The organism is Candidatus Pelagadaptatus aseana (assembly GCF_040362265.1).
In the GTDB taxonomy this organism is placed as follows: domain Bacteria; phylum Pseudomonadota; class Gammaproteobacteria; order Pseudomonadales; family Cellvibrionaceae; genus Pelagadaptatus; species Pelagadaptatus aseana.
Genome location: NZ_BAABNJ010000005.1, coordinates 285,001 through 328,694 on the forward strand (window position 1 = coordinate 285,001; position 43,694 = coordinate 328,694).

Here is a 43,694-nt window from a genome sequence, read left to right on the forward strand (position 1 = left end):
TTCAATGCTGGCAACAATCATGGCGCCAACCAGAATGACGGCCATCGGCCCTGCTTCGGTGTCAAACAGGCACACGGCTCTTTCATTGCGAGAAAACAGACGCGGCACATTTTCCGCTGTGACATCATTGACCGAAAACAGATCGCCTGGGACATGAATCATGCTTTTCAAGGTGCCGGTCAGCGGCATGTGGACACGATGATAATCTCTGGGGGACAGATAGACGGTGGCGAATTTACCGTCCTGGAATGGCTTGGCCGTTTCGGCGTCACCGCCGAGCAGCTCGATTAGGGAATAGTCCTGCCCTTTGGCCTGAAAGACTCTGCCGTGCTGTATGTTGCCAAGTTGACTGATGGCACCATCGGCAGGAAAAACTACGGTGTTGTTGGCACTGTCGATAGGGCGGGCGCCGTCTTTTAAAGCCCGGGTAAAGAAGTCGTTGAAACTGCGATAGGCGCAGGGGTCGCTTTGTGCTGCTTCGCTCATGTCGATATCGTAGCGATTGACAAACCAGCGAGTGAACGGATTCTTGATCCATGCAATAGAGGTGTTGGCCAACCAGCCAGCGGCTCTCGATAAGGCGTGTTGCGGCAACAGGTATTGCAGGCCAATAAACAGGGAGTTTTTCATAAAGCAGTTATCCGTTCTGGAAGGTGGCAGCATTGTAAAAGAAAAGCGCTGAAAGGGTGACCCCAAAAGCTGGTTGCCGCATCAGTTTTTGTTAAGGTGAATCAGCCGCTTGTTGCGCCTTGCTGCGTCGATATTTTTCTCTGGCCAGAGCTGAGATGGCGGAAGATGTGGCAGTACACACCTTTTTGAATTGCTGAAAGCTTTCGGTCTCCAGTAGCGGGCTGTGTCCGATGATAAGTCCCACAGGCTGTTTTAAATGAAACAGCGACATAAAGCCAAGGCCCCGAGGCTCAAAGATGTCATCGAGCTCGGCTGGAATTTGCGAAATGATTTGGGTGCTGCTCTTGTCGTTAATCAGAATGCTGGCTTTTTGCTGCAGCAATTTTTCAAACAGGCCCGGGTTATTGGGATTGAGTTTGATACGCAAGCCAAGCAAGTCTTTACTGCTATGGCAGTATTGGGTGCGCAGCTGGGTGCGGTCATTGTTCAATACCATGATGGCGGTGTCAGTCAGTCCGAGCCCTTGATGCAAGGTTTTCAATGTGTGGAGCAGCAGTTGATTGAGATCTGAGAATTCATGTCCGCGGTGAGACAGAGTTGCAAGATTTTCTTTCAATACTCTGGGGTCACCCTGTTCCGCCTGCTGGTGAGAGTGAAGCAGTTGTTCCAGCTCCTGATGCTTTATTTCGGCTCCCGGCAAGGGCTGCTTCGGGGCAACCGGTGGCGTGCTGTCTGAATCGGTTGCCCGACTGTTATCCAGTAGCAGCGGTTCAATAATCTTTTGATAGTCCCACTGTTGCAGCAGCCGATTGGCAGGGTGCAGTTGCTGCCAGCCTGTGAGTGGTGCTCTGATGACACTTTGATGGCTGGCGTTGACCACCAGTTCGGGTGAGCGTCGTGCTTCTTTGGCGAGCAGGTTTTGGGCGTTGAATGTTTTGCTGTGAAACCAATTGCGGCAACCCAGGCTGCTGACTACGTGGCACAGTTTCAGACAGTTGGGGCGGTCGATGCTGTCCGGATTGGCCTTGGTGTTGAGGTGAAAGCCATCCTGCCAACAGGTTTGCGCGAGCTCTGGCAGGGGCCAGTGGTTGGCTAGCTGTATTCCCAAATTGTTGATCGTGGTGCCCAAAACACGCTCTTCTATCTGATCGTGATTGTACAGTGGTGTTGCCTTCAGGCGCTCAATGGTATGCATTTCCTGAGGGTAGTGGCACCAGAGTGCGAGTTCATGAAAGCGGATGGTCAGGCAGCTTAAAAACAGGCTCTGGCTTTCTTCTGCGGTGCCCAGCTGCAGTTGCTGGCAAAGGTCTGCGGCCAGCCAGCTTTGGTTGAGCTGTTCTTCATAGTCCTGATGCAGGTTATCTCGGTCATTGTAGCTGGGGAGGCTGCGAACAATGGTTTCAATTTGCGGCAGTCCCAGCAGGCTGATGCTGTGGTGCAGATAGCGAGCCTCGGTGCCTTGTTTTCGCAGTTGCCGGTTGGTGTGGAAAATGATCTGCAGGGTCAGTGCGGGGTCCTGAATAACCGCTTCGGCAACCCTCTGGGCGTTGCTTTGTGGGTGGTGCAGAGCCTGTAGGGTGTGCTCTCTGGTCGTTTCCTTGATAGGCAGTGATGTCTTAAAGTCCCTGAGTCGGGACAGTACATCCCCGGATTTGAGGGCGGGCTTGATTGATTGCAAATGGCTGCTCATGACATCAGGGGGCTATCTTGATTGAGGTATGTCTACGATTCAGGGTTGTTCCAACGTATTCAGTATGTACTGAAAGCTGCCCATGCGCGATTCACTGATGTCGCCACGCTCAAGAGCGGCAAGAATAGCGCAGCCGGGCTCCTTTTCATGGGCACAGTCGCGAAATTTACAGTGCCCCAGAAACGGCCGAAATTCTACGAATCCTTCCAGTAGGGCTTGCTTGTCCATGTGCCATAAGCCGAATTCTCGAATGCCGGGTGAATCGATTAAGTGGCCGCCGTGGGGAAAGTGGAACAGCTGAGCGGTCGTGGTGGTGTGGGTGCCTTTTTGGCGCAGCTCTGAAAGCTCTCCAACTTTGAGGTTGGCCTCGGGCAGCAGCATGTTGATAAGTGAGGACTTGCCAACGCCGGATTGGCCAACAAACACGCTGGTGTAGTGTGACAGATAGTCAATCAGATCGTCGCAGCCCTGGTGGCTGATGGTAGAGACATTGAGCCACTCGTAACCCAGTTCAGTGTATTGGGTTTCCATCTGTGCCAGCCGATCGCGATTGCTGTTGTCGATGCGGTCGGTTTTGTTGAGCAGAATGATGGGCTTGATGTCGAGGGTTTCGGCAGCGACCAGATATCTGTCTACCAGATTTTCATGAGGTTCCGGGTAGGGTGCGATGACAATTACGATGCGATCGATATTGGCCGCGACAATTTTCATGTCTCCATAGGGATCCGGGCGACTTAATTCACTGCTGCGATCGGTAACCGCAACAATCACACCGTGGGATTCGCCTTCGCGCCAGACAACCTTGTCGCCGGTCACCAGTGAGCCAAGATTGGCACGCATGTGGCAGCGACTGACGGGGTGATCGGGGAAGGGCTGGCCATCCTGATCCAGAGCTTCAACGGCAACCTGAGTGCCATAGTGAGCAATCACTAGCCCCAGCTGCTCCGGGCCCAAATCGCCGGAGGCAAGCTCCTGCTGGGCCTTGGCTTCTTTCTGGGCGGCGCGCTCGGCACGTTCTTCCTGGATCTTTTTGATGCGCCAACTCTGACGTCGATTTAATTTGCGTTTACTCATTTGCCGCAGGTCATGGGCAATTTGCCGTCCGTGTAGGTATAGTTAAAGGCAGTATTTTAGAGAGTTTACTGGGAATAACTAGCGCATGAAGAGTGAAAACAACCTGATTTGGGTGGATCTGGAGATGACCGGGTTGATTCCCGAAGAAGATACCATCATTGAAATTGCCACCATTGTCACCGACGCTGACCTCAATATTTTGGCCGAGGGGCCGGTAAGGGCGATTCATCAGAGCAAGGTAACCATGGATGCCATGGATGAGTGGAACACCAATCAGCATGGCAAATCCGGTCTGACCGACAGGGTGCTCAACAGCGATGTTTCCATGGGGCAGGCTGAATCTGAAACCATTGAGTTTTTAAAAGAGTGGGTGCCTGCAGGTAAGTCCCCCATGTGTGGCAATTCCATTTGCCAGGATCGACGCTTTATGGCGCGCTATATGCCCGCGCTTGAGGAGTATTTTCACTATCGCAATCTGGATGTCAGTACTCTGAAAGAGTTGGCGCGTCGCTGGAGACCCGAGGTATTGAAGGGGGTGAAAAAGTCCGGTGCGCATCTGGCACTGGATGATATCCGTGATTCCATTGCCGAGTTGGTTCACTACCGGGAGCACTTTATCAAGGAATAACGATTTATCGTTTTGCCAGCAGTCGATCCAGCGTGTTGGCAAATTGTTGGCGGTCCTGCTGTGAATAGGCTTTGGGGCCGCCGGTTACCTGTCCGGCTGAACGCATTTCTTCCATAAAATCCCGCATTGCCAGACGCTGGCGAATGTTGTTTTTGGTGTACTTCTCTCCGCGAGGGTTGATGGCGGTTGCTTCCTTGTCCACGACTTCAGCTGCCAGAGGTATGTCCGCTGTAATCACCAGATCCCCCGCTTCACACTGCTGCACAATATAGTTATCTGCTACGTCAAATCCTGCGGGCACCTGAACGGTTTTCAGGAAAGGTGAGTTGGGTACGCTGAGGCCTTGATTGGCAACAAAAGTCGTCAGAACTTCTGTGCGCATCGCAGCTTTGTACAGGATTTCCTTGACCGGACGGGGGGTGGCGTCGGCATCGACCCAGATTTTCATAGACAGCACTTACTTTCGATTTCGAAGCGCTTCAGCTTATCGACTTTGGCGAGGTTTGTTTAGCTGAATTTTGGTGCACGCCGATATGAGCTGTGCAACCTTGTGGTGCAGCCGGTCACGCGTAGCGTGGTTGCCCTCGATAGAGCCCCTGAAACTCCAGACCTTTCTGATATCTGGGGTACTCTTTGCCGTGATAGATCACCTTGGGGGTGTTGTCTTCCTCGCTGGTCGCAACCGTTACGCTTGCCTGAATGGTGGGGGTGTCTCTGTTGGTGCTGGACAGTGTTTTGGTGGGGGCATACTGTGCCAGCAGTGACAGGGCTTTTTCCAGCTCGGCTGATTGGTTTAGATCGGCGTATTCTACCAACAGATCCAGGAAGTCCGGATGGGCCAGTTTCAACTTGATGCCCAGTTCGGCTTCAACGATTGAAATGCATTTGCGTGCGGCAGCGATGGCTTTGGCATTCAGTAGCCAGGATTTGTCCGTCATAGTGTCCTCTCTATGGCTTTCCTCAGCGATAAGAGCGAATCCAATGCACAGGTTGTACCAATTGTTGCGGTTTCTGCGGTTTGCCTAGTTGGGATCTTGCTTTTGCAAGTCTTGTTCTATAGAATTCGCGACCCCTAATATTGCCGAAGCTCATGGTTTCGGTTCTCCTTGCCTTACCGATCGGCGTCTTAGAATAGGGTTGATGCAGGATTGGGAGGCTATAACCCGTAAGGAGCAAACATGCGTCATTACGAAATTGTGTTTCTGGTTCACCCGGATCAGAGCGAGCAAGTACCAGGCATGGTAGAGCGTTACACTGCGTCCATCAAAGACGCTGGTGGTGCGGTTCACCGTCTGGAAGACTGGGGTCGCCGTCAACTGGCTTACTCCATCAACAAAATCCACAAAGCGCACTACATTCTGATGAATGTTGAGTGTACCGACGAAGTACTGGAAGAGTTGACTACCAACTTCCGTTACAACGATGCGGTTCTGCGTAACATGGTTATCCGCATGGACGAGGCTGTTACTGAAGAGTCTCCGATCATGAAAGCGGAAAAAGAAAGCCGCGAGCGCAAGAGTAATCGTCAAGAACGTGAGCGTCGTGAAGAGTCAGCTGAAAAACCAGCTGCCAAAACTGAAGAAGCCCCTGCAGCGGATGCCGCTGAAGAAGCTGGTGAAGAGTAAGGAGATAGCACATGGCACGTTTTTTCCGTCGTCGTAAGTTCTGCCGTTTCACCGCTGAAGGCGTTAAGCAGATCGACTACAAAGATTTGGATACTCTGAAAGCATACGTTTCAGAGACTGGCAAAATTGTTCCTAGCCGTATCACTGGCACCAAGGCTAAGTATCAGCGTCAGCTGGCTACCGCTGTTAAGCGCGCCCGCTACCTGGCTCTGCTGCCTTACACGGATGGCCACGAGTAAGACATAAAACATGCGCGCCCTGGCAGAATTTATTATGCGTGGTCGCGCGCAGGCCTCAGTGGTAGCTCTTATCGGGAGCTGGTTTCCACTGACTAGTCCGGCCACCGTCGCGTTGGTTAGCCTGCGCCGCGGAAGCTCCGACGGATTATTAATCCTGTTGTGGGCGGCCCTGCCGGCACTGATTACTTTTGCAATCAGTGATATGGGGCCACTGATGACCATGGTGACTGTTGCCGGGTTGTTGCTGACTTACGTTGCGGCTTTGCTGTTGCGGGTACAGCCTTCCTGGCCCAAGGCCCTGATGGGTTTGGTTGGCATGGCAAGTTTGTGCGGTTTTTTATTGGCTTGGGCTGAGCCCGACCCGGTAGCAACCATGACCGAAGCGCTGGGCGAGATGTTGCAACAAATGCAGAGCCAGGCGCCAGCCGGAGCGGCGGTATTTGAACCATCAGCCACCTTTGTGGTGGGCTTGATGAGTTATGTTATCGCGCTCAATGCACTGTTTAGTCTGTGTTTGGCTCGGTGGTGGCAAGCGGCGCTTTACAACCCGGGCGGGTTTCAGGCTGAATTTCACCAGCTGCGATTAAGCCCGGTGCAGGCGCTGGTTTGTCTGGCTGCGATGGTCTACTGCTGGCAGCAGGGTAATGATTACCATGCCTGGAGCAGCCTGTTTGGCTTGCCGTTGCTGGTAGCAGGTATTTCACTGGTGCACTACACCGTGAAGGCGCGCAAATTTGGCGGACAATGGCTGGTTTTGTTTTATTTAGCGTTGCTGCTTTTCAATCCACTGACGTTGGGATTGATGGTGGTGGCGACCTTGGATACATGGATAAATTTCCGGTCGCGGATTGGGAGTAAGTCCTCAAAAGAGGGCTGATTTGATCAGCGAACGGAAGAGAAATTAACTTAGAGGATTAACGAAATGAACGTTATTCTGCTCGAAAAAGTAGGTAAGCTGGGCAACATCGGTGACCAGGTTTCTGTAAAGGCCGGTTTCGGTCGTAACTTCCTGATTCCTCAGGGCAAAGCGGTACCTGCTACCGAAGCTAACGTTGCTGAGTTCGAAGCGCGTCGTGCTGATCTGGAAGCTGCCGCTGCTGAGAAGAAAGCCGCTGCCGAAGCTCGTGCTGCACAGCTGGCTGAACTGGCTGTAACCATCGAAGCCAAAGCTGGCGACGAAGGCAAGCTGTTCGGTTCTCTGGGTACTCGCGATCTGGCTAACGCCATCACCGCCGCTGGCGTTGAAGTTGTTAAGTCTGAAGTGAAGCTGCCTGAAGGTACTCTGCGTGAAGTTGGCGAGTACGACATCGATCTGCAGTTGCACGCTGAAGTGATTCAGCCTGTTAAGGTTTCCATCGTAGCTGAGTAATTCGCTACCTGGATAATCTTGATGCTAAAAGCGCTGCTCTGTCAGGTTTGCCTGATGGGGTGGCGCTTTTGTTGTTTTGGGGGCGGTAAGAAGTGGAATGCTGATTGCCGCCAGCCATGGGCCGGGAGTTATTCTTTCGCTTCGTGGCACATACCCCAGAGCACCCTCTCTTGAAGCTGCGCTTCAATTCACCTTGTCCCTGTGCCGTCCCGCGCTCGTCCCTGGCGCTAGGCGCTACAGAATAACTCCCGGCCCATGACAGGCTGGAGTGACGCCTTGATTTTGACCTTCTTTGGCTATGTTCACAGTGTTGCTTGTGGCAAACTAGTCGACCTTAAAAATTCAACTTAACCGTTTTCAGGTTTATGTCCGATACACCGCCATTAGATTATCAGCCAGACTACTTCGACTCTCCGGATGCGGAGAGCGAAAGCAAGGATTCCATGCCCCATTCCATTGAGGCAGAGCAGTCCGTGCTGGGCGGTTTGATGCTCGATAACCAGCGTTTTGATGCCGTTGGTGAGGTGATTTCGGAGAAAGATTTCTACCGCGCGACGCACCAGACCATTTTTCAGATGATGGTGCAGTTGGTTGAAGCTGAGCAACCGCTGGATGTGGTGACGCTGGCTGAAGAGCTCAATCGTCATGAGCAGCTCGACAGTGTGGGCGGTATGGCCTACCTGATGGAGCTGGCGCAACAGACGCCCAGTGCCGCCAATATCGTGGCCTACGCCAATATTGTGCGGGAGCGCTCCACACTGCGGCAGTTGATTCATGCCACCAATGAAATTAATCGCAGCAGCTTTACGCCAGCAGGTCTGGATTCCGATGCCCTGCTGGGGTTGGCAGAAAAGCGCATTGCCGAGATTGCCGAGGATCGCCCCAAGGAGGGTGGATTCCGCGACGCCAATGATCTGCTCAAGGGCTCACTGGCACGTATTGATGAAATGTTTCGTGCTGAGAGCGATATTACCGGCCTCTCCACCGGTATCGACAAGCTCGACGGTTACACCTCGGGTTGGCAGCCCGGTGAGATGATTGTTCTGGCGGCGCGTCCTTCCATGGGTAAAACCGCACTGGCGCTTAACTTTATTGAAGCAGCCATGACTCAGGAAGAGCATAAGCCAACCTTGATTTTCAGTATGGAAATGCCGGCCGAGTCGCTGGTAACCCGGATGCTATCTTCTTTGGGGCGGATTGATGCCGGTCGCTTGCGTGATGGCAAGCTGGAAGAGGATGATTGGCCCAAACTCAACACGGCGGCGCTGAAAATCAAAGATAAACCTTTGTTTATTGATGATACCCCGGGTTTGACGCCGCAGGATGTTCGCGCTCGGGTGAAAAAAGTGACGCGCACTCACCAGATGGCACTGCAGCAAAAGTATCCGCAAATGCCACTGGAAGATCTTGAAAAAAACAGCTTGCCCTCACTGGTGGTGCTCGATTATTTGCAGTTGATGCAGGTGGCGGGTAAAAGCGAGGGGCGGACCCAGGAGATCTCTGAAATTTCCCGCTCGTTAAAAGCGCTGGCGAAAGAATACAGTTGCCCGGTGATTGCTTTGTCACAGCTGAATCGTGGTGTAGAGCAGCGTCCCAATAAGCGCCCGATGAATTCCGATCTGCGGGAATCCGGAGCGATTGAGCAGGATGCGGATGTCATCCTGTTTATCTACCGCGATGAATACTACAACGAAGACAGCCCGGATAAAGGTGTGGCTGAGCTGATCATTGGTAAGCAGCGTAACGGTGAAATTGGCACAGTAAAAGCCGCCTTTGTTGGCAAGCATACCCGCTTCGAAAATCTCGCTCCCGAGTATTACGATCAGGGCGATTATTGATATCACTCTGAGTTCTCTTTTTGTCTCGCCTGGAGGTCTCCATGCAAATTTTTCATCATATTGATTCCCTGCGTAAGGCGCTTAAAGAAGAGCGGATGGCGGGTAAGCGTATTGGTTTTGTGCCGACCATGGGCAATCTCCACGATGCCCATATTGAGTTGGTAAAAAAAGCTCAGGAAACCAATGATATTGTGGTGTGCTCCATTTTTGTGAACGGTTTGCAGTTTGGTTTGAATGAGGACTGGGATAAATACCCTCGTACTTTTCAGGCCGATTGTGATCGTTTGCGCGACGCTAATTGTGATTATCTGTTTCATCCCGATGATCGGGAAATGTACCCCAATGGCATGGACACACAAACCCGCGTTATCTGCCCAACCATGACCGATGTACTCTGTGGAGCCAGTCGCCCGGGGCACTTTGAAGGGGTGACCACGGTGGTGACCAAGTTGTTCAATATTGTGCAACCCGATGAGGCTGTGTTTGGTTTAAAGGATTATCAGCAGTTGGCGGTGATTCGTCGCATGGTGGAAGATCTGTGTATGCCGGTGCAGATTACGGCCGGTGAAATTCATCGCGAAGCCGATGGTCTGGCCATGAGTTCACGTAACGGTTATATCACCGAGGATGAGCGCCCGCGCTGTAATCAATTGAATAAGAGTCTTAACTGGGTGGCTGATGAAATTCAAGGTGGCCGCCGCGATTTTGATTTATTGGAAGCCGAGGCCAAAAAGCAAATCGAAGAAGCGGGTTTCCGTATCGATTATTTCAGTATTTGTGACAGTAAAACCCTGGAAGCCGCCGCGGTAGATGATGCCGAAATCACGATTCTGGGAGCCATGTACACCAGTGCGGCACGTTTGATTGATAACTTGTCCATCTCTGTTTAAGCCCCCCTTCTGCTCTTATTCATAGAGAGGGGCTGGAGGCAATCCATGGCCATAATGTACCTCGCAGCGGAAGAATAGCCTCCAGCCCCTTTCGGGCTCCTCCTATATCTACTACCAAAGTCCCGTTCCCTCCTTTCCTATTTATCGGCTATGATTTGTCGCAACTAAAGTTTGCGCATTGCAGAAGTCTAATAACGAGGAAGTTTTCATGTCTGAAGTTCACGTTCACCCGGTTCCTGAAGCCTTTGCCAAAGATGCGATTATTGATCGCGAGAAATACGACGCCATGTACAAGCAGTCTGTGGAAGATCCCGATGCTTTTTGGGGGCAGCAGGCCGAAGAGTTTCTGACCTGGAGTAAGCCGTGGAACAAGGTTCAGGAGTTTGATTTTCACAAGGGTACAGCCAACTGGTTTGAAGGTGGTGAGCTGAACGTCAGTGTCAATTGTATTGACCGCCATCTGGCGACTCGGGGCGATCAGACGGCCATTATCTGGGAGGGCGATGATCCCAGCGATGACAAAAAAATTACCTACAGTGAGCTGCACGCTGAAGTCTGCAAGCTGGCCAATGTACTGAAAGATCGGGGAGTAAAGAAGGGCGATCGCGTTTGTATCTACATGCCGATGATTGTTGAGGCCGCCTATGCCATGTTGGCCTGTGCCCGTATTGGTGCGGTGCACTCCATTGTGTTTGGTGGTTTCTCGCCAGATGCTTTGCAGGGGCGTATTGAGGATTCCGACTGTCAGGTGGTGATTACCGCTGACGAAGGTGTTCGTGGTGGCCGCGTAGTGCCGTTGAAGGTTAATGCGGATAAAGCCATGGAGTCCTGTCCTAATGTTCATACCTGTGTTGTGGTTAAGCGCACTGGCAACGATGTAGCCTGGGTTGAAGGGCGCGACATCTGGTATGAAGAGGCAACGGCTGCCGCTTCCGCTGAGTGTGCTGCCGAGCCAATGGCGGCTGAAGATCCTCTGTTTATCCTGTATACCTCCGGCTCAACCGGTAAGCCTAAAGGTGTTTTACACACCACGGCAGGCTACTTGCTGCAGTCTGCCATGACCCATAAATACACCTTTGATTACAAAGATGGTGATATCTACTGGTGTACTGCTGATGTAGGTTGGGTGACAGGCCACAGCTATATTGTTTACGGTCCGTTGGCCAATGGCGCCGTAACCCTGATGTTTGAAGGTGTGCCTACCTACCCCGATGCCTCCCGCTTCTGGCAGGTGGTCGACAAGCATCAGGTCAGTATTTTTTACACGGCACCAACCGCGATTCGTGCTCTTATGGGCGCAGGTGATGAGCTGGTAACCGGTACTTCTCGCAGCAGCTTACGCTTGTTGGGTACTGTGGGTGAACCCATCAACCCTGAAGCCTGGGAGTGGTACCACCGCGTCGTAGGCAATAACAATTGCCCCATTGTGGATACCTGGTGGCAGACTGAAACTGGCGCTCACATGCTGACGCCTCTGCCCGGTGCAACCGATTTGAAACCAGGTTCTGCGACCCTGCCGTTCTTTGGTGTGCAGCCGGTGATCCTGGATGCCGAAGGTAAAGAAATCGAAGGGGCCTGTGAGGGCAGTTTGGCCATTAAGGCGTCCTGGCCGAGCCAGATCCGTAGTGTTTTTGGTGATCATCAGCGTTGCGTCGACACCTATTACAGCACTTACCCCGGTTATTACTTTACCGGTGACGGTGCTCGCCGTGACGAAGACGGTTACTACTGGATTACCGGTCGTGTTGATGACGTATTGAACGTTTCCGGTCACCGCATGGGTACCGCAGAAATTGAAAGTGCCCTGGTGCTGCACCCTGAAATTGCTGAAGCAGCTGTTGTGGGTGCGCCACATGATATCAAGGGTCAGGGTATCTATTGTTACGTGACCCCTATGGATGGCGTTGAGGGTTCTGAGGAGTTGCAGAAGGCCTTGGTAAGCCTGTGTGTTCAGGAGATTGGTCCCATCGCCAAACCGGATTGGATTCAATGGGCTCCGGGCCTGCCAAAAACCCGTTCGGGTAAAATCATGCGTCGCATCTTGCGCAAGGTTGCCGCCAACGAGCTGGATAACCTGGGTGATACTTCGACTCTGGCTGATCCGTCTGTGGTCGATCAGCTGATTGAGAATCGTCTCAACCGCTGATTGTATTTCGTTCCAAGTGGGCTCTGCTCTCGGAGCTCCAATCTTGTGCCGCCATCCTTTTGGGATGGCGGTTTTTTTATTTCCAGGGATGGAATGTATGTCGCGGGAGGCATGGATGCCGTGAGCGGCGATGGTCAGGATGTACGGGCAGATTTTTGCTCCTGCAAAATCCGCACTTCCTCCATCCTTGGCGGTCGTATGCCACTCTGGACACAAGTTCTTTGAGCGACGATTGTGGTATAAAAGCGGCTCGCAGAATCTAGCAGAGAGACGGAGCCAATGAATTACGCCTGGGATTATCCGAGTCCTTTTACTTTCCTCAAGCATGTCCCGGGGGATGTGATTGACGGGCTTGAGCACGTCAATAATGCGGCTTATGTCGCCTGGTGCGAGGAGGTTGCCTGGCAACATTCGCAGTCACTGGGTTTGGGCCTCAAAGAATACCAAGAATTGGACCGAGCCATGGCCATTCGCCACAGTGAGTTCGATTACTGTGCGGCCACCTATGAGGGTGAAGAGTTGCTGGTTGCCACCTGGATAACCCAATCCGATGGCCGGTTGAATATGGAGCGGCGATTTCAAATTATCAGGGCGGGAACAGGAGAGGTGGTATTGCGTGCTCGCTGGCAGCTGGTGTGTATTGAAATTTCGAGCGGTAAACCGAAGCGTTTGCCAAAGTTGTTTCGTGATGTTTATGGCTCAGCGCTGGTGATGGATCAGTAATTGTCTGGCGGTTTGGTTTGGCTTCTAACTCAAGGTCTCAGCATGGCTGAGTAATGCAGAGGGGATGATGTTCAGAAAAAAGCTTTCCTGTTCACTCTGAAAAAAGCCATCGTAGTAGCTTTCACTGAAGCTGCCTTGATCCGGCATCCAGTCAGAGTCTTCAAAATGCTTGATGTCGCTGATTATTTCCACTTCGACCGCAAAAACTTTTTGTCCGCTGTCGAGAACCAGAACCACCGGCTTGACCATGTCCTCCAGTCTGAGTGTGGCTTTTTCGAAATGATTCAAAAGCTGCCTCAAAGTGGATGAGCGCTCTTGGGCAAGTACTTTCAGAGCCTTCTCTTTGTTGCCGGCTTGCGACATTTCGGTCAGTTCGATCGCCAGTGAGTGGATGCGTTTATGGGGAGCATCGAATGCGGCCATAATGATTTGCAGTTCTTCATCTTCCGGATGGTACTGATCGTACCAGAGGCCAAAGGCACATTTATGCGGATCGGTAGCTTTAGTGAAAGGTTCCCCGGTTTTGAGGCTGTGCTCGAGAGCGTCTATCCAGTCGATGTGGTCCTGACGGCGGGCCGATAGTAGCGTCACAAGTTCGGCACTTTCATCAGACTGAGAATGGCTGCTTGATAACTCGTTAAAGCGATACAGGGGGACAGTGATGCCCTGGTAATCAAATAATTGATTGGCTTGTCCCTGCTGGTTGGGCGTTTCTCTAATGCTCAGGGTGTCACGTGCGGCAATATAGCGAACCTGACTGGTTGGCAGGGCGTACTGAGTACCGCCGGCGCGAAAAGTAATGTAGGAGCCTGTGCTGTGGCTGTTAATCAGGGCTTGCTGAGTCACAAGAGTGTCCTTGATGCGTGCTGGGAGTGGCGGTTTTGCTGAATATAGCCAGTAACCCTATCGGCTGCCAGCAAGTATTGTTTACTTAGGGTTATGTTTATCGACGTCCTTAACACCTCTGCGTCCGCGACACTTGTGCCTGGAAGGTATATATGCCGTCCCTGGCAATGGTCGCTCTTACGCATCCCTGCGTCCGCGACATACATGCCGTCCCTGGCAATAAAAAAGGCTGCGGAGTTGGACTCGGCAGCCTTTTGTGGTGAGGGGTTGTGGTGTTACTGCAATCCCAGCTTTTTCTCCAGATAGTGGATATTGACGCCACCCTGGGCAAAGCCCTGATCGCGCACCAATTCCTTTTGCAGGGGGATGTTGGTACGGATGCCGTCGACAACCAGTTCTTCCAGAGCACTGCGCATGCGCAACAGGGCTTCCTCGCGGGTTTCGGCGTGGGTAATGACCTTGGCAATCATGGAGTCATAGTTTGGCGGTACGGTGTAGCCACTGTACAAATGCGAGTCCACGCGCACGCCCAATCCACCCGGTGCATGATAGGTAGAAACCTTACCCGGGCAGGGCATAAAGGTTTTGGGGTCTTCGGCGTTGATGCGGCACTCAAAGGCGTGGCCTCGGAAGTTTACATCATCCTGAGTGATGGAGAGCTTTTCGCCGGCGCAGACGCGGATCTGTTCCTTGATCAAATCAATGCCGGTGATCATTTCGGTCACCGGGTGTTCTACCTGAATACGGGTGTTCATCTCGATAAAGTAGAAGCGGCCGTCCTCATAGAGAAACTCAAAGGTGCCGGCACCGCGGTAGCCAATTTCGACGCAGGCCTGGACGCAGGAGTCGAACACTTCCTTGCGGGCTGCCTCATCGATGCCGGGGGCCGGGGCTTCTTCCAGTACTTTCTGGTGGCGTCGCTGCAGGGAGCAGTCACGATCACCCAGATGCACGGCATTGCCCTGACCGTCGGAGATTACCTGAATTTCAACGTGGCGAGGGTTGGTCAGAAATTTCTCCATGTACACGGTGTCATCGCCGAAGCCGGCCAGTGCTTCGGACTTGGTGATGCGGATCGAGTTCAGCAGGGCGGATTCGGTGTGAACCACGCGCATGCCGCGACCACCACCTCCGGCGGCGGCTTTGATGATCACCGGGTAGCCGATGTCGCGACCAAATTGCAGGCACTTTTCGTTGTCGTCCGGCAGTGGGCCATTGGATCCGGGTACGGTTGGAACACCGGCTTTGCGCATGGCTTCAATCGCCGATACCTTGTCGCCCATCAGGCGAATCACATCGGCGTCGGGGCCGATAAAGGTAAAGCCGCTCTTTTGAATCTGTTCGGCAAAGTCGGCGTTCTCTGCCAGAAAGCCATAGCCTGGGTGTACCGCAACGGAGTCGGTGATTTCCATGGCACTGATAATGCGTGGAATGTTCAGGTAGCTTTCTGGTGACGGGTTGGGGCCGATGCACACGGATTCGTCGGCCAGGCGCACGTGTTTCAGATCGGCATCCACTTGCGAGTGGACGGCAACGGTCTTGATACCCATTTCTTTACAGGCGCGCAGCACGCGGAGAGCAATCTCACCGCGGTTGGCAATCAGAATTTTTTCAAACATGTTGAGTTCCTCTGCAGACGTCTGCGTTTAGACGATGGTAATCAGAGGCTGATCAAACTCTACCGGCTGGCCGTCTTCAACCAGAATGGCTTCTACCACGCCGGCTTTGTCGGCTTCGATCTGGTTCATCATTTTCATGGCTTCAACAATGCAAACCACATCGCCGGCTTTTACGTGCTGGCCGACTTTGGCAAAAGCTGGGGAGCCAGGGCTTGGTGCGGCATAGTAGGTGCCAACCATGGGGGACTTGATCAGATGGCCAGAGAGACTGGCGGATTCTTTCTTATCTTCGGCTGGTGCTTCAGCCGCTGGCGCTGCCGCGGGTGCAGCTACCGGAGCGGCGGCGGGTGCAGCAAATACCTGTGGTGCGGCAGCAGCAACACCTGAGCCGCGGCTGATGCGAACAGACTCTTCGCCTTCTTTGATCTCCAGCTCGCCGATGTCAGACTCTTCGAGCAGTTCAATAAGTTTTTTGATTTTGCGAATATCCATTTGAGTATTCTCTCATTAGTGTTTGATTTGGTTGTTGGCTGATTAGGCGCTTTCGCTTTGCAGTTGACGGAAAGCGGCCTGTAAAGCCAGTTCGTAACTTTGCGGACCGAAGCCGCAGATAACGCCTTGGGCGATATCGGAAAAATAAGAGTGCTGACGGAACGATTCCCGTGCGTGCACGTTAGACAGATGCACTTCAATAAAAGGGATTTCCACTGCTGCCAGAGCATCGCGCAGGGCCACGCTGGTGTGAGTGAAAGCCGCCGGATTGATGATGATAAAGTTGACCCCTTCACTACGGGCGTCGTGAATTCTGTCGATCAATTCGTATTCGGCGTTACTCTGCATGGCCTGTAGGTGGTGGCCCTGATCAAGACATGTGTCGGTCAGTTGCTGATTGATGTCAGCCAGAGTGGTGCTGCCATAGATCTCAGGCTCGCGCGTGCCCAGCAGGTTCAGGTTTGGGCCGTGTAATACCAAAATTGTTGCCATGATGGTCAGTTTCCGGAGAGTGTGCGATTTATGAGCAAATTTGATCTGTGAATGATTGGTCACAGTTTGCAGGATATTTGATCAGTAGTCTAGCAAACTTCTGTTTTTTGTGAAGTTTGCAGATTTTGGCGACAGGATTGCAGAAGATCGCTGCTTAATAAAAATCTCGCTGCGTCTGGATTAGCACGTTAGTGAAAAATCGCGGCAAAATATGCCGCTAATTGTGGTGTTTTAATGCAAAATTCAAAACTTTGCATTAAAGGTGCGGCTAAAATTCAGCAAGTTGCGGTCTAAATGCGATTAAGTGCTTCTTCTATTAGATTTTCGGTCAAAATTTGGGGGAGGATCAGCGGCTGCTGCCCGGGTTTGCCACTGTAGAGCAGGTATAAGGGAACGCCGTTGCGACCGAAGCGATTGAGCAGTTGCGTAATTTCAGGATTGTAGTTGGTCCAGTCGCCTTTGAGCTTAACGACGCCGGCCCGGTCAAAGGCTGCGATACTGGCTTGTGTGTCGAGGGCCACTTTTTCATTAGCCAGACAGGTGATGCACCAGGCGGCTGTCATGTTGACGAAAACCGGTGTTCCTGATTGCTGCAGCTGATCGAGTCGTTGCTGGGTAAAGGGTTGCCAGTTGTGGTCCAGGGCGGCGGTTGCTGTTACCGGACCGTGGTTGAGCCATTGAAAGGGTGTAACAGCGGCGATCAGTGAAAGTGTGGCCAGAATGCGCTTGAGGATTGATTTGGGTTCGCTTTGCCAGAGCCAAAGCCCCATGGCAATGGCCAGAGCACCACCGGTAAAGGCAATCACGGCTTCGCTGCCGCTTTGTTGGCCCAAAACCCAGAGCAACCAGAGCGCGCTAAAAAATAGGGGGAAGGCAAAGAACTGCTTGAGTGTGTGCATCCAGGGACCGGGTTTTGGCAGGGCTTGTCCCAGCTTCGGGAAGTAGCTCAGCAACAGAAAGGGCAGTGCCATGCCAAATCCCAGGGCTGCAAAGATCAGTAATCCGGTCGCCAGAGGTTGGGTGATGGCAAAGCCCAGGGCGGCTCCCATAAAGGGGGCAGTGCAAGGGCTGGCAACAAGCGTTGCCAAAGCGCCGGTAAAAAATGACCCGGAATAACCGCTGCGCTGGGTTAGGCTCTGGCCGCTGCCGCTCAGGTTGCCGCCGAGGTTGAAATTGCCCAGCAGCAAGACGCCGAGAAAGACGAACAAATAGCTGAGGCTGGCAACCACCCATGGGGACTGCAGTTGAAAGCCCCAGCCAATCATCTGTCCGGCTTCGCGCAAGCTGAACATCAGTGCGGCAATCAGGCAGAAGCTGACGACGCACCCCAGAGTGTAGGCCCAGCCGTGCAGATGTTGCTGATGGCTGGCTTCTCGTGAATTCAACAGGCTCAGTGTTTTGAGTGACAATACCGGAAATACGCAAGGCATCAGATTGAGGATGATGCCGCCTAATAGGGCGGTCAGCAGGGCCGTAATCAGTCCGGACGCTGTGGTTGTGGCGGCAGATGAAGCGGGATTGGTGTCAGCGCCTGCGGTGGAGGGTAATGGGCTGGCAATGAGCTGAATCAATCCGTCGTCAATTTCAAGTTGCTGGTTCTGGGGTGGGTAGCAGAGACCTGCATCGGCGCAACCCTGTGAGCCAATGTTCAGCAGGCTTGACGCAGGTTGGTGTTCAATCTCGAATTCCAGAAGGTCGTAATAGACTTCCAGTTCTTTTTCGAATATTTCGTCGTACTTGATGACGCCGGTTGGCAAGGTAAGTGTCAGGTTCTCATGATGTTGCCAGCGGGCTTTAATCTGATGCTTGTAGAGGTAGTAACCGGGTGCAATCTCGAAGGTAATGCGCAGTCGCTGCGGGTCGACAAATTCTGCGCTCAGCTGGTAGGCCTCGGTGACGGGTAAAAATTTAGGGCTGCCTGACAAATTGGCTGAGTCGGAATCGGTAAACAGTTGCGTGCCCCAGGATGAGCCTTGCTGTAGCGGCAGTTGCGCTGTGGCCAACAAGCTGAAGCTGCTCAGCAGCAAAAGCAACAGGTAGCGGATTGGGTGGCTGCAGTGAGTGCGTCGGGAGCGGTTTGTGAATGCGGTGTGGTTTGTCATGAAATATCTGTCAGAATGTCGGGCTTAATGGCCGGGCGTTGTTGTGAGTTATTGTACGCAAGCCTGTGACAAGCAACAGGCTTTTCTTTGAGTGCTTTCTGGGGGCAGAGTTTCCATTGAAAACAAAATATCTTAATGGCGCTATTGGGCTGGCGGTTTTGCTGTTGTCCGCCTGCGCGACAACCGTGGCGCCAGAGAAACCAGCTCAACCGTCATCACCGTCGGTTTTGTCCCGGCAGCATTTGATTGATACCTTGTTGCAACAGGCCGAGCGCGACCTTGCGGTGGACCGATTGATGTGGCCTCATGGCAACAATGCCTATGAGAAATTTTTGGCTGTGCAGCAGATTCAGCCGGGGCATCCACAGGCGGTGACCGGCATGCAGCAAATCCTGATTCGCTATGTGGAATTGGGGCGAGAAGCGCTGGGGAAAAACAAATTAGCAAAGGCCCGGGCTTTTCTGGCTCAAGCCAAGAAATTGGATAGTCATAATCCACTGGTTGCTGAACTGCAGGAATCCCTGAAGCAGGCCGAGGCGCAACAGTCCTCAGCGCAGGGTACAGAGTTCCAGCTCGACAGTGTTGCCTTGTCGGCTCGTGATGATCGGGTCAAACAGTTGTTGGCGCAGATTGCCCGGCGGGTCTCCTCAAGCGATGAGTCGGTGTTGATTATTGCGCGCAACGATGCCGAGGGGCGGTGGATCTACAGTGAGTTGCGCAAGGCTGCCAGTGGTTACCGTATTCGTGGCGATATTAAGATTGAATCCAGCCCCCGCATACTGTTGCTGCCACCAATAGACTGACTTGCTATAGTGGCACTAATTGGATTTATCCGGGTGATGGATGTTTGCCTTCGCTCAAAGGAATTGATGGGATAGCACCGTGACTTTATATAGACAGCTGATTTTGGCCATAACGTTTTTGATTGTCTGCCTGATGGCGGGAAACGTGGTGGTCAGTGTATTCAATGCCCGGGGCAATGTGTTTGAGCAAATTCAGGTGCATGCGCAAGATACGGCAACCTCGTTGGGATTGACCATTTCCCATGTGGCCGAAGACAAGGACGAAGCCCAGATCGGCTCATTTATCGATGTGGTGTTTGACCGTGGTTACTACCGCGAAATCAGTTACAAAAGCCTCTCTGGTGAGATCTCGGTAGTTCGTGAACAGCCGATTGTGATTGAAGGGGTGCCGCAGTGGTTTGTCGATGTGATCGAGTTGCCATTGCCCACCGGGCATTCTGAAGTGGTGTCTGGCTGGTTCCGGCTGGGTGAAGTTCTGGTTGTGACTCATCCAGGTTTTGCCTACCGAGACTTGTGGCGCACCTTTAATGAGCAGCTGTGGTTATTTCTGGTAACGGCGGTGCTCAGTTATGGCTTGGCCGGCGTTGGTCTGGGGTATCTGCTACGGCCTCTGAAAAAGGTCGAGGATCAGGCCGAGGCCATCTGTCGCCGGGAATTTCCGATTCAGGAGCAATTGCCAAAAACCCCCGAACTGAAACGCATGGTGCTGGCCATGAACCGCATGGTCAGAAAAATTCAGGCCATGTTTCAGGAGCAGGTGGAGCTGACCGAAAGTTTGCACCGGCAAGCCTACCTCGATCCTGTAACGCAGTTATCCAACCGGCGCGATTTTGATTCCCGCTTTGAGGCTTTTATCAAATCTGAACAAGGCGGAAGTCCGGGGCTGCTTATGTTGATTCAGGTGGGTGGCATGCAGGCGTTCAACGATCGTTTTGGTCGCAGCGCTGGTGATCAGTGTTTGAAAGACATCGCCCGGGTTCTTGAGCATGCTTTTGGAGAGAATAAAGGCGCTATTCTGTCCCGCCGCGGAGGCGCTGACTTGTGTGTGTTTTGCCCTGCTCTGGAGCGCTCCGAAGCAGAGGAACAATTACAGCAGGTGTTTAGCGAGCTGCTTGCCATCAGCTGGTTCGAAGAGTCTGAAGAGCTCGGTCTGCACGCTGGCGCGGCGTTCAGTGAGCAGGTCATGTTGGGCAATAAATTGTTGGAGCAGGCGGATCTGGCTTTGCGTCAGGCCCAGCATCAGGGGCGCAGTGGTCTACAGTGGTTTGCTTCAGTTCAGCAGGAATCCGGTGTGCGCAGTGCCGGCGAATGGCGCTCTGTGCTGCAGGCTGCGATTTCCGATCGGCGCTTTGCTTTTCAGTTGCAGCCGGTGTTTGCGGTTGAATCCCCTGAACCTGTCTATCACGAAGTGTTATGTCGCTTGCGCGATGGCGATGCGCTGTTAAGCGCCGGTGTGTTTTTGCCTATGGCCGAGCGCTTTGGCCTGCTGGTGGAAATTGACAAACTGATGCTGCAAGAGCTGGCGGAATACCATCGAGCTCATTCAGAGCAGTCTTTTTGCGTCAACATCTCACTGCGTTCGGTGATTGATGGCGACTTTATGGTGTGGCTAAAAGACTTTCTCGCTACTCATCAGGCCTTTGCCAGTCAGCTGTTGCTGAAGCTGCCAGAGCAGGCATTGAGCAGTAATGAAGCGGCCGTCAGGGAGTTGGCGGCACTGCTGGTGGCATCGGGCGCCGGTCTGTCACTTGATCATTTTGGTGCCAGTGCTTCGGCCTTCCACTATCTGCAAAGCATGCCGCTCAGAGGGTTAAAAATCGATCGCTGTTTTGTCCAGGGTATCGATAGTAATCCGGACAATCAGTTCTTTGTGAAATCCCTACTGCAGATTGCCCACAGTTGTGATTTGAAATTGTTTGCTGAAGGCGTTGAAACCGACGGTGAGTGGAGCACCCTGATGCAGGTGGGGGTCGATGGTGGTCAGGGCTATCATCTGGGTAAGCCGGAGTCGCCGTAGCAGCTGCCGGCTTATAACGGATATCAACGAAAAGGTTTTTCTATGTCTCTAATACGCAATTTGATCATGGTGCTGACTGCCGCTTTAACATTGCATGCGCAGGCGGCCGATGATATTGCTGTATCGGATATTCAATGGCGGGCACCGATTCCAGGACAGAGTGTCGGGGTGCTGTACTTTTCTTTGTCTAATCAATCCAGTGAAGCGCTGGTACTTACGGATATTTTTCTGGATTGGGCGAAAAAAGCGGAATTTCATGAGCACAGCCACCATAATGGCATGATGCGCATGCGACGCGTGGAGTCGATCGCAGTGGCACCACAGCAGCGAGTGACGTTTGAACCTGGCGGATTGCATGTCATGGTGTTCGGTGTCATGGAGGCCGCCGCCAGCAGGGCTGCGTTACCTTTGCAGTTACAGGCGGTCGATGGCCGAATAATTCAATTGGATGCCAAACACGGCTCTTGATCGCGATGGGCGGGTGTTAATGTTGATAAAGGAAAATAACGATGAGTAAGTGGCTGACGGCTATCAATGAACGTCTGGCGGATTGGTATGACGACTTGCATGATGGCAGTGCCTTTATCAAAGCGGGGCTGGCATTGGTGCTGTTGTACCTGTTGCTGGCGGTTTGTCTGGGATTCTACTGGAATAGCGAACCTGAGCCTTTTTCCGTTAAAGAACTGATGTCGGTTCAGCCAGAAGCCCAGCGTCCTTTGGTGGGCGTGGCAACCACTGCCACCCTGGTTGAGGTCAGTACCACCCTGCTGGAAAAACGTGGCGGATTCCTGTCCAACGATATTATGCCGCCCGGGGTGTGGATGGATAATATTCCCAATTGGGAGTATGGCGTACTGATTCAGATTCGTGACATGAGCAAGGCCATGCGTGAGGCGTTCAGTCGCTCTCAGTCCCAGTCTACGGAAGATTCCGCTCTGGCCATTGCCGAATCACGCTTTAATTTCGACAACGATAGTTGGGCAATACCCGCGTCCGAGTCCGAATACCGCGAGGGCATCAAGTATCATAAAGATTATCTACTGCGCCTGCAGGATGACAATCTCCACAATGCCCAGTTTTTTGCCCGGGCTGATAATTTGCGTTACTGGTTGAGCACGGTGGAGACCCGCTTGGGGAGTCTTTCTCAGCGGCTCAGTGCCAGCGTTGGCCAGCGCAGGATCAATACCGATTTGGCCAATGAAGAGCGCGCTTCGCAATCGACCTATGCGCCCGTGGAGGTGGAGGTTAAAACCCCGTTTCTGGAAATTGATGATGTCTTTTACGAGGCGCGTGGCAGCACCTGGGCGATTCTGCATTTTCTCAAAGCAGTAGAAATCGACTTCGCCAAGGTATTGGCCAAGAAAAATGCGGTGGTGAGCTTGCAGCAAATTATTCGCGAGCTGGAAGCAACTCAGGAGACGGTTTACAGCCCGATGATTCTGAATGGTGGCGGTTTTGGGGTGCTGGCCAATCACTCTCTGGTGATGGCTTCTTACGTATCCAGAGCCAATGCCGCCATCATCGATTTAAGAGAATTGTTGGCTCAAGGTTAAAGGCAGCAAACGGCAGGCAGTCAACGAACACGTCAGTTAAGCCGTCATAAAAAAGCCGCGTTGAGTCGTGACATTCTCAACGCGGCTTTTTTGTCGCTAATGATTGCTGACTCAGGCAAAGGCCTGTTGCAGCAATTCAGCGTGTTGCTCGGGACGCAAACGTGGGCCAAATTGGGAAACTACCTGGGCGGCCGAATGGGAAGCGAGCTTGCCCGCTTTTTCAAAACCGTGGCCCTGGCTGATAGCGTAAAGGAAGGCTCCGGCGAACATGTCGCCGGCGCCATTGCTGTCAACTGCTGTGACCGGGCGCGGGGCGATCGTAATATAGTTTTCGCCATCAAACACCAGAGCGCCTTTGCTGCCAAGGGTGATGGCAAAGGCGTTGGTGTACTGCTTCAGGGCTTCACCAGCCGCTTCAATTGAGTCTGTCTGAGTGAAACCCATTGCTTCGGCTTCGTTGCAAAACAGCAGATCCACGCCATCGCCAATCATTTCCATCAGGCCATCGCGAAAAAACTCCACCATCGCAGGATCGGACAGGCTCAATGCGGTTTTGACGTTGGCCTGTTCTGCCTGCTGGCGCAAGGCTATGGCGGCGGCTCTGCCGGTTTCTGAAGAAACCAGATAACCTTCTATATAAGCGTATTGGGATTTCTGAATGGCTTCCGGGTGAAGCTCATTGGTGGAAACCGTTTCACTGATCCCCAGATGGGTGTTCATGGTGCGCTCAGCATCGGGTGTGATCATGACCAGGCACTTCCCGGTAACGCCTGCTTCCAGTTCATTGTCGCGATGGTATTCAACGCCAGCGTCCTGCAAATCGTTCAGATAGAAAAGACCGTTGTCGTCATTGGCAACTTTGCAGGAATAAAAGGTGCTGGCACCAAAGTAACTGGCGGCAATCACGGTGTTGGCAGCTGAACCACCGCTGGCGCGCTTGGATGCGATGAGATGATCCGACAGATGTTCCAGTAATTCATCCTGGCGGGCGCTGTCGACCAAGGTCATGACCCCTTTATCAATACCCATGTTTTTCAGGTCGGTATCGGTCACTTCAATTTCGGTGTCTACCAGAGCGGCACCTATGCCATAGAGATGAAAAGTGGACATGTTTTATCCTTTGTCAAAGTCATTGAGTTGCGGCGTATTATGCGGAATTTATGGGCGACGTACAAAACCGTATTAGCCTCTTTGTCTTGGCCTCAGTGGTGGGTCCTGCTCGCCTTGATTCGCCCCAGCCTTTACACTTCACTTATGAAAAAATCTTCTGCCAAGAAATCCTCTCCAACCAAGAAAAAACCTGCCAAACGAAACAACTCTAAGCGTAAAGCGGCTACTGCAAGATCTCAGCGGTCACTGTTGTCATGGTTTGGCAGTGCTGTCCTGATTATTTTGGTGGGTGTGCTGATTTGGGTTGTGTATCTCGATGTCCAGGTGCGTTCAAAATTTGATGGCCGCAAGTGGCAGCTGCCGGCTCAAGTTTATTCGCGCCCTCTGGCGTTGTATCGTGGAGCGGGTCTGCGACCTGAAGACTTGCAGCGGCAACTGCAGGTATTGAATTTTAACCCGGTAGATAATGTTGAGAGCCCCGGGCAGTACCGCCGCCGCGGTGATCAATTTGATATTTTTACCCGTGGCTTTGCCATGGCCGATGAGGTTGAGGTCAGTCGCCGTGTACGGTTGCGAATCAGTCATCAGCGAGTGGCCCGACTTCAGATCATTGGCACCGAATCGTCGCCAGCGATTGTGCGGCTGGCGCCGGCGCGCATTGGGGGTATTTATCCCAGACTGCAGCAGGATCGGGAGTTGGTTCAGCTCAGCGAGATACCGCCGTTGCTTGGTGAGGCGTTGATTGCTGTCGAGGATCATCGCTTTATTGATCATCATGGCGTGTCACTGCGCGACATTGCCCGGGCTGCCGTTTCCAATATCAGGGCCGGACGAGTGGTGCAGGGTGGCAGCACCCTGACCCAGCAACTGGTCAAAAATTTTTATCTTGACAGTGGCCGACGCTGGTCGCGCAAGCTCACTGAGGCTGTGATGGCGTTGTTGCTGGAGTGGCATTATTCCAAGGCGGAGATTCTCGAGACCTACATCAACGAAGTTTATCTGGGTCAGAGTGGCCCGCGGCAGATTCACGGCTTTGCGTTGGCTTCTAAGCATTACTTTCAAAAGCCTCTGCATCAATTAAAGACTCATCAAATTGCCTTGCTGGTTGGCTTGGTGAAAGGGGCAAGTTACTACAATCCATGGCGTCACCCTGAGCGGGCGCGCGATCGCCGGGATCTGGTGATCGGCGTGTTAGAAAAACAGGGGTTGATTGGTGCCGGCGAGGCGCAAGCATCAAAGGCAGCACCCTTGGGGGTGGTGGATCAAAGTCGTCGAAGGTTGCATGATTTTCCGGCTTTTATCGATCTGGTGAAGCGTCAATTACTGCAAGAGTACAGTGCGGATCAACTCAGTTCCGATGGTTTGTCCATCTACTCGAATCTGTCCCTTCCTGCTCAATGGGCGGCTGAAGAGGCATTGGCCGGGCAGTTGGATAGCTTGGCACAGCGGCATCAGGGGACGATGCAGCAGGTGCAGGGGGCCGTGGTGGTTGCCTCGGTTGCAACCGGTGAGGTGGAAGCTGTGGTTGGGGATCGCAATGTTTCCTTTGCCGGTTTTAATCGTGCCCTGGATGCTCGCAGAAGTATTGGGTCTTTGATCAAACCTGCGGTTTATCTTGCTGCCCTGAATCAGGGCGGGGGCTATCATCTGGCCTCGATGGTTGCGGATGACCCAGTCACGGTTCAGGGGCCGGATGGCAGTTTGTGGCGACCTCAGAATTTTGATCGGCGCTCTCATGGCGAGGTGCAACTCTATGATGCCCTGCTGAATTCATACAATCTGGCCACAGCTCGTCTTGGTATGACTGTTGGTCTTGATCGGGTTGAGGCAACCATTCGCGATCTGGGTGTAACGGCTCATATACCTCAGGTTCCGTCATTGCTGTTAGGGGCTTTGGAATTGTCGCCGATAGAGGTCACTGCCATGTACCAGGGGTTGGCCAATGGCGGTGTGGTGATGCCGCTGCGCAGTATCCGCTCGGTGGTTGATGCGCAGGGCCAGTTACTGTCCAGATACCGAATGACGCCCCAGTCGGATCTGGATCCAGCGTCTGTGGGGCTGGTTCAGTTTGCGCTGCAAGGTGTGGCCAGAGAGGGTACCGGTCGGGGGTTGTATCAGAGCTTGCCCGGTTCGCTGGGGGTGGCGGCCAAAACAGGCACCAGTAACGATCAGCGCGATAGCTGGTTTGCCGGATTTACCGCAGAGCATGTTGCGGTGTCCTGGGTTGGGTTGGATGATAATGGTGAAACACCTTTGAGCGGTGCTACCGGGGCTTTGCCGGTGTGGCGCGCACTGTTTTCGCAGCTGCCAACCCGTGGCCTGGCCTTGCCAGAAGAACAGGGTATTGAATACCGCTGGGTGGATGCCGAAAATGGCGGCATCAGTGGTGAAAATTGCCGTAACAGCCGCTTGCTGCCTTTCGCTGGTGACCGCTACCCGGATTATCAATCACCTTGTCAGTGGCGCCAAAATCCCTTACTTCATTGGATGCAAAAATGGTTTTAAATCCTGTCATTATTCTACTGCCACTGGTGTTGTTGGTCGGTTGCCAGTCAATGCCGCAAGGTGGCTCGGGCGTCGAGGTGTTTGAGGCGGATGACGCTGGACAACAGCCTGCTCGCGCCAGAGGTGCCGAGGCCATGCCGGTGACTGATGACTGGCAGCGGGGAAACAATAGTGCCGTTACAGGGCTGGCTGATGCAGCTGAGCAGCATTTGCTTGAGCAGCAGTGGTGGAGTGCGGTTGATCTGGCGGAGAGAGGCATTCGCATTGAGCCAGAAGAGCCGCGTCTGTATGTCATTTTGGTGAAGGCCTATCAAGGGTTGGGCAAGCCGTTGCTGGCTCAGCAGTTTGCGCGCCAGGGCATCAGGTTTTGTTCGGCACAGTCTGACTCTTGTGGCTTTTTGCGTCATAATTTGACTGATAATTGAACGCCTTGTTTGTGTTGTCTTCGATTTGGGGGTGAACGGTCACTTTTGGGGGATAATCGTAAGGCTATTTCAGTTATAACCCGCTATGCTGTGAGGCCATTTGTCGACTATAGTTGAAGGGCCTGCAGGCTATTAATGCCACTTGCTGTGAGGTGCGTTAATTTCGCGTTTGGCATAGCGGAGTCGGCAATAATTCACGACGGAAGAAAGCGTAGAATCCTTATGACGGATCAGGGTGTAAACAGTTCGGAGCAGCAGCTGCAACAGCTGGCTGGGGAGCTTACCGAGGATAACATCGTCAAGCACTTGAAGATGTGCCAACAAATCGCCCTGTAAGTTATAGAAAGCCGGCAACCCGCTTTCGCCAAGGCAATGGTAGAGCAACTGGAACAGTTTATTGATTCTGCCAAGACCAATCAGGAAACCTCGCAGGCGATGGATCGGCTGAAACTGTTTAATCAGAATCAGGCCAAGATCGATCGGTTCTTTAATACCTATCTTGCAGAGGGTTTTGTTCGTTTCAAGCGGGGTGAGCTCGATACCACCACCGGGGAAGAAAAATTCCAAGGTGATATGTTGTCGTTGGTAGACAACAATGATCTGGAAGAAACCATTGCGATTTCATCTATTACCAATCGTTCCGAGAATTACTTTGCAGAGCAGCTTTGGTGCCTGAACCATCGCTTTGCCGTGCTGAATCATGGCAAGAAAGTCACCGACAGAGGTAATCCGGCGGGGCCGATTCAGTATTGTGAGGCGTTGCGCAAGGCATTGCAGCGCGTGGGTATGGACACCAATACCAAAATTATCGCATACAAGGTGTTTGATCAGTCAGTGATCATGGCCGGTCTTACGGAAATCTTTGATCAGCTTAATGATTATCTAAAAGATCAGGGTTTTTTCCCCGACTTAAGATACCGCCCGGAAGTCTCCGATAGCCCTGCGCCACCTGTGCCTCAGGTGGAAGAGGTGCCCTTAGAACATGTCGAGGCCGGCGAGCCTGCAGCAGCTCAGGAGCAGACGACCACAGCAACAGGGCAGCCACGGGGCAATCTTGCCGGGGTGATGCCCGGTCCTGGGTCGGCGGGTTCTCCGGCGTCAGCAGGTTATATGCCTGCCCCGGATGCTACACAGCCATCGGAACAATACCAAGGTGACCTTATGGGGGCCATTCGGGTGCTGCAGGAACATATGACCAGTGGCCCTGCCGGCGCAGCAGTTTCAGGGCAAGTCGGTGCCGCAGGGCAAGAAGGTGTTGCAGGAGGTGCCGCCGGTCCCGCAGAAGGCGCCGGTGGTGCTCCCGTCAATGCCGCGGGTGATGTGGCCAGTGCCGCAGCGCCGGGCGGTCGTCAGGGTATGGTGTACACCAGTCAGCAATTGGTGGGGGCTTTGCAAAGCCTGCAGACGCAAGCTCTGGCTGTGGCCGGTGAAACCATCGAGCAGGCCGAGCCAGGTACTTTGGCGCCGCAACAGGTGGCGCTGGTCAGTAGTCAGCTTCGTGCCCAATTGCAGGATGACATGGGCGGTGAAGAGCTGGCCATGGAATCCATGGATATGCACACCATTGATCTGGTGGGCATGTTGTTTGAGTACATGTTGTCAGACGACAATTTGCCCAGCTCCATCAAGGCGTTGCTCAGTTATTTACACACGCCTTTCCTGAAGGTGGCTTTCCTCGATAAAGATTTTTTTGAGCAGGTCAATCACCCGGCTCGTCTGTTGCTCAACAGTATGGCGGAAGCCGCTGTTAAGTGGGTCGGGAATGATGGCTCTGATCAGTATGATCTGTACAACAAGATCAAATCGGTTGTGTCCAAGGTCCTTGATGAGTTTCAGAATGATGTGCGGATTTTTGCCGAGCTGTTACTGGAGTTCAGCAGCTACACCAAAAAAATTGCTCGTCGTCAGGAGCTGGTCGAGAAGCGCGCCATGGAGAAGGTCCAGGGCGAGGAAAAGCTCAAAGAGGTCAAGCTGCGGGTCAATGAAGCGGTTAAGTCCCGGATAGACAATCGGGAGCTGCCGTCGGCGGTATTGCTGCTGCTGTTGCAGCCATGGTCCGATTATCTGGCGTTTATTCTGCTGCGTTATGGCGAGGAATCCGACAGCTGGCAACGTGCCATCAAGGTTGTGGATGACATTCTTTGGAGTATTGAGCCCAAGGACAACAACAAAGATCGCACCCGCCAGATGGAAATTCACGATGCCCTGAATCGCGAGCTGGGTGTAGGTTTTGAAACCATTGGTTACGATCAGGCCAAGAGTAAAAAATTACTTGATGCGCTGTTCTCCCTGCAGAAAATGGCACTGCAAAGTAAAAAAGCCGAGCCGGCGCCTGAGCCGATGCGCAACAAGTTGGAATCCATGGCCGCCGAGAAAGCCGGCAAGCCAAAGGTGGAAGAGGATGCCGCGACACCGGAAGAGTTGCGCATGGTCGAAAACCTGAAGATGATCGAGTTTGGTACCTGGTTTGAATTTGAAGGCGGTAAACGCCTCAAGGTGGCCTGGTATAACTCCAAGACACTGCATTACATGCTGGTTGATCAAATGGGCAAGAAGGTGGCGATGAAGTCCGGTCTTGAATTGGCTCGGGCGATGCTTTCACATGAAGCGAGGGTTATTGCCGGCAGCTCCAAGCCCTTCTTCGAGCGTGCACTGGAAAACATTTTCCAAAGCCTCAACAGTAAGGCCAAGGCCGAGCAGTCCGAAGGGGTGGCGAATGACTAATCCGGATACGCCCCATCGCCGTCATCTGCATCGCTATGAGCTTACCTGTCCGGTTGAAGTGTTTGATCTCAACAGTGGTGCCCTGTTGGGGTCGCTGGTGAACATTCATGAAGAGGGTTTGTTAATCGTAGGGACCGACGCCATTGCCGAAGATCACGTTTACCAATTGGTGTTGCGTCTGCCTGACACGGTGAAAAATATTGGCGAGATTCGTCTTGGTGTGGACTGTTTATGGGTTGGAGATGCTCAGGATGCCACCATGCGTTGGTCGGGGTGTCAGATAATCGACCTGTCTGCAGAGGCTCGCGATCAAATCAGGCAGCTGATTGAGCAGGTGGGACGTCAATCGTAACGCTGCTTATGTTGAATTAAAAAGCCCCGGCGATTATCTCTCGACGGGGCTTTTTTTATGGGCCGTTGATCAGACTTAAAGTTGTGCGAAGACAGCGGCGGCGGCTTCGATGGTGGCATTGATGTCATCATCAGTGTGCGCGGCTGACATAAAACCTGCCTCATAGGAGGCTGGTGCCAGGTAGACACCTTTTTCCAGCATGCCATGAAAGAAGCGGTTAAAGCGGTCGTTGTTGCAATCCATCACCTGTTGGTAATTGGTGATTTGGCTCTCTTCGGTAAAGAAGCCGCCAAACATGGTGCCGACGTGATTGGTCGTAAAGGGAATGCCCGCTTTTTCGGCTTCGCGGCGAAGCCCTGCAACCAGTTGGTTGGTTTTTTCTATCAGTGGGGCGTAGAAACCCTCCTGAGTAACCAGCTCAAGGGTGGTCAGGCCCGCAGCCATTGCTACGGGGTTGCCCGAAAGGGTGCCGGCTTGATATACCGGTCCAAGCGGTGCGATCTGCGACATGATTTCACGCTTGCCGCCAAATGCTCCGACGGGCATGCCGCCACCGATCACTTTGCCCAAGGTGGTCAGGTCGGCTTCAATGCCATAGTGACCCTGAGCGCCAGTGAGACTGACGCGAAAGCCGGTCATGACCTCGTCCATGATCAGGACGCTGCCATAGTGATTGCACTGTTCACGCAGACACTCAAGAAATCCGGGTACCGGAGGGACGCAGTTCATGTTACCTGTAACAGGCTCAACGATGATGCAGGCAACCTGTTCGCCGATCTGGGCGAAGGTTTCCTTGACCTGTTCTATGTCGTTGTAAGTGAGGGTGATGGTGTGGTCTGCCAGTGCCGCCGGGACTCCCGGAGAGCTCGGTACGCCCAGAGTCAAGGCGCCAGAGCCGGCTTTTACCAGCAGTGAATCTGAGTGGCCGTGGTAGCAGCCTTCAAATTTAATGATCTTGTCGCGCCCGGTATAACCGCGGGCCAGGCGAATGGCGCTCATGGTGGCCTCGGTGCCGGAGTTAACGAAACGAACCATGTCCATGTTGGGCATCAGGTCGCACAGCTTATCGGCCAGAGTGGTTTCGATTTCGGTGGGGGCACCGAAGCTCAGCCCCTGTTCGGCCTTTTCCTGCACTGCACGAATAACCTCTGGGTGGGCGTGCCCCAGAATCATGGGGCCCCAGGACAGTACATAATCGATGTACTGTTTGGCATCGGCGTCATACAGATAGGCGCCTTTGGCGCGTTCGAAGAAGACGGGGTCACCGCCAACAGCTTTAAAAGCACGTACTGGCGAGTTTACGCCGCCGGGAATGTGTTGCTGGGCTTGTTGAAACAGGGTTGAGGAACGACTCATAAAGGCCTCTGAAAAGTGATACAAAAAAAGCAGTTACTGTGCAGACTTTTTATTTTTGTCTGCCCAGAAAAAACGGTTAAGAAATTGTTTTCCCATGCCGGGACGATGATGATTGGCCAATGCTTTCCAGGTGAAACTCTGGGCTTGCTCGGCGGCGTCGGTAACGCTGAGGCCGTGGGCCAGATAGCAGGTCAGGCTGGCGCTGAGTGTCGTACCATGGCCGCGCGACAGAATATTGAGCCACTCCCTTGAGTAGCTGCGCACAATGCCATTGGCATCATAGAGTACGCTGTCATAGTGCTTTTGGGAGCGTTTGCTGCCATTGATCAGGACATAGCCGCAGCCGGTTTCAAGTAATTCCTGAGCGCAGGCATCCAGTGTGTCGGCTTGTTGAGCAAGATCATAGGCTTCATGAATATTGGCGCTCAGCAGGGTGACCTGAGGTAATAGCAGGGCTCTGATGGCGGCCATAGTGTCGCTGTTATCGGCCTGAATATCTTCCAGCAGCCGGGTTCCCGGGTCGAGTACGACAGGGATGTCTGGATAGTCTCTGAGGATGGAGTGAATGGCTTCGATATTTTCCGTGCTGCCGGGGCAACCAATTTTAATTGCGGCAATGGGCATATCTTCGAGGATGGCTCGCACCTGCTCGATCAACATTGGGGTGTTTACCGGTACAGCGGATTTCAGTTCACGAGTATCCTGAGAGCAAAGCAGGGTGATGACGCTGGTGCAGTGACACCCCAGGCTGTTGGCGGTTTCTATATCCGCCTGAATGCCGGAGCCACCAGAGGGGTCATGGAGCGAAAGGCTCAGAATGACAGGGGCTTTATCGGCAAAATTCATGGTCTGGATTCCGGTGGCGACAACGACAGCAGTTAAAAGGGTTTAACCACAACCAGTATAACAACACTGAAGAGAACCAGTACGGGAAGCTCATTAAACCAGCGAAAGTAAATGTGGCTGCGGGAGCTTTGGTTGTTGGCCAGCTGTTTAAGATGGCGGCCGCAGCTGAAGTGGTAGATGATCAGCAGTGCTATCAGGGCCAGCTTGCATAAAAACCAGTTGCTGCCGAGATAGTAGCTCCAGTTGTAACTCATCAGCCAGACACCAAAGCCAATGGTGAGATACATAAACGAGGTAATAAAGCGATACAGTTTGCGCTCCATCAGGGCAAGCTGATCTCTGATGGCCTGATCATCGGTCATGGCGTGATTGACGAACAGGCGCGGCAGATAGAATATGCCGGCAAACCAGCAAACCATAAAAATTATGTGGAAGGCTTTGAGCCAGAGCATGCAGAACCCTTTGAGTCGTAAGGCATATAAGGCCGACTATTGTAGCGCCATCCTGAAAGTGTGTCAGGGATTTCAGAGCCGACTGAGGCCGCTATTGCTGGTAGTAGCCATCGATCTTTTCCTGGGTGATGATCCCCAGCACTGGCGGTAATAGGGAATTGTCACCACGCTCGACGTACAGGGCATCCGCTTTCAGTTCGCGCAATTGTTTCTGTGCGTCATAAAGGCTTGCCTGCTGGCTGATGGGTTTGATTTGCCACTTTCGGCTGGGGGTTTTGAGTAGGTCGATAGCCTCGTCGGCGGGCCAGTCGTCACGGCTCGCGAGATAGACAGAAATGTCTGAGGCCAACAACAATTGCCGCTCCTGCTGCTCGTCAGTTATCACCAGCCACTTTGGATTTTGCAGCAGTACTTTTTCCAGTTGCTCAAAACTTGGGTGCGCATGGCAAAACTGGAAATTGATGTCCATTACACTGCGTACGCCAACCCGATTCAGGGTTTGCCGGATCAGACCGCCGGTTAAGCGGAAGCCATTGGTCTCCAGTTGAGCCATAAAAATGCCCTGGCACTGGAACAGCTGACGGGTTGCCACCACCGAGACCACAATAATCAGCATGGTGGGGAAAATAATGTGGGGATTGTAGGTAAGTTCGAGAACGGTGATCAGGGCAGCCAGAGGTGCGTTGATCACACTGGCCATCATCGCGGCCATACCAAGCATCACGTAAAACCCGGGGCTGGACGCGCTGTCTGGCAACAGCAGTTGCGCCACTATGCCAATGCAGCCGCCGAGGGTTGCGCCAATAAACAGCATGGGGCCAATAACGCCACCGGGCAGACCAAAACCGGTGCTGACACAGGTGGCCAGAATTTTGGCAAATAAGATGGCAAGCAATAAGCTGAAGCCGATTTGTCCGGCCATGGCGGCTTCGATGGTATCGTAACCTACGCCCATGATTTGCGGTACAAACAGAGCAAGGCTACCCGTGGTCACACCGGCGGCTAAAAAGCGCAGGGTTAGTGGCCAGTGTTTTTTGCTGTTGAACCAGAGTTGGGTGCGAATCACCAGTGCGGCAAAGTAGGCGATCACGATCCCGGCGGCGATGATGATGGTCAGCTCGTCCAGTGTATTCAGTGAGGGCAGGGTGATGTTGAACGCCTGTTCCGGGCCGAAAACGTACTGAACCACAATGGCACCGGTAACCGAGGCCATCATCACCGGTACAAAACCGGCAATGGTGTACTCCATCAGTACAACCTCCATGGCAAAAATGACGCCCGCCATGGGGGTGTTGAATGAGGCGGCGATGGCCGAGGCGATGCCGCAGCCGACCAGAGTGCGGAGGCTGTTGTTGGGCAGTTTGAACCACTGTCCCAGTTGGCTGGCGATACCCGCTCCCAGATGTACGGCTGGCCCTTCCCGTCCCATCGACTGACCACTGATCAGTGCCAGCGCCCCGCCAAAAAATTGCAGGATCCAGTTGCCGGCCGGCAGCTTTCCCTGATGGTTGTTGAGACGCTCAATTACATGGCCCACACTCACCTGGCGATGTTCGGGTTTGAATGACAGTACCAGTGCCGCCAGTGCCAGCGACCCTGCAACCGGCAGGGCAAAACGCCAGTGACTGGGCAGTGATTCGAAATTTTCACTGTGCCCTTCGAGTAATACTTGCAGAGGACCATCAATTAACAGGCGAAATGCAACAATCACTGCAGCGGCGGCCAGGCCGCTGATTAATCCGAGGATGGTCAACTGTGGCAGGGCATCCAGATGTGCCAGTTGATGACGAAAATTATCCAGCAGATTGGAATACCGCGGATGTTTTTCGTCTGTAGGCTTTGGAGTCTTGGGCATTGTTGGCTTTCTTATGTTATTTCGTTGCTTCTACAGAGGGTTATTATAAACTAGCCCTCTTGTATTTGGCCTCTGCGGGAGTTTCATCCTCCCAGAGTGTCCGTTGTTAGCGTATTGGTAGGTGTTGTTGTGATTCAGGTAGGCATTGTTGGCGGAACCGGTTATACCGGTGTCGAGTTGTTGCGGTTATTGGCGAACCACTCCCAGGCAGAGGTTAAGGTGATAACCTCCAGAGCGGAAGCGGGCGTTCAGGTTTCCGAGCTTTATCCGAGTCTGCGCGGTTTTTACGATCTCGCTTACAGTGTGCCAGACGCGGATGTGCTGGGCGAGTGTGACGTGGTGTTTTTTGCCACGCCCCATGGCGTGGCTCAGGCCATGATGCCCGAGCTGATTAATCGGGGCGTACGCGTTATTGATCTCTCGGCCGATTTCAGAATCCGTGATCAGCAATTGTGGGAGCAGTGGTATGCCCAGGAGCATGCGTGCCCAGAGCTGATTGCCAAGGCGGTCTACGGTCTTCCAGAAGTCAATCGTGCCCAGATTGCTGAGGCGCAATTGGTAGCATGCCCCGGATGTTACCCGACTGCGACTCAACTGGGCTTTATTCCGCTGCTGGAAGCGGGCCTGATTGATCCTTCCGATCTGGTGGCCAATGCTGCATCCGGTGTCAGTGGCGCAGGCCGGCAGGCCAAGATCGACAATCTGATGTCAGAGGTCAGCGACAGCTTTAAAGCCTATGCGTGTGGTGGGCATCGCCATTTACCTGAAATTGAGCAGGGACTGAGAGATGTTCAGCCGGCCGATTCCGTGCAGGCCAAGGTGACGTTTGTGCCCCATCTTTTGCCCATGATTCGCGGCATTCATGCGACCTTGTACGCCACTTTGCTGCCAGGGACAGAGCAAGATTTGCAGGCTTTGTTCGAACAGCGGTACGCTAATGAGCCTTTTGTGGATGTGTTGCCTGCTGGCTCTCACCCGCAAACCCGAACTGCCAAAGGCGCGAACGTGTGTCGCCTCTCAGTATTTCAACCCCAGGGGCGCGACAAGGTGGTCGTGTTGTCGGTGATTGATAATCTGGTTAAGGGGGCCTCTGGGCAGGCAGTCCAAAACATGAATATCATGTTTGGCTTTGATGAAGCTGAAGGGCTGGATTTTGCTGCACTGTTGCCCTGAGTAATGGTGCTGTCTAGAGAATCGGCTCAACGCTGTAAACAGCGATAACAATAATAGTAAGGAGACAGCACAGTATGACCGCTGTAAAAGGCAGTAAGCAGCATCGCATGGTCGTTGTGACGCACCGACCGTGGATCAGGCTGGCGATCACGTCGGCCACTCTGATTCTGCTCATTGGTATGTCCTGGTTCAGTTACTTTTTTGGGTTGAGAGAGGGGCAGGCGCAGCAGGCGATTGCCATTTCCGAGCGCGATGAATTACGTCTGGAAGTCGAAGAGAAGAACAAACAAATTGATGGTCTGCGCCAGGACGTCGCAAATCTTAAGCTGGGCTCACAAGTCGACCGCAAGGCCAGTGAAGAGGTTCGTGCTGAAGTGATCGAGCTCAAGGCGCAGATTGCGGCATTGAAAGAAGACATCAGTTTTTACCGTGGTCTTATGTCTCCGACAGACAACAAAAGTGGTTTGACCATCGGTTCCCTTAATGTCATCTCCACCGGCGTCGCACGTCACTATGAATACAAGTTGGTGGTTCAACAGCTAGCCACCAATCACAAAATGCTGAACGGCTATTTGACCTTTGAAATTTTCGGTCGGCAGGGAGAGCAGTTGATGACACTGCCGTTAAAGGACGTTTCAGACAAGGTCAGCTATGACCGCATCAAACTGCGTTTTAAATACTTTCAAACTCTGGAAGGGCGACTGATTTTGCCTGAAGGATTTGAACCAGAGCGTATTGAATTGACAGCTCGTTCTCTTGGCGACAAGTCTGTCGTAGTCGAGAAGAAGTTCGGTTGGTTGGTACAGGAGAATTGAGTTAAATGTGGGGTAAAAGTAAGGAGAGCTCTATGGGCTTTGCAGCGGGTAGTACGACATTAATTTCCAAAACCACCGAAGTGGTGGGAGATATACATTTTACCGGGAATCTGGAAGTGGAAGGTCGTGTTCGCGGCAATATTTTTGCGGAAGACGGCTCCGATGCCCGGGTTCGAATTGTCGACAAAGGGTTGGTTGAGGGACAGATCAAGGTGCCGACCGTCGTCATCAACGGTACGGTCAATGGTGATGTGCATTCCAGCAAGCATATTGAGCTGGCTGCCAAAGCGGCTGTCAGTGGTAATGTGCACTACAACCTGATTGAAATGGTGAAAGGCGCGCAGGTGAATGGCAGTCTGGTTTATAACGGAGCCAAGGCTAAGGCCAAAGCTGCTCCTGAGGTCGAGGGTTCATCTGAAACCGCGGCCGGATAGTATCTTAATAATTGACTGTTTTACTTGGGTAAAGGGATAATGCCCAAATAGTTGTTATTTATGGAGAAGATAATGTCTGCGCCGCAAACATTCGTCCCTCAGGCGCTACTGGTGACGCCCAGAGCTACTCAGAAGGTTCAGAATCTTATAGAAGAAGAGGAAAACCCGGAATTGAAACTCCGGGTTTACGTCACTGGCGGTGGCTGCTCTGGTTTTCAATACGGTTTTACTTTTGATGAAGCCGTTGCTGATGATGATGCCGTAATCGAACAGGATGGTATTAAGGTGCTGCTGGACGCCATGAGTTATCCCTATCTGGTGGGTTCGCAGGTAGATTATGAAGAAGGGCTGCAGGGCTCGCGTTTCTTGATTCAAAATCCCAATGCCAGCTCCACCTGTGGCTGCGGTGCTTCCTTTACGGTATAGATTCTCCGCTTTCCTTTGAGGGGCTGTGTGAGGTTCAGGATATGATTCGTTATCTGTTGTTGCTCACCCTTGCTTTCCCGGTTGCCGGAAACGCCGCTGTAGAGGGCGAAATAGAGGGCTCTGCAGTTGTTGTGCCTGAGCCTGCCATGCTGCCTCAGGCTAATGGTTATCTGGCGGAGCTCGATAATCACACTCCGTCGGATTTATACAAGGCTCTGGCACGTGCAGAGACCCTGTTTCTGGATGGTCGTCTTAGAGGGCAGATGTCCCCCGCCAGCTTTGTTTTGCATGGACCGGACGTATCGGTGTTCTTTCGCGACAATTACCGCGAGCATAAGGGTTTGGTTGATCTGGCTGCACGCTTATCTGCTTTTGGGGTTGTTGATATTCAGGTGTGCGAGACCCAGACCGGGGTTCTTGGCCGCGATCGCAATGATCTGATGCCATTTGTCGGTACGGTGCCATTCGGGCCGGCAGAAGAAGAAAGGCTGGTAGAGCGCGAAGGTTACGTTTACTTTTAGCTGGGCTTAGCCTCCACCCAGCTGTTCCTCTTTAATAATATAAAGCTGCGGTTTTGACAGGGATGTTGTGTCATAGATGATGCGATGGGGCTGCAAGTGGCTGTCGCTTGGTACATCGATCCAGAAATCGGTTTTAAACAGTGTGACCTTCTGGTTACCGGCATTCAATGGCGCGGTTACGGAATAGAGGTCGTCACCGATGTAGCTCATGCGCTTGGAGCCAAAAGATTGCTTGGCGACGATGAACACTTTCGGAAGCAGAGCCTTATCGCCTTTTTCGAGCTGTTTCTGCGCAGCGTTGATGGCGGCTTTGGCGAACCGGATATCATCGCTGTGAGGTTGTTTCAAACTGGGCCAGCCGGCTTTACGCGCCGGTTTTACAGGTTGTTTTGGTGGTTCCGGTTTGCTGACAACAACAGGTTTGGCTGCCGGTTTGGTCACGTTTTTTTTCTGACTGGCTTCCCGCTTGGCATTGGCTGCCAGTTCAGCTTGGCGTTTCTGTTGTTGTCGCAGCTTTTCCTGTTGCGCCAGTTTTTGCTTGATGCTGGCTTCGTTACGCGTCAGCTTGGCCTGTGATATTTCGATGCCGGTCAGGCGCTGCTGGGTGTCTGCAACACGGTTCTCAACGCGCTCAACCCGGTCCAGTTTGCGGTTGTGGGTTATCGAAATCAGAGTTGCCTGGCGCACATTGCGCTCAGTGGGATCGGTTTTGGCTCGGGCAAACACCTCGGTCATTTCGGCTTTCGTTTTGCTTAGCGACTGTTTGGCTTCTTCGAGGTCAGTGCGCTGCCGTTGCAAGCGTGATTTCAGGGTGTCGTACTCATCGGAGAGTTCCTGCCGTTGTTGTTGGATTTTCTGCAGCTCGGAATTTTGTGCCCAACTTGTTGGCGCAACGATCCACAGGGTGGCCATCACAATGGCAATAAATAGGGAGTTATAGCTTGGCATACGGATACGGTTGGTCTGTGTTCTGTTTTTATTGTTTTTGTAAACGCGAGGGCAAAGTTTAACAGTCGAGTCAGGCTTGGTAAATGCCGCCCAAAATTCGCGTTGCTCTGGCTCCGGTTGCTTTGGGGCAATTTCCCCCCAGTTGATGGAGCGTTTGGTGGGCTAGCCAGGCAAACGCTGCAGATTCAACTTGTTGTGGAGCTATCCCGAGCGCCCCGGTATCACTGACTTCATGTTTTGGTAGCAGGGTTTTGAGGGTGTCAGTGAGGGCTTGGTTAAAGGCGCCCCCGCCACAGCAGAATACTTGTCGGGTGTTGGGCGCATACTGATTGATTGCCTCAGCGATCGTTCTGGCAGTGAATGCCAGCAAGGTGGCCTGAATATCTTCAGCAGGTGCTTGGGTTGTGATGCCGTTGTCTGCGTAAAATCGATCCAGCTCGGTTGATAGCCACGTTAAATTAAAACTTTCTCGCCCCGTGCTTTTGGGTGGGGCGGCCGCGAAAAACGGGTGACTCATAAGTTGCTGAAGCAATGGCGTGATGACATTTCCACTTCTGGCCCAGTCGCCGTTTCTATCAAAGTCCACACCGCGTTGCTGTTGAATCCAGGCGTCCATCAAGACATTGCCCGGTCCGGTATCAAGTCCCCCGTATTCGGCTTCGCTATCAAGAATGCTGATGTTGGCCATGCCGCCGATGTTTAAAATCAACCGGTTGTTGTTGCTGTTGGCGAAAGTGGCCTGATGGAAAGCCGGTACCAGAGGTGCACCTTCTCCACCTGCGGCAATATCGCGACGGCGAAAGTCGGCAATGGTGGTGATGCCGGTTATTTCGGCAATGGTGTTCGGGTCGCCAATCTGGACGCTGTAGGCCTTGTGATCGGTGCTTCTCGGTTGGTGTCGGATGGTCTGGCCATGGCTGCCAATGGCTTGAATATTAGCGGCGCTGATTTGAGCTTCAGAGAGTAGTTTTATGCAGGCTTGGGCAAACAGCTCTCCCAGTTGGCGGTCCAGTGTTGCCATGCGCGCTATTTCATTCGGGCCCTGGCTGCAGAGGTGCAGAATGTTGTTGCGTATCTCTGTCGGAAAGCTCAGGCTGCAGCTTTTCAGTAATCTGGTGTTGCCGTCGGTGATTTCCGTCAGTGCCGCGTCTATGCCATCGACGCTGGTGCCCGACATAAGGCCTATATATAAGCCGTTAGCCATTGTCTTGTTGCTGATTGGTGTTTGCGGCTTGGGCATAGAGCGTTTGCTGATGGAATCCGTCCATATTGGCAAGAAGCGGCTGGGTCTGTTGCTTGAAACGATTCAGCTCGCTTTTGGCAATGGATTTGGCCTTGGGTAACTTGACGGTGACCGGGTTGCGCACCGCGCCATTAACGTAAAATTCATAGTGAAGATGGGGTCCGGTGGCCAGACCCGTTGAGCCAACATAACCGATGATCTGCCCTTGTTTGACCCGGCTACCGCTGCGAACACCACGGCGAAATTTGTTCAGATGGGCGTAGAGGGTTTTATAGGTTTGACCGTGTTGGATGATAACGGTATTGCCATAACCGCCCTTGCGGCCGGCATGGATAACTTTGCCATCACCCGCTGCTTTGATGGGCGTGCCTCTGGGGGCTGCGTAATCTGTGCCCTTATGTGCGCGAATTTTGTTGAGGACCGGATGTTTACGGCGCAGATTGAAATGGGAGCTGATGCGGGCGAAGTCGACAGGTGTGCGCAGGAATTCCTTGCGCATGGTGTGGCCTTCGGGGGTGTAGTAGTGGACGTTGCCCTTGCTGTCTTCATAGCGCACGGCTTTGTAAGCGCGGCCTTGATTAATAAACTCTGCCGCCAGGATCGGGCCGTTACCAAGTTTCTCGCCATCCAGAAATTTTTCTTGGTACATGACTTTAAAGGAATCGCCCTGACGAATATCGAGGGCGAAATCGACATCCCAGCCAAAAATATTGGCCAGTTCCATAATCAAATTGGCATCCATTTGCGCGCGTTTGCCGGCCATAAATAATGAATCGTTGATGGTGGCTTCGCGATAAGCTGTGTGTAGATCCGGCTGGCGGTCCAGTTGTTCGCTGTCGAAGCTGGTGCCGTTGCGGGTAAATTTGAGAGTCGATAACGGATCTTTGCTGTATTGCAGGGCCTGAAGCTGACGATCCTCTATTTGAAATTCAATTTTATGGCCCGGGTGGATGCGCTTTAGGGCGCTTGCTGCTTTATTGGCAGCCATAAATTCATAGAGGGCCCGGTCGCTCAGTCCGGCGCGTTGAAAAATCAGTGACAGATTGTCTCCAGGCTTAACCGTTTCAAGATGCCATGCGGGTTCTTCAAATTTTGGGGCAACCGGCGTTTCGGTTTTGGCAAGCAGCTCAGCGTGTTGCTGGGGCAGTAGTTTAATGGCAAGGGGCAGTTCAGAGCGCTTGGCTTCGGCTTGGTCTGAGGTGGGAATAATCAGAAATGCGAGCAGTGTCGTTACCAATCCCGCGAGAATCATCAGATGCTGCTTGGGAAAGGCATTTAAAAGGGCTGAAATTTGCTTTTTCTTATGATTTTCAGTGCGTTGCATGTCTGATCTATAGTTGAGCTTAGTTTTTGATTCTAACTTGCTAATTTTATAGCAGAAATTGTTCAAAAAATCACCTGTAAGGCTTAGGCCGCAGGTCAGATCTTGTTTTTAGTCGAAGATTCGGTATCTTGGCCGCTTTTCGCGGGAAGCAGCATACCTTATTGGGCCCTGCGATGTGACTTTATTTAAAGGTGTTTTGTGGAAAATATGAACCTGCTTGATGATTTGAAGGCTCGTGGCCTGGTCGCTCAAATGACCGGCGAAGACAATCTGGTGGAACATTTGGCTGAGGCTTCGCGCACATTGTATTGTGGTTTTGATCCCACGGCAGACAGCCTTCATATTGGCAGCTTAGTGCCTTTATTAACCTTGCGCCGTTTTCAGTTGGCGGGGCATAAACCGGTGGCTCTGGTGGGTGGTGCCACCGGTTTGATTGGTGATCCGAGCTTTAAGGCGCAGGAGCGTAAGCTCAATACACCGGATGTCGTGGCTACCTGGGTGGATAAGATTCGTGCGCAGGTATCCGCGTTTATTGATTTTGATTGTGGTAAAAATTCGGCCGAGGTTGTCAATAATCTGGACTGGACGGCGGATGTCAGTATTCTGGATTTTCTGCGCGATGTCGGTAAGCACTTCTCCGTCAATAATATGATCAATAAGGAATCGGTTAAGCAGCGCATTGATCGTGAGGGTGCTGGTATATCTTTTACTGAGTTCACCTATATGTTGTTGCAGTCTTTCGATTTTGCCGAGCTGTATAAAAGAAACAGTTGTACCTTGCAGATCGGCGGTTCGGATCAATGGGGCAATATTGTTGGCGGTGTGGATCTGGCTCGCAAGCTGCACGGTGGTCAGGTCTTCGGTTTGACTTTGCCGTTGGTAACAAAGGCGGACGGTACCAAGTTTGGTAAAACCGAGTCCGGTACTATCTGGCTCGACTCCTCTAAGACTTCGCCTTATGCCTTTTATCAGTTCTGGCTTAACACCGCCGACGCCGATGTCTATAAATTCCTTAAATACTTCACCTTCTTAAGTGTTGAAGAGATTGCATTAATTGAAAAGCAGGACAGTGAGGCGCAAGGGCGTCCTCAGGCTCAGGGTGTGCTGGCCAAAGAAGTGACGCGCCTGATTCATGGTGAGGAGGGGTTGGCGGCCGCAGAGCGTATTACTGAGGCGATGTTCAGTGGTGATTTGGCGGACCTGAGTGAGGCTGATCTGGAGCAGCTGGCTCTCGATGGGCTGCCTTTTACGGAATTGGCGTTGGCGGATGTAGCTGAAAAACCTCTCACAACAGTCTTGGCGGAAAGCGGGATGGTCAAAGCGGCCCGTGAAGCGAAAGATGCTCTGGGTCGTAATGCGGTTCTTTTCAATGGTGAGCCCAAGGGAATGGAAGATAATATGAAGGTGGCGGAGTGCTTTGCTGCTGAAAAGGCACTGTATGGTCGTTTCTTTTTAGTGAAGTTGGGTAAAAAGAAAAATCATTTGTTCAGGGTTGTCTGAGTCCCGGCCTGATTGATTATAAAAAGCCCGCAAAAGCGGGCTTTTTTATGGTTTGAAATAAATAGTTCAAAAACCACTTGCAAGCGTTCAGGGTCGGCCGTATAGTTCGCGCCCTCCTGTTGAGGAGCGCAGCAAAAGCCGGCTGTTAAGCGGTTTTTTGTGACGGCAATTAAGCCTTCTGAAAAGATTTGAAAAAAGTTTTTTTAAGGGGTTGCCAAGGTCGAAACGGACTGTATAATGCGCGCCTCTTCTGACGGAGAGCGCAGAAAAAACTGCTTAATTAGAGTTGGTTTTTTCGAGGCAAAACAGGGTTTAAAAAAGATTTTAAAAACTGCTTGCCAAGCTCAAAACGAGCTGTATAATGCGCCTCCCTGATCGCTGCGGCGGTCAAGGAGAAAAGAAATCAAAAGGCTTTTGTAAGTGATTGATTTCTGGTTTGAAAACCACTTTTAAGTGCTTTGAAAAATCTTCAAAAAAACTTAAAAAACGGTTTACAAACACTGGGAACTGCGTATAATTCGCATCCCACGGTTGAGGGGCTGCTTTGAAGCGGCTAGCAAAATCAACCAGTTATGACAGGCTCCGAGCGAGCTGTCAGTACTTTAAAAGATTAATCAAGCAATGCGTGTGGGTGCTTACGGGATAGTTTTGCGAACACAAAATTATCATTCGTAAGTAACTCATTAATTCATTTATGTGAAGTAATTTGTTCAATTTGCGAATGAGCCAAGTTTAGAAATGGTCGGTACGACATTTCGAAAAATTTAAACTGAAGAGTTTGATCATGGCTCAGATTGAACGCTGGCGGCAGGCCTAACACATGCAAGTCGAGCGCGAACGTTTCTTCGGAAACAAGTAGAGCGGCGGACGGGTGAGTAACGCGTGGGAATCTGCCCAGTAGTGGGGGAC

The 43,694-nt window shown here is 52.5% G+C and carries 41 protein-coding genes and 1 rRNA gene (1 of these 42 running past the window's edge); 24 read left to right on the forward strand and 18 right to left on the reverse strand.

From position 1 onward, the window contains the following. The 3 genes from asd to rsgA all read right to left on the reverse strand — a co-directional run. Nucleotides 1-630 carry the 5' portion of an archaetidylserine decarboxylase gene (gene asd, locus ACPXV9_RS09975; RefSeq protein ID WP_423896424.1) on the reverse strand. It extends 222 nt beyond the left edge of the window, so the window shows 630 of its 852 coding nt (coding positions 1-630); it begins with the start codon at nucleotides 628-630; its stop codon lies beyond the left edge, outside the window. Nucleotides 631-721: 91 nt separating this feature from the next. Then, nucleotides 722-2,320, reverse strand: coding sequence for an HDOD domain-containing protein (locus ACPXV9_RS09980; RefSeq protein WP_423896427.1), 1,599 nt, complete (start codon nucleotides 2,318-2,320; stop codon nucleotides 722-724). Between the two features lie 39 nt (nucleotides 2,321-2,359). Next, the gene (gene rsgA, locus ACPXV9_RS09985) at nucleotides 2,360-3,394 is read right to left on the reverse strand and encodes a small ribosomal subunit biogenesis GTPase RsgA (RefSeq protein WP_423896429.1); all 1,035 of its coding nucleotides are present in this window, start codon (nucleotides 3,392-3,394) and stop codon (nucleotides 2,360-2,362) included. A gap of 85 nt (nucleotides 3,395-3,479) precedes the next feature. Here rsgA and orn point away from each other — a divergent pair, with 85 nt between their 5' ends. Then, nucleotides 3,480-4,022, forward strand: coding sequence for an oligoribonuclease (orn, locus tag ACPXV9_RS09990; protein WP_423896431.1), 543 nt, complete (start codon nucleotides 3,480-3,482; stop codon nucleotides 4,020-4,022). A gap of 4 nt (nucleotides 4,023-4,026) precedes the next feature. Here orn and ACPXV9_RS09995 read toward each other — a convergent pair whose 3' ends face one another. After that, nucleotides 4,027-4,470 carry a YaiI/YqxD family protein gene (locus ACPXV9_RS09995; RefSeq protein WP_423896434.1) on the reverse strand — a complete coding sequence of 148 codons (444 nt, stop codon included), beginning with the start codon at nucleotides 4,468-4,470 and terminating at the stop codon, nucleotides 4,027-4,029. Nucleotides 4,471-4,585: 115 nt separating this feature from the next. Next, on the reverse strand, nucleotides 4,586-4,960 hold the full coding sequence (locus ACPXV9_RS10000; protein ID WP_423896437.1) for a hypothetical protein: 375 nt from the start codon (nucleotides 4,958-4,960) through the stop codon (nucleotides 4,586-4,588). Between the two features lie 240 nt (nucleotides 4,961-5,200). On the opposite strand from ACPXV9_RS10000, the gene rpsF reads away from it, so the two are divergent. The 8 genes from rpsF (at nucleotide 5,201) to ACPXV9_RS10040 (ending at nucleotide 12,852) form a co-directional block, all read left to right on the forward strand. Next, on the forward strand, nucleotides 5,201-5,647 hold the full coding sequence (gene rpsF / locus ACPXV9_RS10005; RefSeq protein WP_423896440.1) for a 30S ribosomal protein S6: 447 nt from the start codon (nucleotides 5,201-5,203) through the stop codon (nucleotides 5,645-5,647). An 11-nt stretch (nucleotides 5,648-5,658) separates the two neighbouring features. Further along, nucleotides 5,659-5,886, forward strand: coding sequence for a 30S ribosomal protein S18 (gene rpsR / locus ACPXV9_RS10010; protein WP_423896442.1), 228 nt, complete (start codon nucleotides 5,659-5,661; stop codon nucleotides 5,884-5,886). Nucleotides 5,887-5,896: 10 nt separating this feature from the next. Continuing rightward, the gene (locus ACPXV9_RS10015; RefSeq protein ID WP_423896445.1) at nucleotides 5,897-6,763 is read left to right on the forward strand and encodes a hypothetical protein; all 867 of its coding nucleotides are present in this window, start codon (nucleotides 5,897-5,899) and stop codon (nucleotides 6,761-6,763) included. 45 nt (nucleotides 6,764-6,808) lie between these two features. Further along, a complete protein-coding gene (gene rplI, locus ACPXV9_RS10020) occupies nucleotides 6,809-7,255 on the forward strand; it encodes a 50S ribosomal protein L9 (RefSeq protein ID WP_423896447.1) in 447 nt (148 codons plus the stop codon). A gap of 365 nt (nucleotides 7,256-7,620) precedes the next feature. Then, entirely contained in the window at nucleotides 7,621-9,093 is a 1,473-nt protein-coding gene (gene dnaB, locus ACPXV9_RS10025) for a replicative DNA helicase (protein WP_423896450.1), read from the forward strand. A 41-nt stretch (nucleotides 9,094-9,134) separates the two neighbouring features. After that, nucleotides 9,135-9,983: a pantoate--beta-alanine ligase gene (panC, locus tag ACPXV9_RS10030; protein WP_423896451.1), complete on the forward strand. Its 849-nt coding sequence runs from the start codon at nucleotides 9,135-9,137 to the stop codon at nucleotides 9,981-9,983. 208 nt (nucleotides 9,984-10,191) lie between these two features. After that, the gene (acs, locus tag ACPXV9_RS10035) at nucleotides 10,192-12,129 is read left to right on the forward strand and encodes an acetate--CoA ligase (protein WP_423896454.1); all 1,938 of its coding nucleotides are present in this window, start codon (nucleotides 10,192-10,194) and stop codon (nucleotides 12,127-12,129) included. 279 nt (nucleotides 12,130-12,408) lie between these two features. Beyond that, nucleotides 12,409-12,852 (forward strand): acyl-CoA thioesterase, encoded by a 444-nt coding sequence (locus ACPXV9_RS10040; protein WP_423896456.1) that lies wholly within the window; start codon nucleotides 12,409-12,411, stop codon nucleotides 12,850-12,852. Between the two features lie 24 nt (nucleotides 12,853-12,876). On the opposite strand, the gene ACPXV9_RS10045 is transcribed toward ACPXV9_RS10040, so the two are convergent. From ACPXV9_RS10045 to ACPXV9_RS10065, 5 genes are all read right to left on the reverse strand, one after another. Continuing rightward, nucleotides 12,877-13,698 (reverse strand): CZB domain-containing protein, encoded by an 822-nt coding sequence (locus tag ACPXV9_RS10045; protein ID WP_423896459.1) that lies wholly within the window; start codon nucleotides 13,696-13,698, stop codon nucleotides 12,877-12,879. Nucleotides 13,699-13,973: 275 nt separating this feature from the next. After that, nucleotides 13,974-15,317, reverse strand: a complete 1,344-nt coding sequence (gene accC / locus ACPXV9_RS10050) for an acetyl-CoA carboxylase biotin carboxylase subunit (RefSeq protein WP_423896461.1) — start codon at nucleotides 15,315-15,317, stop codon at nucleotides 13,974-13,976. A 27-nt stretch (nucleotides 15,318-15,344) separates the two neighbouring features. Beyond that, entirely contained in the window at nucleotides 15,345-15,809 is a 465-nt protein-coding gene (gene accB / locus ACPXV9_RS10055; RefSeq protein ID WP_423896464.1) for an acetyl-CoA carboxylase biotin carboxyl carrier protein, read from the reverse strand. Nucleotides 15,810-15,851: 42 nt separating this feature from the next. Beyond that, nucleotides 15,852-16,301, reverse strand: coding sequence for a type II 3-dehydroquinate dehydratase (aroQ, locus tag ACPXV9_RS10060; RefSeq protein ID WP_423896466.1), 450 nt, complete (start codon nucleotides 16,299-16,301; stop codon nucleotides 15,852-15,854). A 290-nt stretch (nucleotides 16,302-16,591) separates the two neighbouring features. Continuing rightward, nucleotides 16,592-18,403, reverse strand: coding sequence for a protein-disulfide reductase DsbD family protein (locus ACPXV9_RS10065; RefSeq protein ID WP_423896468.1), 1,812 nt, complete (start codon nucleotides 18,401-18,403; stop codon nucleotides 16,592-16,594). Nucleotides 18,404-18,519: 116 nt separating this feature from the next. Here ACPXV9_RS10065 and ACPXV9_RS10070 point away from each other — a divergent pair, with 116 nt between their 5' ends. From ACPXV9_RS10070 to ACPXV9_RS10085, 4 genes are all read left to right on the forward strand, one after another. Next, entirely contained in the window at nucleotides 18,520-19,206 is a 687-nt protein-coding gene (locus tag ACPXV9_RS10070) for a hypothetical protein (RefSeq protein WP_423896471.1), read from the forward strand. Between the two features lie 79 nt (nucleotides 19,207-19,285). Continuing rightward, entirely contained in the window at nucleotides 19,286-21,223 is a 1,938-nt protein-coding gene (locus ACPXV9_RS10075) for a bifunctional diguanylate cyclase/phosphodiesterase (RefSeq protein WP_423896474.1), read from the forward strand. A gap of 42 nt (nucleotides 21,224-21,265) precedes the next feature. Continuing rightward, nucleotides 21,266-21,691 (forward strand): copper chaperone PCu(A)C, encoded by a 426-nt coding sequence (locus ACPXV9_RS10080; protein WP_423896476.1) that lies wholly within the window; start codon nucleotides 21,266-21,268, stop codon nucleotides 21,689-21,691. A 41-nt stretch (nucleotides 21,692-21,732) separates the two neighbouring features. Continuing rightward, nucleotides 21,733-22,776: a DUF2333 family protein gene (locus tag ACPXV9_RS10085; protein ID WP_423896478.1), complete on the forward strand. Its 1,044-nt coding sequence runs from the start codon at nucleotides 21,733-21,735 to the stop codon at nucleotides 22,774-22,776. A gap of 111 nt (nucleotides 22,777-22,887) precedes the next feature. On the opposite strand, the gene ACPXV9_RS10090 is transcribed toward ACPXV9_RS10085, so the two are convergent. Further along, nucleotides 22,888-23,886 (reverse strand): adenosine kinase, encoded by a 999-nt coding sequence (locus ACPXV9_RS10090; RefSeq protein WP_423896480.1) that lies wholly within the window; start codon nucleotides 23,884-23,886, stop codon nucleotides 22,888-22,890. Nucleotides 23,887-24,030: 144 nt separating this feature from the next. Between ACPXV9_RS10090 and mrcB the strand changes: the two genes are divergently transcribed. The 4 genes from mrcB (at nucleotide 24,031) to ACPXV9_RS10110 (ending at nucleotide 29,892) form a co-directional block, all read left to right on the forward strand. Further along, nucleotides 24,031-26,391 carry a penicillin-binding protein 1B gene (mrcB, locus tag ACPXV9_RS10095; RefSeq protein WP_423896483.1) on the forward strand — a complete coding sequence of 787 codons (2,361 nt, stop codon included), beginning with the start codon at nucleotides 24,031-24,033 and terminating at the stop codon, nucleotides 26,389-26,391. Then, the gene (locus ACPXV9_RS10100) at nucleotides 26,382-26,816 is read left to right on the forward strand and encodes a hypothetical protein (RefSeq protein WP_423896485.1); all 435 of its coding nucleotides are present in this window, start codon (nucleotides 26,382-26,384) and stop codon (nucleotides 26,814-26,816) included. Before mrcB ends, ACPXV9_RS10100 begins: the two co-directional genes overlap by 10 nt. Before the next feature lie 372 nt (nucleotides 26,817-27,188). Then, nucleotides 27,189-29,540: a DUF1631 family protein gene (locus ACPXV9_RS10105; protein WP_423896488.1), complete on the forward strand. Its 2,352-nt coding sequence runs from the start codon at nucleotides 27,189-27,191 to the stop codon at nucleotides 29,538-29,540. Then, nucleotides 29,533-29,892 (forward strand): PilZ domain-containing protein, encoded by a 360-nt coding sequence (locus ACPXV9_RS10110; RefSeq protein WP_423896490.1) that lies wholly within the window; start codon nucleotides 29,533-29,535, stop codon nucleotides 29,890-29,892. Before ACPXV9_RS10105 ends, ACPXV9_RS10110 begins: the two co-directional genes overlap by 8 nt. A gap of 75 nt (nucleotides 29,893-29,967) precedes the next feature. Here the strand turns inward: ACPXV9_RS10110 and hemL are convergent, their stop codons facing one another. The 4 genes from hemL to ACPXV9_RS10130 all read right to left on the reverse strand — a co-directional run bounded on the left by hemL (nucleotide 29,968) and on the right by ACPXV9_RS10130 (nucleotide 34,401). Next, nucleotides 29,968-31,248: a glutamate-1-semialdehyde 2,1-aminomutase gene (hemL, locus tag ACPXV9_RS10115; protein WP_423896492.1), complete on the reverse strand. Its 1,281-nt coding sequence runs from the start codon at nucleotides 31,246-31,248 to the stop codon at nucleotides 29,968-29,970. A gap of 33 nt (nucleotides 31,249-31,281) precedes the next feature. Next, nucleotides 31,282-32,094 (reverse strand): bifunctional hydroxymethylpyrimidine kinase/phosphomethylpyrimidine kinase, encoded by an 813-nt coding sequence (gene thiD / locus ACPXV9_RS10120; protein WP_423896493.1) that lies wholly within the window; start codon nucleotides 32,092-32,094, stop codon nucleotides 31,282-31,284. A gap of 32 nt (nucleotides 32,095-32,126) precedes the next feature. Then, nucleotides 32,127-32,546 (reverse strand): CopD family protein, encoded by a 420-nt coding sequence (locus ACPXV9_RS10125; RefSeq protein ID WP_423896496.1) that lies wholly within the window; start codon nucleotides 32,544-32,546, stop codon nucleotides 32,127-32,129. A gap of 91 nt (nucleotides 32,547-32,637) precedes the next feature. After that, nucleotides 32,638-34,401 carry a chloride channel protein gene (locus ACPXV9_RS10130; protein WP_423896498.1) on the reverse strand — a complete coding sequence of 588 codons (1,764 nt, stop codon included), beginning with the start codon at nucleotides 34,399-34,401 and terminating at the stop codon, nucleotides 32,638-32,640. A 129-nt stretch (nucleotides 34,402-34,530) separates the two neighbouring features. On the opposite strand from ACPXV9_RS10130, the gene argC reads away from it, so the two are divergent. The 5 genes from argC to ACPXV9_RS10155 all read left to right on the forward strand — a co-directional run bounded on the left by argC (nucleotide 34,531) and on the right by ACPXV9_RS10155 (nucleotide 37,770). Continuing rightward, entirely contained in the window at nucleotides 34,531-35,574 is a 1,044-nt protein-coding gene (gene argC / locus ACPXV9_RS10135; protein ID WP_423896528.1) for an N-acetyl-gamma-glutamyl-phosphate reductase, read from the forward strand. 74 nt (nucleotides 35,575-35,648) lie between these two features. Beyond that, complete coding sequence (locus tag ACPXV9_RS10140) at nucleotides 35,649-36,389, forward strand: DUF6776 family protein (RefSeq protein ID WP_423896500.1); 741 nt, start codon at nucleotides 35,649-35,651, stop codon at nucleotides 36,387-36,389. A 32-nt stretch (nucleotides 36,390-36,421) separates the two neighbouring features. Continuing rightward, nucleotides 36,422-36,823: a bactofilin family protein gene (locus tag ACPXV9_RS10145; RefSeq protein ID WP_423896501.1), complete on the forward strand. Its 402-nt coding sequence runs from the start codon at nucleotides 36,422-36,424 to the stop codon at nucleotides 36,821-36,823. A gap of 72 nt (nucleotides 36,824-36,895) precedes the next feature. Further along, nucleotides 36,896-37,249, forward strand: coding sequence for an iron-sulfur cluster insertion protein ErpA (gene erpA, locus ACPXV9_RS10150; protein ID WP_423896504.1), 354 nt, complete (start codon nucleotides 36,896-36,898; stop codon nucleotides 37,247-37,249). A 41-nt stretch (nucleotides 37,250-37,290) separates the two neighbouring features. Then, nucleotides 37,291-37,770, forward strand: coding sequence for an acyl-CoA transferase (locus ACPXV9_RS10155; RefSeq protein ID WP_423896506.1), 480 nt, complete (start codon nucleotides 37,291-37,293; stop codon nucleotides 37,768-37,770). A gap of 6 nt (nucleotides 37,771-37,776) precedes the next feature. Here the strand turns inward: ACPXV9_RS10155 and ACPXV9_RS10160 are convergent, their stop codons facing one another. The 3 genes from ACPXV9_RS10160 to ACPXV9_RS10170 form a co-directional block, all read right to left on the reverse strand. Beyond that, entirely contained in the window at nucleotides 37,777-38,718 is a 942-nt protein-coding gene (locus tag ACPXV9_RS10160) for a hypothetical protein (protein ID WP_423896509.1), read from the reverse strand. 70 nt (nucleotides 38,719-38,788) lie between these two features. Beyond that, the gene (locus ACPXV9_RS10165; RefSeq protein WP_423896511.1) at nucleotides 38,789-39,922 is read right to left on the reverse strand and encodes an anhydro-N-acetylmuramic acid kinase; all 1,134 of its coding nucleotides are present in this window, start codon (nucleotides 39,920-39,922) and stop codon (nucleotides 38,789-38,791) included. Further along, nucleotides 39,915-41,285, reverse strand: a complete 1,371-nt coding sequence (locus ACPXV9_RS10170; protein ID WP_423896513.1) for an OapA family protein — start codon at nucleotides 41,283-41,285, stop codon at nucleotides 39,915-39,917. Before ACPXV9_RS10170 ends, ACPXV9_RS10165 begins: the two co-directional genes overlap by 8 nt. A 207-nt stretch (nucleotides 41,286-41,492) precedes the next feature. Between ACPXV9_RS10170 and tyrS the strand changes: the two genes are divergently transcribed. Together tyrS and ACPXV9_RS10180 are read left to right on the forward strand one after the other, a co-directional pair. Then, nucleotides 41,493-42,785: a tyrosine--tRNA ligase gene (gene tyrS / locus ACPXV9_RS10175; RefSeq protein ID WP_423896515.1), complete on the forward strand. Its 1,293-nt coding sequence runs from the start codon at nucleotides 41,493-41,495 to the stop codon at nucleotides 42,783-42,785. A gap of 766 nt (nucleotides 42,786-43,551) precedes the next feature. Then, nucleotides 43,552-43,694 (forward strand): 16S ribosomal RNA (locus ACPXV9_RS10180); the annotation flags it as partial.

Coding starts and splice junctions, on each gene's coding strand:
- rpsF (WP_423896440.1), top strand. CDS start 5,201: ATGCGTCATTACGAAATTGTGTTTCTGGTTCACCCGGATCAGAGCGAG.
- ACPXV9_RS10105 (WP_423896488.1), top strand. CDS start 27,189: ATGGTAGAGCAACTGGAACAGTTTATTGATTCTGCCAAGACCAATCAG.
- ACPXV9_RS10155 (WP_423896506.1), top strand. CDS start 37,291: ATGATTCGTTATCTGTTGTTGCTCACCCTTGCTTTCCCGGTTGCCGGA.
- ACPXV9_RS10015 (WP_423896445.1), top strand. CDS start 5,897: ATGCGCGCCCTGGCAGAATTTATTATGCGTGGTCGCGCGCAGGCCTCA.
- acs (WP_423896454.1), top strand. CDS start 10,192: ATGTCTGAAGTTCACGTTCACCCGGTTCCTGAAGCCTTTGCCAAAGAT.
- ACPXV9_RS10110 (WP_423896490.1), top strand. CDS start 29,533: ATGACTAATCCGGATACGCCCCATCGCCGTCATCTGCATCGCTATGAG.
- ACPXV9_RS10085 (WP_423896478.1), top strand. CDS start 21,733: ATGAGTAAGTGGCTGACGGCTATCAATGAACGTCTGGCGGATTGGTAT.
- thiD (WP_423896493.1), bottom strand. CDS start 32,094: ATGAATTTTGCCGATAAAGCCCCTGTCATTCTGAGCCTTTCGCTCCAT.
- ACPXV9_RS10065 (WP_423896468.1), bottom strand. CDS start 18,403: ATGACAAACCACACCGCATTCACAAACCGCTCCCGACGCACTCACTGC.
- accB (WP_423896464.1), bottom strand. CDS start 15,809: ATGGATATTCGCAAAATCAAAAAACTTATTGAACTGCTCGAAGAGTCT.
- ACPXV9_RS10165 (WP_423896511.1), bottom strand. CDS start 39,922: ATGGCTAACGGCTTATATATAGGCCTTATGTCGGGCACCAGCGTCGAT.
- aroQ (WP_423896466.1), bottom strand. CDS start 16,301: ATGGCAACAATTTTGGTATTACACGGCCCAAACCTGAACCTGCTGGGC.
- rpsR (WP_423896442.1), top strand. CDS start 5,659: ATGGCACGTTTTTTCCGTCGTCGTAAGTTCTGCCGTTTCACCGCTGAA.
- mrcB (WP_423896483.1), top strand. CDS start 24,031: ATGAAAAAATCTTCTGCCAAGAAATCCTCTCCAACCAAGAAAAAACCT.
- ACPXV9_RS10140 (WP_423896500.1), top strand. CDS start 35,649: ATGACCGCTGTAAAAGGCAGTAAGCAGCATCGCATGGTCGTTGTGACG.
- dnaB (WP_423896450.1), top strand. CDS start 7,621: ATGTCCGATACACCGCCATTAGATTATCAGCCAGACTACTTCGACTCT.
- panC (WP_423896451.1), top strand. CDS start 9,135: ATGCAAATTTTTCATCATATTGATTCCCTGCGTAAGGCGCTTAAAGAA.
- ACPXV9_RS09980 (WP_423896427.1), bottom strand. CDS start 2,320: ATGAGCAGCCATTTGCAATCAATCAAGCCCGCCCTCAAATCCGGGGAT.
- accC (WP_423896461.1), bottom strand. CDS start 15,317: ATGTTTGAAAAAATTCTGATTGCCAACCGCGGTGAGATTGCTCTCCGC.
- ACPXV9_RS10080 (WP_423896476.1), top strand. CDS start 21,266: ATGTCTCTAATACGCAATTTGATCATGGTGCTGACTGCCGCTTTAACA.
- ACPXV9_RS10125 (WP_423896496.1), bottom strand. CDS start 32,546: ATGCTCTGGCTCAAAGCCTTCCACATAATTTTTATGGTTTGCTGGTTT.
- ACPXV9_RS10130 (WP_423896498.1), bottom strand. CDS start 34,401: ATGCCCAAGACTCCAAAGCCTACAGACGAAAAACATCCGCGGTATTCC.
- rsgA (WP_423896429.1), bottom strand. CDS start 3,394: ATGAGTAAACGCAAATTAAATCGACGTCAGAGTTGGCGCATCAAAAAG.
- rplI (WP_423896447.1), top strand. CDS start 6,809: ATGAACGTTATTCTGCTCGAAAAAGTAGGTAAGCTGGGCAACATCGGT.
- hemL (WP_423896492.1), bottom strand. CDS start 31,248: ATGAGTCGTTCCTCAACCCTGTTTCAACAAGCCCAGCAACACATTCCC.
- ACPXV9_RS10100 (WP_423896485.1), top strand. CDS start 26,382: ATGGTTTTAAATCCTGTCATTATTCTACTGCCACTGGTGTTGTTGGTC.
- tyrS (WP_423896515.1), top strand. CDS start 41,493: ATGAACCTGCTTGATGATTTGAAGGCTCGTGGCCTGGTCGCTCAAATG.
- erpA (WP_423896504.1), top strand. CDS start 36,896: ATGTCTGCGCCGCAAACATTCGTCCCTCAGGCGCTACTGGTGACGCCC.
- ACPXV9_RS10000 (WP_423896437.1), bottom strand. CDS start 4,960: ATGACGGACAAATCCTGGCTACTGAATGCCAAAGCCATCGCTGCCGCA.
- ACPXV9_RS10145 (WP_423896501.1), top strand. CDS start 36,422: ATGGGCTTTGCAGCGGGTAGTACGACATTAATTTCCAAAACCACCGAA.
- ACPXV9_RS10170 (WP_423896513.1), bottom strand. CDS start 41,285: ATGCAACGCACTGAAAATCATAAGAAAAAGCAAATTTCAGCCCTTTTA.
- ACPXV9_RS10160 (WP_423896509.1), bottom strand. CDS start 38,718: ATGCCAAGCTATAACTCCCTATTTATTGCCATTGTGATGGCCACCCTG.
- orn (WP_423896431.1), top strand. CDS start 3,480: ATGAAGAGTGAAAACAACCTGATTTGGGTGGATCTGGAGATGACCGGG.
- ACPXV9_RS10040 (WP_423896456.1), top strand. CDS start 12,409: ATGAATTACGCCTGGGATTATCCGAGTCCTTTTACTTTCCTCAAGCAT.
- ACPXV9_RS10090 (WP_423896480.1), bottom strand. CDS start 23,886: ATGTCCACTTTTCATCTCTATGGCATAGGTGCCGCTCTGGTAGACACC.
- ACPXV9_RS09995 (WP_423896434.1), bottom strand. CDS start 4,470: ATGAAAATCTGGGTCGATGCCGACGCCACCCCCCGTCCGGTCAAGGAA.